Source organism: Campylobacter concisus (genome assembly GCF_015230035.1).
Taxonomy (GTDB): Bacteria; Campylobacterota; Campylobacteria; order Campylobacterales; family Campylobacteraceae; genus Campylobacter_A; species Campylobacter_A concisus_BK.
This window is the reverse complement of record NZ_JAAKZD010000006.1, coordinates 57,672-115,342: the sequence shown is the minus strand read 5'-3', so window position 1 is coordinate 115,342 and position 57,671 is coordinate 57,672. Positions and strand designations below refer to the sequence as shown.

General features: G+C 38.9%; 56 protein-coding genes (2 of these 56 cut by a window edge). 42 read left to right on the top strand and 14 right to left on the bottom strand.

Annotated features, from left to right (window positions below; genetic code table 11):
* The 5 genes from G6W41_RS05505 to G6W41_RS05485 all read right to left on the bottom strand — a co-directional run.
* On the bottom strand, nucleotides 1–35 hold the 5' end (the start) of the coding sequence (locus tag G6W41_RS05505; RefSeq protein WP_194170881.1) for a TfoX/Sxy family protein. It extends 280 nt beyond the left edge of the window; only the first 35 of its 315 coding nucleotides appear in the window; the start codon lies at nucleotides 33–35; its stop codon lies off the left edge, out of view.
* 20 nt (nucleotides 36–55) lie between these two features.
* A complete protein-coding gene (locus tag G6W41_RS05500) occupies nucleotides 56–913 on the bottom strand; it encodes a cysteine ABC transporter substrate-binding protein (protein WP_009293645.1) in 858 nt (285 codons plus the stop codon).
* A gap of 93 nt (nucleotides 914–1,006) precedes the next feature.
* A complete protein-coding gene (locus G6W41_RS05495; protein WP_194170880.1) occupies nucleotides 1,007–1,744 on the bottom strand; it encodes an amino acid ABC transporter ATP-binding protein in 738 nt (245 codons plus the stop codon).
* A 1-nt stretch (nucleotide 1,745) separates the two neighbouring features.
* On the bottom strand, nucleotides 1,746–2,414 hold the full coding sequence (locus G6W41_RS05490) for an amino acid ABC transporter permease (protein ID WP_009293647.1): 669 nt from the start codon (nucleotides 2,412–2,414) through the stop codon (nucleotides 1,746–1,748).
* Entirely contained in the window at nucleotides 2,401–3,054 is a 654-nt protein-coding gene (locus G6W41_RS05485) for an amino acid ABC transporter permease (protein ID WP_103569758.1), read from the bottom strand. Before G6W41_RS05485 ends, G6W41_RS05490 begins: the two co-directional genes overlap by 14 nt.
* Before the next feature lie 109 nt (nucleotides 3,055–3,163).
* Between G6W41_RS05485 and G6W41_RS05480 the strand changes: the two genes are divergently transcribed.
* From G6W41_RS05480 to G6W41_RS05455, 6 genes are all read left to right on the top strand, one after another.
* The gene (locus G6W41_RS05480) at nucleotides 3,164–3,409 is read left to right on the top strand and encodes a CBU_0592 family membrane protein (protein WP_194170879.1); all 246 of its coding nucleotides are present in this window, start codon (nucleotides 3,164–3,166) and stop codon (nucleotides 3,407–3,409) included.
* The gene (locus tag G6W41_RS05475) at nucleotides 3,406–4,374 is read left to right on the top strand and encodes an agmatine deiminase family protein (protein ID WP_194170878.1); all 969 of its coding nucleotides are present in this window, start codon (nucleotides 3,406–3,408) and stop codon (nucleotides 4,372–4,374) included. The genes G6W41_RS05480 and G6W41_RS05475 overlap by 4 nt, the downstream gene beginning before the upstream one ends.
* A gap of 2 nt (nucleotides 4,375–4,376) precedes the next feature.
* Nucleotides 4,377–5,303, top strand: a complete 927-nt coding sequence (locus G6W41_RS05470; protein WP_194170877.1) for a cation diffusion facilitator family transporter — start codon at nucleotides 4,377–4,379, stop codon at nucleotides 5,301–5,303.
* 1 nt (nucleotide 5,304) lies between these two features.
* Nucleotides 5,305–6,177 carry a carbon-nitrogen hydrolase gene (locus G6W41_RS05465; protein WP_194170876.1) on the top strand — a complete coding sequence of 291 codons (873 nt, stop codon included), beginning with the start codon at nucleotides 5,305–5,307 and terminating at the stop codon, nucleotides 6,175–6,177.
* A 204-nt stretch (nucleotides 6,178–6,381) separates the two neighbouring features.
* Nucleotides 6,382–7,323 (top strand): TAXI family TRAP transporter solute-binding subunit, encoded by a 942-nt coding sequence (locus G6W41_RS05460; protein WP_012001579.1) that lies wholly within the window; start codon nucleotides 6,382–6,384, stop codon nucleotides 7,321–7,323.
* 87 nt (nucleotides 7,324–7,410) lie between these two features.
* Nucleotides 7,411–9,477 (top strand): TRAP transporter permease, encoded by a 2,067-nt coding sequence (locus G6W41_RS05455; RefSeq protein WP_194170875.1) that lies wholly within the window; start codon nucleotides 7,411–7,413, stop codon nucleotides 9,475–9,477.
* A gap of 117 nt (nucleotides 9,478–9,594) precedes the next feature.
* Here G6W41_RS05455 and G6W41_RS05450 read toward each other — a convergent pair whose 3' ends face one another.
* Nucleotides 9,595–10,080 (bottom strand): tetratricopeptide repeat protein, encoded by a 486-nt coding sequence (locus G6W41_RS05450; RefSeq protein ID WP_194170874.1) that lies wholly within the window; start codon nucleotides 10,078–10,080, stop codon nucleotides 9,595–9,597.
* Between the two features lie 281 nt (nucleotides 10,081–10,361).
* On the opposite strand from G6W41_RS05450, the gene G6W41_RS05445 reads away from it, so the two are divergent.
* Nucleotides 10,362–14,792, top strand: coding sequence for a DUF4062 domain-containing protein (locus G6W41_RS05445; RefSeq protein ID WP_194170873.1), 4,431 nt, complete (start codon nucleotides 10,362–10,364; stop codon nucleotides 14,790–14,792).
* Between the two features lie 11 nt (nucleotides 14,793–14,803).
* Here the strand turns inward: G6W41_RS05445 and G6W41_RS05440 are convergent, their stop codons facing one another.
* Nucleotides 14,804–15,466, bottom strand: coding sequence for a M48 family metallopeptidase (locus tag G6W41_RS05440; RefSeq protein ID WP_430733016.1), 663 nt, complete (start codon nucleotides 15,464–15,466; stop codon nucleotides 14,804–14,806).
* The gene (locus G6W41_RS05435; RefSeq protein ID WP_194170872.1) at nucleotides 15,442–16,761 is read right to left on the bottom strand and encodes an MATE family efflux transporter; all 1,320 of its coding nucleotides are present in this window, start codon (nucleotides 16,759–16,761) and stop codon (nucleotides 15,442–15,444) included. The genes G6W41_RS05440 and G6W41_RS05435 overlap by 25 nt, the downstream gene beginning before the upstream one ends.
* A 96-nt stretch (nucleotides 16,762–16,857) precedes the next feature.
* Between G6W41_RS05435 and abc-f the strand changes: the two genes are divergently transcribed.
* From abc-f to G6W41_RS05365, 14 genes are all read left to right on the top strand, one after another.
* A complete protein-coding gene (gene abc-f / locus G6W41_RS05430) occupies nucleotides 16,858–18,789 on the top strand; it encodes a ribosomal protection-like ABC-F family protein (protein WP_194170871.1) in 1,932 nt (643 codons plus the stop codon).
* A gap of 1 nt (nucleotide 18,790) precedes the next feature.
* On the top strand, nucleotides 18,791–19,225 hold the full coding sequence (locus G6W41_RS05425; protein WP_149723197.1) for a hypothetical protein: 435 nt from the start codon (nucleotides 18,791–18,793) through the stop codon (nucleotides 19,223–19,225).
* Between the two features lie 75 nt (nucleotides 19,226–19,300).
* Nucleotides 19,301–20,812: a DKNYY domain-containing protein gene (locus G6W41_RS05420; protein ID WP_194170870.1), complete on the top strand. Its 1,512-nt coding sequence runs from the start codon at nucleotides 19,301–19,303 to the stop codon at nucleotides 20,810–20,812.
* Nucleotides 20,812–22,251, top strand: coding sequence for a DKNYY domain-containing protein (locus tag G6W41_RS05415; RefSeq protein ID WP_194170869.1), 1,440 nt, complete (start codon nucleotides 20,812–20,814; stop codon nucleotides 22,249–22,251). Before G6W41_RS05420 ends, G6W41_RS05415 begins: the two co-directional genes overlap by 1 nt.
* A 131-nt stretch (nucleotides 22,252–22,382) precedes the next feature.
* Nucleotides 22,383–24,323: a BCCT family transporter gene (locus tag G6W41_RS05410; protein WP_194170868.1), complete on the top strand. Its 1,941-nt coding sequence runs from the start codon at nucleotides 22,383–22,385 to the stop codon at nucleotides 24,321–24,323.
* A gap of 352 nt (nucleotides 24,324–24,675) precedes the next feature.
* A complete protein-coding gene (locus G6W41_RS05405) occupies nucleotides 24,676–25,116 on the top strand; it encodes a hypothetical protein (protein WP_107797060.1) in 441 nt (146 codons plus the stop codon).
* Nucleotides 25,117–25,270: 154 nt separating this feature from the next.
* Complete coding sequence (locus G6W41_RS05400) at nucleotides 25,271–26,644, top strand: sodium-dependent transporter (protein ID WP_103572329.1); 1,374 nt, start codon at nucleotides 25,271–25,273, stop codon at nucleotides 26,642–26,644.
* A gap of 3 nt (nucleotides 26,645–26,647) precedes the next feature.
* On the top strand, nucleotides 26,648–27,760 hold the full coding sequence (locus G6W41_RS05395; protein ID WP_194170867.1) for a hypothetical protein: 1,113 nt from the start codon (nucleotides 26,648–26,650) through the stop codon (nucleotides 27,758–27,760).
* 8 nt (nucleotides 27,761–27,768) lie between these two features.
* Nucleotides 27,769–28,971, top strand: a complete 1,203-nt coding sequence (locus G6W41_RS05390; RefSeq protein ID WP_194170866.1) for a M48 family metallopeptidase — start codon at nucleotides 27,769–27,771, stop codon at nucleotides 28,969–28,971.
* Nucleotides 28,961–29,773, top strand: a complete 813-nt coding sequence (gene prmC / locus G6W41_RS05385; RefSeq protein WP_194170865.1) for a peptide chain release factor N(5)-glutamine methyltransferase — start codon at nucleotides 28,961–28,963, stop codon at nucleotides 29,771–29,773. The genes G6W41_RS05390 and prmC overlap by 11 nt, the downstream gene beginning before the upstream one ends.
* Before the next feature lie 10 nt (nucleotides 29,774–29,783).
* Nucleotides 29,784–30,263: a DUF4149 domain-containing protein gene (locus G6W41_RS05380; protein ID WP_194170864.1), complete on the top strand. Its 480-nt coding sequence runs from the start codon at nucleotides 29,784–29,786 to the stop codon at nucleotides 30,261–30,263.
* Entirely contained in the window at nucleotides 30,247–31,029 is a 783-nt protein-coding gene (locus tag G6W41_RS05375) for a threonine/serine exporter family protein (protein WP_194170863.1), read from the top strand. The genes G6W41_RS05380 and G6W41_RS05375 overlap by 17 nt, the downstream gene beginning before the upstream one ends.
* Nucleotides 31,022–31,537, top strand: coding sequence for a threonine/serine exporter family protein (locus tag G6W41_RS05370; protein ID WP_103569012.1), 516 nt, complete (start codon nucleotides 31,022–31,024; stop codon nucleotides 31,535–31,537). The genes G6W41_RS05375 and G6W41_RS05370 overlap by 8 nt, the downstream gene beginning before the upstream one ends.
* A gap of 20 nt (nucleotides 31,538–31,557) precedes the next feature.
* On the top strand, nucleotides 31,558–31,947 hold the full coding sequence (locus G6W41_RS05365; protein ID WP_194170862.1) for a YbgC/FadM family acyl-CoA thioesterase: 390 nt from the start codon (nucleotides 31,558–31,560) through the stop codon (nucleotides 31,945–31,947).
* Nucleotides 31,948–31,959: 12 nt separating this feature from the next.
* On the opposite strand, the gene G6W41_RS05360 is transcribed toward G6W41_RS05365, so the two are convergent.
* The gene (locus G6W41_RS05360) at nucleotides 31,960–33,240 is read right to left on the bottom strand and encodes a hypothetical protein (RefSeq protein ID WP_194170861.1); all 1,281 of its coding nucleotides are present in this window, start codon (nucleotides 33,238–33,240) and stop codon (nucleotides 31,960–31,962) included.
* Nucleotides 33,237–33,890 carry a uracil-DNA glycosylase family protein gene (locus G6W41_RS05355; RefSeq protein WP_087581858.1) on the bottom strand — a complete coding sequence of 218 codons (654 nt, stop codon included), beginning with the start codon at nucleotides 33,888–33,890 and terminating at the stop codon, nucleotides 33,237–33,239. The genes G6W41_RS05360 and G6W41_RS05355 overlap by 4 nt, the downstream gene beginning before the upstream one ends.
* 123 nt (nucleotides 33,891–34,013) lie before the next feature.
* Between G6W41_RS05355 and rpmH the strand changes: the two genes are divergently transcribed.
* The 18 genes from rpmH to G6W41_RS05265 all read left to right on the top strand — a co-directional run bounded on the left by rpmH (nucleotide 34,014) and on the right by G6W41_RS05265 (nucleotide 50,305).
* Nucleotides 34,014–34,148 (top strand): 50S ribosomal protein L34, encoded by a 135-nt coding sequence (gene rpmH / locus G6W41_RS05350; protein WP_002940373.1) that lies wholly within the window; start codon nucleotides 34,014–34,016, stop codon nucleotides 34,146–34,148.
* A complete protein-coding gene (gene rnpA / locus G6W41_RS05345; protein WP_035142427.1) occupies nucleotides 34,136–34,471 on the top strand; it encodes a ribonuclease P protein component in 336 nt (111 codons plus the stop codon). Before rpmH ends, rnpA begins: the two co-directional genes overlap by 13 nt.
* Complete coding sequence (gene yidD / locus G6W41_RS05340; protein WP_103574663.1) at nucleotides 34,468–34,809, top strand: membrane protein insertion efficiency factor YidD; 342 nt, start codon at nucleotides 34,468–34,470, stop codon at nucleotides 34,807–34,809. Before rnpA ends, yidD begins: the two co-directional genes overlap by 4 nt.
* Nucleotides 34,810–36,366, top strand: a complete 1,557-nt coding sequence (gene yidC / locus G6W41_RS05335) for a membrane protein insertase YidC (RefSeq protein ID WP_194170860.1) — start codon at nucleotides 34,810–34,812, stop codon at nucleotides 36,364–36,366.
* On the top strand, nucleotides 36,363–37,445 hold the full coding sequence (locus G6W41_RS05330; RefSeq protein WP_194170859.1) for a Jag N-terminal domain-containing protein: 1,083 nt from the start codon (nucleotides 36,363–36,365) through the stop codon (nucleotides 37,443–37,445). The genes yidC and G6W41_RS05330 overlap by 4 nt, the downstream gene beginning before the upstream one ends.
* The gene (gene mnmE, locus G6W41_RS05325; RefSeq protein WP_194170858.1) at nucleotides 37,442–38,767 is read left to right on the top strand and encodes a tRNA uridine-5-carboxymethylaminomethyl(34) synthesis GTPase MnmE; all 1,326 of its coding nucleotides are present in this window, start codon (nucleotides 37,442–37,444) and stop codon (nucleotides 38,765–38,767) included. The genes G6W41_RS05330 and mnmE overlap by 4 nt, the downstream gene beginning before the upstream one ends.
* Before the next feature lie 39 nt (nucleotides 38,768–38,806).
* Complete coding sequence (locus G6W41_RS05320) at nucleotides 38,807–39,391, top strand: NAD(P)H-dependent oxidoreductase (protein WP_222862802.1); 585 nt, start codon at nucleotides 38,807–38,809, stop codon at nucleotides 39,389–39,391.
* A 73-nt stretch (nucleotides 39,392–39,464) separates the two neighbouring features.
* On the top strand, nucleotides 39,465–40,184 hold the full coding sequence (locus G6W41_RS05315) for a hypothetical protein (protein WP_194170857.1): 720 nt from the start codon (nucleotides 39,465–39,467) through the stop codon (nucleotides 40,182–40,184).
* A gap of 56 nt (nucleotides 40,185–40,240) precedes the next feature.
* On the top strand, nucleotides 40,241–42,430 hold the full coding sequence (gene purL / locus G6W41_RS05310; protein WP_194170856.1) for a phosphoribosylformylglycinamidine synthase subunit PurL: 2,190 nt from the start codon (nucleotides 40,241–40,243) through the stop codon (nucleotides 42,428–42,430).
* Nucleotides 42,431–42,433: 3 nt separating this feature from the next.
* The gene (locus G6W41_RS05305) at nucleotides 42,434–43,483 is read left to right on the top strand and encodes an SDH family Clp fold serine proteinase (protein ID WP_002940400.1); all 1,050 of its coding nucleotides are present in this window, start codon (nucleotides 42,434–42,436) and stop codon (nucleotides 43,481–43,483) included.
* A gap of 1 nt (nucleotide 43,484) precedes the next feature.
* On the top strand, nucleotides 43,485–44,216 hold the full coding sequence (locus tag G6W41_RS05300) for a TerB family tellurite resistance protein (RefSeq protein ID WP_194170855.1): 732 nt from the start codon (nucleotides 43,485–43,487) through the stop codon (nucleotides 44,214–44,216).
* On the top strand, nucleotides 44,217–44,780 hold the full coding sequence (locus G6W41_RS05295) for a hypothetical protein (RefSeq protein ID WP_194170854.1): 564 nt from the start codon (nucleotides 44,217–44,219) through the stop codon (nucleotides 44,778–44,780).
* Nucleotides 44,781–44,782: 2 nt separating this feature from the next.
* Nucleotides 44,783–45,730, top strand: coding sequence for a hypothetical protein (locus G6W41_RS05290; RefSeq protein ID WP_194170853.1), 948 nt, complete (start codon nucleotides 44,783–44,785; stop codon nucleotides 45,728–45,730).
* A gap of 20 nt (nucleotides 45,731–45,750) precedes the next feature.
* Nucleotides 45,751–47,283 carry a bifunctional phosphoribosylaminoimidazolecarboxamide formyltransferase/IMP cyclohydrolase gene (gene purH, locus G6W41_RS05285; protein WP_194170852.1) on the top strand — a complete coding sequence of 511 codons (1,533 nt, stop codon included), beginning with the start codon at nucleotides 45,751–45,753 and terminating at the stop codon, nucleotides 47,281–47,283.
* Nucleotides 47,284–47,360: 77 nt separating this feature from the next.
* Nucleotides 47,361–48,401 (top strand): peptide-methionine (R)-S-oxide reductase MsrB, encoded by a 1,041-nt coding sequence (gene msrB / locus G6W41_RS05280; RefSeq protein ID WP_194170851.1) that lies wholly within the window; start codon nucleotides 47,361–47,363, stop codon nucleotides 48,399–48,401.
* 73 nt (nucleotides 48,402–48,474) lie between these two features.
* Entirely contained in the window at nucleotides 48,475–48,813 is a 339-nt protein-coding gene (locus tag G6W41_RS05275) for a hypothetical protein (protein ID WP_194170850.1), read from the top strand.
* A 1-nt stretch (nucleotide 48,814) separates the two neighbouring features.
* Nucleotides 48,815–50,005: a peptidase M50 gene (locus G6W41_RS05270; protein WP_194170849.1), complete on the top strand. Its 1,191-nt coding sequence runs from the start codon at nucleotides 48,815–48,817 to the stop codon at nucleotides 50,003–50,005.
* A gap of 3 nt (nucleotides 50,006–50,008) precedes the next feature.
* Nucleotides 50,009–50,305 carry a metal-sulfur cluster assembly factor gene (locus tag G6W41_RS05265; protein WP_194170848.1) on the top strand — a complete coding sequence of 99 codons (297 nt, stop codon included), beginning with the start codon at nucleotides 50,009–50,011 and terminating at the stop codon, nucleotides 50,303–50,305.
* Between the two features lie 285 nt (nucleotides 50,306–50,590).
* Here the strand turns inward: G6W41_RS05265 and ftsZ are convergent, their stop codons facing one another.
* The 4 genes from ftsZ to G6W41_RS05245 form a co-directional block, all read right to left on the bottom strand.
* Nucleotides 50,591–51,730: a cell division protein FtsZ gene (gene ftsZ / locus G6W41_RS05260; protein WP_012001610.1), complete on the bottom strand. Its 1,140-nt coding sequence runs from the start codon at nucleotides 51,728–51,730 to the stop codon at nucleotides 50,591–50,593.
* A gap of 14 nt (nucleotides 51,731–51,744) precedes the next feature.
* The gene (ftsA, locus tag G6W41_RS05255) at nucleotides 51,745–53,163 is read right to left on the bottom strand and encodes a cell division protein FtsA (protein WP_103598133.1); all 1,419 of its coding nucleotides are present in this window, start codon (nucleotides 53,161–53,163) and stop codon (nucleotides 51,745–51,747) included.
* Nucleotides 53,164–53,168: 5 nt separating this feature from the next.
* Complete coding sequence (locus G6W41_RS05250) at nucleotides 53,169–54,626, bottom strand: peptidylprolyl isomerase (RefSeq protein ID WP_194170847.1); 1,458 nt, start codon at nucleotides 54,624–54,626, stop codon at nucleotides 53,169–53,171.
* A 139-nt stretch (nucleotides 54,627–54,765) separates the two neighbouring features.
* The gene (locus tag G6W41_RS05245; protein WP_002940326.1) at nucleotides 54,766–55,353 is read right to left on the bottom strand and encodes a class II aldolase and adducin N-terminal domain-containing protein; all 588 of its coding nucleotides are present in this window, start codon (nucleotides 55,351–55,353) and stop codon (nucleotides 54,766–54,768) included.
* Nucleotides 55,354–55,479: 126 nt separating this feature from the next.
* Here G6W41_RS05245 and rsmH point away from each other — a divergent pair, with 126 nt between their 5' ends.
* The 3 genes in view from rsmH to G6W41_RS05230 are tightly spaced (at most 2 nt apart) and all read left to right on the top strand, a layout consistent with a single transcriptional unit that may run on beyond the window.
* The gene (gene rsmH / locus G6W41_RS05240) at nucleotides 55,480–56,403 is read left to right on the top strand and encodes a 16S rRNA (cytosine(1402)-N(4))-methyltransferase RsmH (protein ID WP_194170846.1); all 924 of its coding nucleotides are present in this window, start codon (nucleotides 55,480–55,482) and stop codon (nucleotides 56,401–56,403) included.
* A gap of 2 nt (nucleotides 56,404–56,405) precedes the next feature.
* Nucleotides 56,406–56,699 (top strand): hypothetical protein, encoded by a 294-nt coding sequence (locus tag G6W41_RS05235; RefSeq protein WP_002940285.1) that lies wholly within the window; start codon nucleotides 56,406–56,408, stop codon nucleotides 56,697–56,699.
* Nucleotides 56,690–57,671, top strand: partial view of an FUSC family protein gene (locus tag G6W41_RS05230; RefSeq protein WP_194170845.1) — the 5' portion only. It continues 968 nt past the right edge of the window; 982 of the gene's 1,950 nt are visible here — the first part of the coding sequence; it begins with the start codon at nucleotides 56,690–56,692; its stop codon lies off the right edge, out of view. The genes G6W41_RS05235 and G6W41_RS05230 overlap by 10 nt, the downstream gene beginning before the upstream one ends.

Sequence of the window (57,671 nt, the reverse complement as noted above, 5' to 3'; positions counted from 1 at the left end):
AATCTATCGCGAACATATTCATTAAATTCATTCACTATGATCACTCACTTTGAATTTAGAGTTTGCCGCCTTCGACGACTAGAGATTCAGGATTGACGCTATCGCCATATATCGGTTTTAGTGTCGCGTCATAGTCTTTGTGGAAGAAATTTTCTTTTCCAAGCTCGATGATCTCGTTATTTAGCCACTCAAGTAAGGCTTTGTTGCCTTTTTTGACAGCTGGAGCTATCACATCCACATCGCCAAGCGCTTCAACGCCTACGACAAAGCCAGGAGTCTCTTTTGCCCAGGCAAAAAGTAGGGCGTTATCATGCGCTAGAGCTGCACCTCTTTTATCAACCAAAGCTGCGAAAGTTTCGGTGTTTTGATCATACTTTAAAAGCTTTATATCTGGATAATTTTTTGTAAAAAACGCATCTGCGGTTGTGCCTTTATTGACGATCAAGGTCTTGTCTTTTAGCTCATCGACGCTCTTTATCACAGCGCCTTCTGGGCTAACGATGCCAAGTGAAACTTTCATATATGGAAGCGCAAAATCAACAACTTGTGCTCGCTCAGGCGTCTTTGTGAAATTTGCAAGCGTGATATCGACCTTGTCGGCTGTGAGCACTTCGACCCTGCCAGCAGCCTCGACTAGCTCAAATTTGACCTTGCTCTCATCGCCAAGTAAGTCTTTTGCGATGCGTTTTGCAAAGTAGATGTCATAGCCTTGGTTTTTGCCGTCTTTATCGACGTAGCCAAATGGCGGTTTGTCGCTAAAAACGCCTATCCTTATATATCCACGCTCTTTGATCTTTGCGATCGTATCAGCTTGGTTTGAAGCGGCTGCTTTGTCCGCACCTTTGTCATCACCACAACCCGTTAGAAAGACGGTAGCGACTAATGCTAATAAGAAAAATTTAAATTTTCTCACTCTTTCTCCTTTGAAAAATTTAGTAAATAAAGAGCGACTAAATCTCGCTCTAAACGCATTTTGAAAAAAACGGCAAATTATCTCTTATTTTTTCTAAAATGAGAATAAATTTAGAAATTTCTTCGCTCTCTCACTCTTTGGATTAGTAAAAAACTCCTCTGGCTCGCTGATCTCCACGATCGCTCCAGCGTCCATAAATACGATCTTATTTGCAACCGCCCTTGCAAAGCTCATCTCGTGGGTGACTATTAGCATCGTCATGCCATCTTTGGCTAAAATTAGTATCACATCAAGCACTTCTCTAACGATCTCAGGATCGAGCGCAGCCGTAACCTCGTCAAATAGCATGATCTCAGGGTTTAAGCAAAGGCTTCTAACTATTGCTATGCGCTGTTTTTGACCGCCGCTTAGCTCCTTTGGATAGGCAAATTTCTTATCAAGTAGCCCAACCTTGCTTAGCCACATATCAGCCGTTTTTTCAGCCTCGGCTCTATCTCTTTTTTGCACCTTTAAAGGTCCAAGAAGGACGTTGTCTATAACGTTCATGTGATCAAATAGCTCGTAGCTTTGAAAGACCATGCCGACTTTTTGGCGGATCCTTTGCCACTCATTAAATTTAGCATCTATCACTTCGCCGTCTATGACGATCTCGCCGCTTGCTATGCTCTCAAGGCCGTTTATGCATCTAAGTGTTGTGCTCTTGCCACAGCCTGATGGTCCAAGAAGCACGACCACTTCGCCACTTTTTACCTCTAAGCTTATATCCTTTAAGGCGTGAAGCTCTCCATAAAATTTGTTTATTTTTTTAAGTTCTAAGATATTTTCGCTCATTTTAGCTCCATTTTTCTTCTAGTTTTTTCGATAGTTTTGAGACTGGATAGCAGATCGCAAAATATAAAAAGAATATGAGCGTGTATATCCAAAATGGCGCCATAGGATTTGTAAATACATTTCGCTCGATGATCTGCTGACCGACTTTGACCACCTCTACAACACCGATTAGCACGACGATAGAGGTCGTTTTTATCATACGGCTTAGTAAATTTACAGCTCCAGGCACCAGCCTTCTAGTAGCAAGCGGGATGATGACATAAAAGTAAATTTGAAATTTGCTAAGTCCTAGTGAGGCGGCTGACTCAAACTGGTGCTTTGGTATCGAGGTGATAGCGCCGCGCACGATATCCATCATCTCAAAAACACCCCAAAGGCTAAAGACGATGAGCGAGGCGGTAAATGCTGAGATGTGGATATCAAAAGCCTTGCTAACGCCAAAGTAAAATAAAAATAGCCAGACGATCTGAGGCATGATGCGCACGATCTCGAGGCAAATTTTTAAAACAAAATAGATAAATTTGTTTTTCATACTCATCAAAACGCCAAGTATAAGGCCGCCGATGACGGAGATGATGATAGAGATGAGTGAAATTTCAGTGCTTACTACAAGACCTTCAAGTAGCCTTAGTAAATTTTGCGTGTCAAATAATATACTAACTCCTTGCATGTCTTGCCCTTTTTTCGACGTAGCTAAGCGCCAGCGAGACTGGCAAGATGATGACAAGATAGCTAATAACCAGCATAAAAAGCGCCTCATCTGTCTTGTAGTAAAGTCCGATAAGATCCTTTGCGACATAGACTAGATCAGCAAGGGCTACGATACTAACGATGCTGGTTTCTTTTAGTAAAAATATGACGTTTGCGCTGATGCTTGGAAGTGCCACGCTAAAGGCTTGTGGCAAGATGACATATCTTAAGAGCTGGTTTTTGCTAAGTGCGATGCTAAGTCCTGCTTCTATCTGCGACCTTCTCACCGCCTCAAAGCCAAGTCTAAAGCTCTCGCTCATGTAGCTGCCTCCAAGAAAGCTAAGCCCCGCGACCGCACAGGTAAAGCCACTCATCGACACTCCAAGCTTTGGCAAGCCGTAGTATAAAAAGAAGAGCTGGATAAGAAGCGGTGTGTTTCTTGAAAGCTCAACGTAACAATCAACTAGTTTTGAGAGAAATTTTAGCTTGTAAAATTTCACAGCCATGCAAAAAATGCCTATCAAAATAGAAAAAACGATCCCCAAAAAGGCGATCTGGCAGGTGAGAATCCCAGCCTTTACAAAAAGGGGGTAAAATTTCTCAATAAACTCAAAATCCATAAACTTTAATCCAATCTGAAAAATGGAGTTATTTTATCCCATAATCATAAATTTAAAACTAATTAGATATGATCACGCTTTAAATTTAAGCTTACAAAAAGGATAAAATTTGATTGATCTTTTTCAGATCATCGGCTTTTTAGGGATGATTTGCATCGTGATGGGCTACTTTTTACTTCAGATCGGCCGTCTAAATAGCCGTGATCTAGCCTACCAGATAATAAATTTAGCAGGTGCGGTGCTGCTTATAATCTCGCTTTTTGTGCATTTTAACCTCGGCTCATTTTTGATAGAGGTCTTTTGGATAATCGTTACGATTTATGGAATTTATAAAATTTACAAGGAGAGAGCGTGAGAGCGTATGCAGAGTGGGAAGAGCAGGAGCTTTTGTTTTTATCGCTGCCACATAGTAAGAGCGACTGGGAGCCTTATTTAGAGGAGATTTTGGCGGGCTATGAGGAGCTTGTGGCTGCTATTACGCCCTTTGAAAAGGTGGTGCTCATCTGCCCTGATGAGGCAAATTTTACTAGGTTTAAGAGATTTAAAAATGTAGAGTTTGTAAAGCTTGAGACTGACGATACTTGGATCAGAGACTACGGCATGATCGACGTTTGCACCAAAGACGGCATAAAAAGTTACGACTTTAAATTTAACGCTTGGGGCGGTAAATTTAAGAGTTCAAAAGATGATGCGATAAATTTAGAGCTAGCTAAAATTTATAAAACTAAGCTTGAGCCGGTTGATATGATACTAGAGGGCGGAAGCGTCGAGTTTAACGGAGATGGCGTGCTTTTAACCACCTCAAAATGCCTACTAAATGAAAATAGAAACAAAGCGCTTAGCAAAGAGCAGATCGAAGAAAAACTAAAAAATTTATTTGGACTAAAACGTATTATCTGGCTTGAAAATGGCTTTATAAGAGGCGATGACACAGATAGTCACATCGACACTTTAGCGCGCTTTATCACGCCTGATACGATAGCTTACGCAGCTTGCGAAGATGAGAGCGATGAGCACTTTGATGAGCTTAAAAAGATGGAGGATGAGCTTAAAAAAACTGGCTTTAAGCTACTTGCTCTGCCGCTACCAAAACCTAAATTTTATGATGGTAAAAGGCTTGGCTGCACCTATGCAAACTTTATCTTTATAAATGGCGCACTAATCGTGCCAACATATAACGACGAAAACGATGAAAAGGTGCTAAATTTACTAGCCCAGGCGCTGCCAGATAGAAAGATCATCGGTGTAAATTCGCTAGTTTTTGTCCGTCAAAATGGCTCACTTCACTGCTCAAGCCAAAATAGATACAAAAGGTCTTAGCCTTGTCAAGTCCGTTTGATTATGAGTTTAACAGCATAAATAAGCAGGAGTGCACGCAGGGCGAAAATAAGGCCGTTATCGCAGCTGGAGCTTGCGCCTTTTTACTCGCACTTGTGAAATTTACAGCTGGACTTTTTAGCGGCTCAGTCGCTGTGCTTGGCTCGGCGATTGATTCAATGCTTGATTTTATCGTTTCACTTTTAAATTTATTTGCACTTAGAAAGTCAAGAAAGCAAGCTGATGAGAAATTTAACTTTGGCTACACAAAGCTGGAGGCCTTGGCAGCGCTATTTGAGTGTGTCATCATCGTCGTGGCTGCTGGATATATATTTTATGAGAGCGTTAAGAAATTTAGCGAGCCAAATTTAGAGATAGACCTTGGCTTAAGCCTTGGTGTGATGGTATTTTCGGTCGTGGTGACTCTATGTTTGGTGCTATTTTTAAACCAAATTTCTAAAAAAAGTGGCAACCTTATCATCAAAGCAGACGCACTGCACTATAAGATCGACCTTTTTAGCAACCTTGCAGTCATCATCTCGCTTCTTATCATTAAATTTAGCGGATTTGTGATGATAGATGCGATCTTTGGTATCGTGATAAGCGGCTACATCGCTCAAAGTGCTATAAGTCTTGGCAAAGACGCCTTTGGTGTCTTGCTAGATCACGCTGCAAGCCCTGAGGTCACAGCTGAGATCATCAAGATGATAAAGGCAAAGCAGAGGATTTCAGACTTTCACTACCTAAACACAAGACAGAGCGCAAATACCATATTTTTAACGCTGCATTTAGTTTTTGACAAAGATATATCGCTTTACGACGCGCACGAGGTGGCCGACTCGCTTGAAGCCGAGATAAGAGAGAAATTTAAGGAATTTTCGTGGCAGATAACCACGCATTTAGACCCATACAACGACAAAGAAGGGAGATGAGATGAAAGTAGCACTACTTCAACAAGAATTTAAAGGGACAAAAGAGGCAACCATTGCAAAGACGCTTGAGCTAATCGCCGAGGCAAAAAAAGGTGGCGCCAATCTAGTTGTCTGCCAAGAGCTGCACCAGACGCAGTACTTTTGCCAAAGCGAGGATACAAATTTCTTTGATCACGCAAATGATTGGCAAGAGGACGTCGCTTTTTGGGGCAGGGTGGCAAAAGAAAATGGCGTAGTTTTAGTCACTTCGCTCTTTGAAAAGAGGGCTGACGGACTTTATCACAACACCGCCTTTGTCTTCGAGCGTGACGGCAGTGTGGCTGGCAAATACAGAAAAATGCACATCCCTGATGATCCTGGATTTTACGAGAAATTTTACTTTACACCTGGTGACATTGGCTTTGAGCCAGTTGAGACTAGCCTTGGCAAGCTTGGCGTTTTGGTTTGCTGGGATCAGTGGTATCCAGAGGCAGCAAGGCTAATGGCGCTAAAAGGGGCGAAAATTCTCATATATCCAACGGCTATTGGCTGGTTTGAGGGCGATAGCGAGGATGAAAAGTCAAGACAGCTTGAAGCGTGGGTGGCGGTGCAAAGAGGTCACAGCGTGGCAAATGGTCTGCCAGTAGTCGCAGTAAATCGCGTGGGCTTTGAAAAAGATGATAGCGGCGTGATGGATGGGATAAAATTTTGGGGAAATAGCTTTGTTTTCGGGCCACAAGGCGAGCAGCTTTTCCGCGCAAATAGCACAGATGAGCTTTGCAAGATCATTGAAATAGACATGAAAAGAAGCGAAGAAGTGCGTAGAATTTGGCCTTTTTTAAGAGACCGCAGGATCGATGCCTACGCAAATATCACAAAGAGGTTTATCGACTAAATTTAGAGCTAGAATTTCTAGCTCTAAAAATTTAGAATGCTCGTAAAAGAAATATAAATTTATTCTTAAGAAAATATTTTTTTAAGCCTTGATTGTGTAGAATAGTTGCAACTTTACCAAAATGGCATAAAAATATCATATCAAAAAGATACAAAGCTAAATTTATAGAATAAAATAGCCTTAAATTTTTTGAAAGGATTTTAGATGAAAACTACTTCTTTGGCACTTGCTGGATTGCTTTTGGCAACAACACTTTCAGCAAAAGAATTTATCAGTATCGGCACTGGCGGCATGACAGGTACATACTATCCGATAGGTGGAGCGATCTGCCGCTTGGCAAATAAAAATACAGACGTAAAATGCTCTGTTCAATCAACTGGCGGCTCTGTTTATAACGTAAATAACGTCCTTAAAAAAGAGCTCACATTTGGCTTTGTTCAAAGCGATGTCGTCTATGATAAATTTAACGGCACTGGCAAATTTGACGGAGCAAAAGATGAAAATTTACGCTCAGTAGTTGCGATCTATCCAGAGCTTCTTGCGTTTGTTGTAGCAAAAGATAGCGGTCTAACAAGCGATCTCTCTTCATTTGCAGGTAAAAAATACAACGTAGGCAACCCAGGTAGCGGCAACGAAGTGAGCACGCTTGAGGTCTTTAAAGCAAAAGGCTTTGACGTTTCAAAACTAGGATACCGCGGCGTTTTAACAGTTGGCGAATGCCCACATGCACTAAAAGATAAAAAGATAGATGGATATAGCTTTGTCGTTGGTCACCCAACTGCAAACATCACTGATGCTGCGACATCTTTGCCTATTGATATCCTAAACATCGAAGGCAGTGAGATCGATAACCTTCTTAAAGAAAAACCATACTTTGCAAAAGGCGTGATCCCAAAAGGCTCATATGACGGCGTCGATCACGATGTAAATACTATTGGTGTAAAAGCTGTTTTAGTAACTAGCAAAGATACAAAAGATGAGGCTGTAAAAGCTGTGATAAAAGCTATCTTAGATAACTTTGATGAGTATAAAACTCTTCACCCAGCACTAAAATCAGTTAAAAAAGAGGATCTTGTTCAAGGTCTTTCAGCTCCACTTCACCCAGCTGCAGAGGCTGCATTTAAAGAGGCTGGTATCTTAAAATAATCCATCTCCAGGGGCTTTTGCCTCTGGATAAAATTTAAATATGCAAATTTCTTCTAAATTTATATATTTAAATTTTAAAGGAGAAAGATGAACGAAGTTAATGACAACGAAGAACAATTTGTCGAGGTAAAGACAAGAGAGATAAATAGCAATTTTTACAACTATTTCATCGCATTTGTGTGCTTCTCTTGGTCAGTTTTTCAGCTTTATATAGCGTATTTCCCGCTAAATACTAACATTTCGCGCTCAGTGCACCTAGCTTTTGCGGTTGGGCTTGTATTTTTGCTCTATCCAGTCACTTTTCATAAAAAGGCACATTCTAGTTTGCCATTTTACGACCTAGTTTTTTGTGTGGTAGGCGTTGTTGCCGTGCTTTATCCAGCGGTTTATTTTTACGAGCTAGCTGATAGAACAGGGGACTACATCACTCAAGATATCGTCATATCGTTTTTGGCGATCATCGTCTTGCTTGAAGCCGGCAGGCGTGTCATGGGACCAGCGCTTCCTATCATTTGTATATTATTTTTGATATATGATCACTTTGGCCCTTATATGCCAGACATCATCGCTCATCAGGGTGCCAGCTTTGAAAAGATCGCAGGACACATGTTTTTGACAACCGAGGGCGTCTTTGGCGTGCCTATCGGCGTTAGCGTTAGTTTTATCTACCTTTTTGTTCTTTTTGGTTCATTGTTAGAGCGAGCAGGCGCTGGACAATACTTTATAAATTTAGCCTTCTCACTTCTTGGTAAATATAGAGGTGGCCCAGCTAAGGCTTCAGTCATCGCAAGTGGCCTAACTGGCATGGTTTCAGGTAGCTCAACAGCAAACGTCGTAACCGTTGGTACATTTACCATTCCGCTTATGAAAAAAGCTGGTCTTTCACGCACAAAAGCTGGAGCCATCGAGGTCGCAGCTGGTGTAAATGGACAGCTCATGCCACCTATCATGGGTGCGGCTGCTTTTATCATCGCTGAGTTTTTAGGTATGACATATACAAATGTCATGATGGCAGCGGTTATCCCAGCATTTGCGTGCTATTTGTCACTATTTTTTATCGTGCATTTAGAGAGCGTTAAGCTTGGACTAAAAGGCATAAATCAGAGCGAATTTCACTCAAGATTTAAAATTTTTGTAAGTGGCCTTCACTATATAACGCCTATTTTGATCTTGCTTTATACGCTTTTAATCGCAAAAGAGTCAGCCATAGCTGCAGCGTTTAATGCGATTGGATTTTTATTTTTGATAATGATCTTTCAAGAGCCAACTAAAAAGCTAGCTTCAGGCGAAAAAGTAGGGCTAAGCGACGTGCTTCTTGGCTTTGAAGATATATTTTGGGCGATGGTCGCAGCTGCAAAGAGCATGACCACAATAGCCATCGCAACAGCGCTTGCCGGCATCATCGTGGGCTCTATCTCGCTTACTGGCCTTGGTCAAGTACTTTCTGATCTAGTTGAGCTTTTAGCAGGTGATAACATCATGATGATCCTAGTTTTAACAGCTCTTATGTCGCTTATCCTTGGTATGGGTCTTCCAACGACAGCAAACTATATCGTCGTCTCAAGCCTTGTTGCGCCAGTTATCTTGTTTTTGGCGCATAAAAATGGCTTTTTGATCCCTGCTATCGCCGTGCATCTTTTTGTATTTTACTTTGGAATTTTAGCCGATGATACGCCACCAGTTGGCATCGCAGCCTACGCAGCAGCTGGCATCGCTAAAGCAAATCCGATAACCGTTGGCGTGCAAGGGTTCTTTTACGATCTAAGAACAGCGATCTTGCCATTTGCCTTTTTCTTTAACAACAAACTTATGTTAATTGAGAGCATAAACACGAGCGATCCACTTGATTCAAAAGGGATAGTCTGGATGAGCAACCCGCTTGAAATTTTACTTGTATTTGGTATGGCGATCGTGGGGATGTTTGCCTTTTCAAGCTTGCTTCAAGGCTACTACGTCACTAAGCTTAGGATTTGGGAGAGGGCGCTACTTATCCCAGTCGTGCCTCTAGCTCTTGTGCCAAGCATCTGTGTGAAATTTGGACTAATGCCAAACGAATACACAGCCTACATCGTAGCAGCAGCTCTTTATGGCTTTGTCTTTATGACCCAGTGGAGCATAAAAGATAAACCGCTTGATCAAATAAGAGCGATTTAACATTAGGCAAGAGCTCTCTTGCCTAAACTTTTAAATTTAAACTTTGGATTTAAATATTTAAATTTTTATAAATTTCTAGTAGAAAAGTGAGAATTTAGGCTTTTAAAAGCCTAAAGATCAAAGTTGTTTTGAGCGTTTTAGATCGCCTGCAAACTCGCAAGACATCTTATCATTTAGTTTGCAGCCTTTTTCTAAGAAGGTGTAAGCCTCTTTAAATTTCTTAGCTTCTATTAGCATCGAGCCTATCATGCCACAAGAGTAGCCGTCGTTTTGCTCGCAAGCTTTGTTAAAAAGCTCTCTTGCCTTTTGTGGATCGCTGTTTAGATAAATTCCACCAGCTGCTGAGCAACCCTCTTTTTCGCCACCTTGGCAAGCTTTGTTGTAAAACTCTAACGCTTTGTTGCTATCTGGCACGTCAGTTTTGCCAAGCTGATAGATCGCACCTGCTTTTGCACATGATCTTGCGTCATTTGCCGCGCAACCTGCTTCAAATTTAGACAAAGCCTCAGTGAAATTTGAGTCAGCATAAGCTTTCAAGCCATCTTCAAAGTCACCTGCTAGAGCGCAAGCTGCAAGAAGCGAGATAAAAATCATTTTTTTCATAAAATTTTCCTTTTGTAAAGTAATGTGCAATTTTAACATATTAAATTTACACTTACTTTATAGCTGGTGTATACCATTTTAATATCTAAAAAATAAATTTAAAAAATATGATTTTTTAGATATCACAAAAAATTAAATTAAGAAAAATAATAATTTTTATTGCTTTTTGTGTTTTTAAGCTTTTGGGTCTCGTAATATGCTTTTTTTATAACGTATTAAATTGTCATCAAAATCGATAATTGATTGTATAATGCTATAAATTGTAAAAATAGAGGTATAAAATGAAAAAAATTTTTAGATTGTTTTTATCGTCAACTTTTAGTGACTTCAAATTAGAAAGAGAGTTATTGCAAACTAGGGTTTTTCCAGAAATACAACAATATTGCGAAAATAATGGTGCTGTTTTTCAACCAATTGATTTGCGCTGGGGTATAGATCAAGAAGCACAACTTGATCAACGTACAATGGAAATTTGCTTAAATGAGGTGAAAACTTGCAAGAGCTATCCATATCCTAATTTTATAATTTTATCAGGCAATCGTTATGGTTGGATTCCATTGCCTTTAAAGATAGAAAAAAAAGAATTTGAAGCCATTGTAAGCAATATTCAAGAAGATGATAAAAATTTATTACATCAATGGTATTTTTTGGATGAAAATCAGCTAGATACATCAGGAAAAATATTACCTATTTACAGATTAAAAGAAATTATAAGTTCTGAAGAATGGAAAAAAATTAATAATGAAACAAAACAAAAAGTATTTGATAGTTGGTATGAGACAGAAAACAAAATAAGACAAATTTTACAGACAGGTGTTGTAAAAAGTCATTTGCAAAAAAAAGATGCTGAAAAGTATTTTATGTCTGCTACTCACCAAGAAGTCGCAGAATATGCAAAAAATGGTATTGATAAAGAACATATATTTGTTTTTTGTAGAGATGAACAACAAAAAACAAATAATAGCGATACTGAAAATGTAAAGAACTTTAGATATTTTATAGAAGAAGTACTAAATCCTGATAATATTTATCATGAAAATATAGAAAATAAAGAATATTTAAATAACTTTTGTGAAAAAGTGTTGATTTTTCTAAAAGCAAAGATAACGCAGCAATTGCAAGAGCTTGAGCAAATAAATGTAAGCGAAAAAGATGAACATAATAAATTTAAAAAAGAAAAATTAGACACTTTTGTTGAAACTTTTAGTGTATCTGAAGCAATTTCAAATATAGTAGATTTTGCAAATAATATAGATTTGCATGGTTCTTTTCTTTTATATGGTAAATCTGGAAGTGGTAAAACTACCATAATGGCAAAATCAATAGATGAACTAGAAAAAAACAATAAACGAGTTATATATCGGTTTGTTGGTGCTACATCTGAAAGCACAACAATTTCAGGGCTTTTTAGTAGTATTTTTGAAGAACTCGACATTAAAGATTGCATTATAGGAAATACTAGTGGGTCGTTCAATAAGATATCTGAAATACTAGGCTTACTAGATGAAAAAATAATTATTTTTATTGACGGTATTGAGCAATTAGAATTAGATAATATGAGAGATATGTCATTTATCCCTGAAAATTGTAAGTGTAAAATTATAATATCTGCATTGGACGATAAAAGATATTCTCAAGAAAGCTTAGCGTGCTTCGAATTAAGAAAAAGTAGTATTTTGTCCCTTGAGGTCAAAGAAATTAGCGATTTTAACAAATTTGTATTAAAAATTTTAAAGTCTTTTAATAGGGCTATTCAAGAAAATCAAATGAGAAAGCTTTTGTTCTTCTCAGAGGGAAATCGAACGCCATTTTATGCAGTGATAGCATGCGAGGAATTAAAAAGGCTTTCTAGTAAAGACATAGTAATGCTTGCAAATAGCCAAGATTATATAACTCAAGAGTTTATAGAAAATTTGTCAACTTTATATCATCATGATAAATTTTTCATTCAAAAGGTTTTGTTGTATTTGGCTATTACAGATGGCTTAAGTGAAAACGAACTTTTGACACTCATAAATATTAACAAGGAGTTCATTGATAAAGTTGCACCAGAAATATTTCATAAAAACCTATCTCATGAGCTTCCTTTAATACATTATAGTCGCTTTATGTCAGCTATGAAACCATTCTTAAGAATTGCAAAAAAAGACGATACTGAAGTTTATGTTTTTACTCATAGAGAATTTAAAAACGCAATTCTTATACATTATGGTGATGTTATTAAAAGCGAACTAATTTCACTTCTTGATGGACTTTCTAAGATAATAGTATCAAAAGAATTTGAGTTTAATAGATATAGCATTATTTTTGCTGATCTGCTTGTTAAATTTTTAAACACAGAAAATTATGACGAAATTTTAGATATATTTAGAAATAATCTTATTTCAAATAATGCAATACAGGCTACGGAGTGGATAAATAAGCTAGATCAATATTTATACAAATATATAGATATAACTTCAAAAAGTTACAATGGTATATATTTGTTAAACGCTGTTCAAATAGGAAGACTATTTTTGGAGTTTTTAAGTCAAAGCCAAGACAATGAAAAATATATGACCGATATAGCCATAAAGTTGTCGCAAGAGACCATGTCTTTAACTTATGATCGTAAAGATTTTGATAGTGCTTTAAAAAGAATGGAGGATTTTTTTGAAATAGAACAAAAAATAAAAACAAAAAACAATAACTTAATAATGATGCATTTTATTATGCTAATTGCTAGAGCTTATATTTTTTATTATTCAGATACAAATAAGCTTAATGAGGCTGAAGAATTAATTGGTGTTGCGGAAAAGTATATAATAGATAATCCATCTATAAAAAACTTTGGAGACGTCTTTTATAATAAGTATTTTGAATTGCAGAATACAAAAGCACTAATATATCAAGAAAAAAAAGAGTATAAAAAAGCAAATGGTATATGGTTTAATATCTTTTTTTATACGGATTTTGATCTGCTTAAAAATGGTGGTTTATTTGATATGGATGATCTATATAAAGAAAAATTAGAAATAAAAAAATATATATTACCAAGTGATTATTTAATATATAGTATAAGTTATGCACGGTCTATTTTTGCAGAACTTGTAGATACCGCTCTATTGGATATTCAAGAGCAACATTCGTGCAAAACTCTTTTAGAGAAGTTGTTGTATAATGCGGCAACTTTGTCTAGGTATTACTATGACAATGAAAATTCCAATCTATTTATAAACTATTATATTGGAGCTATAGGGTGGATAGTTGCGTTAGATATATTAAAAAATTCTTATTTCTACGATACTGGTGAAGCCAAATGTTATTATGAAGAATATTTAAAAGAACACTTTGGGTATATTTCAGAAAAAGAAAAAGTTGACAAAAGCAAAATTTATTATAAGGTACTCAATGAATTTTATGTTATGTTAAAACAGATAATTGAATCAAAAAAAGAGGACCTTTTAATTAAAGAACGAACGATATTTTCTAATCTTAGTTATTCATCGTTGAAAATTTTCTCACTTGCTTTAAAGTATCCATATAGAAATAATGATTTTATAAATAGCGAACAATTTGTGGTGATTACAAATTTTGCTGTGCGAAAAATCATTAAAAATGAAGTTACAGAAAATGAGAATATTACTAGTTTTATTGATCTGTTTGAGTATCTTGATAATCTAAATAGGTCAGATATGACAGAATTGCTTAAAAAAATATTATTGAAAATGGAAGAAATGTGGAATAGTGAAAGCTTGATTGATAAAAAAGATGATGCTAGAGCTTTAGTGGTATGTTTATATAGGTATATTATCAAACATAACTTATATAATGATTTGAAATTAGAGCTATTTAATAAAATTATGTTTGAGGACTTTGGAGACACGTTGCATGCAAAACGTTATTTTAAACTTAATAACAGTAATGAGTGTAAGATATATCGTAATGCTGTTATGTTTTTAAATAAAGAAGTTTCGCATACGTGTGACAAAAATGAGAAATGGAATACTTTTTTATTGGTAGTAAATCTGTATGATATGTATGTGCAAAAAGATTATTTTACTGCAAATGATGTTTTAAATAGAGTAAAAGCATTTACTAAAAGTTTGTATGAAAATGCAGAGCATGATCAGTACAGTGAAGACCTTGCTTTGTTTTCCAATAAACTTGGTCAGGTCATGATAAATTGTATCAAAAAAATTGACAAAAATTTTGATGATAGTTTGTTTGGTATCTTAGATTATTTTTATTGTAGACACAATTGGATGTATGCTACAAATATTGTTGATGACCCAGATGAAAGGATACTTCTGTTAATTGCTATGAAAGAAAAGTTTGATGAACGCTATAATAAAAGTTTAATAGAAGGCGACTTTTTTGATCAGAGTGAGAAAAGGTTGTTATATCGTCCATATATTGATAAAAATTTACCAATAGCAACTGAATATGAAAAATTTTTATTTGCCTATTGTTTTTGTCATTATAATAACGAAGCAATTATATTGGCAGCAAAAAAACTTCTTGAAGTATGCCGATATACACAAACAAAGCTTGGTAATGATAAAGAAGCGTATTTTAGGCTATCATGTCAAATGGATAGTTTTTGTAAAATATTAAAAATAGTCAATTCAGATAAAAAATTACGAGATGATATAGAAAAAGAAATAAATAAAATATCACTTAAGATTAAAGAATTAAAAGATATGGGTGTTGTTGGTGATGATTGTATCTAAAGTATAAGTAATTACGATTTTAAAATTTGCTCTTGCTCTTTGTAATCAGGCATGATGGCTTCTATAAATTTATAAAAACTGCTTTGATGATGCGGATAGAGCAGGTGAGTAAGCTCGTGAAGCACGACGTATCGCACGGCAGAGAGTGGCTTTTCTATAAGCCTTAGGCTTAAGTTTATATAGCCTTTTTTGTGGTTGCAGCTGCCCCAGCGAGTTTTGCTATCTCTTATGACGATGCGACTAACTGGCTTATTGATATGAGGCTGATAGTAGCTTACAAGCTCTAAAAATAGCTCTTTTGCTCTTGCTTTTTTAAAGCGCTCAAGTGCCTTTAAATTTGGCGTTATGATAAATTTATCTTCAAAAAATGGCACCTTTGCGCTCTCATCAAATTTGATCTTATAAATTTGCCCAAGAAATTTCATCTCATCATCTTTTGGCAAATTTAAAAGAGCTTTTTTATATGAGTTTTCAAGCCAAATTCTGTGCGTCTCAAGAAAGCTAAGAGCCATCTTTTGCGTGCTGTAAAATGGCATAGAAAGCGTGATCTTAGCGTCCTTACCAACTCTTAATCGCATAGCCTTTACATTTGTTTTAAAATTTATTAAAACGCTTAAGCCATAAAAGTCTAAATTTAGGCTCTTTTGCCTTAAACTAGGCGTTTTTCTTGCCACTTTTTGCTTCTCCAGCGCCATGTATTTGCAAGGCCTCTTAGCCACTCATCAGCGCAAAATCCTATCCAAACGCCAACGATGCCCCAGCCAAGGTGTATGCCTAAGAAATATCCAAGCGGCAGCGAAAGCCCCCACATAAAGATAAGCCCAGTCGCTAGCGGGAATTTCGCGTCGCCACTTGCACGAAGGGCATTTACGATGACGATGTTAAAGGTTCTGCCAGCTTCTAGCACGATCGAGAGTGTAAAGAGTGGTAGCATTATCTTGCGTAAGCTCTCATCTAAATTTAGTGCGTCCATGATCTTATACTTTAAGGCGTAGGCGATCAAAACGACGACGAGCGTGATAGAAATTCCAAGCCACAAGGCTTTAAAGGTTCTTGCGTAAGCCTCGTTAAACTCGCTAGCTCCCACTAAATGCCCCACGATGACCTCGTTTGCCACGCTGATACTAGCTCCACAAAGCAAGATTAGAAGAGTGATCTGAAAGTAGATAGTCTGCACGCTAAGAGTTGCCTCGCCCATGCTCGCGATAAAGCCAAAAGCGACCATGTATTGCGCCATCCAGAGTAAATTTTCGCCAGCGCTTGGTAGGCCAACTGAGAGTATTTTCTTTAAAATTCTAAACGGCACGACAAGCAGTCCGCTAAGATAAATTCTAACTTTTGCCACGCGTATGAGCATGTAAAGTAGGACAAAAAGGCCTATTAGTCTGCCCACAAATGTCGAGATAGCAACACCTTGCAGGCCTAAATTTGGCAGATCAAACCAGCCAAAAAGAGCGATGGCGTTGCCAAAGATGGTGATGATGTTCATCAAAACCGAAGTTAGCATCACAGCAGTTGCTAGATTATAGACGCGAAGCACCGCAGCTAGCACCATGCCGATGCCATCAAATAGCAATGCAAAGCCAAGGATGTGAAGGTATGAGAAGCTATCGTTTATGAGATCACTTGGTACGTTTAGTAAATTTAAGATGTTGTAGCCAAAGACGTAGATGATGATGGCTGAAAAGATGCCAAAGATCGTATTTGACGTGATACTTGCGTGTATGACGCTTGAGGCTAGCTCGTTTTGTTTTGCTCCAAGAGCTTGTGCGACGACGACTGAGCAGCCCATGCTTAAGAAGTTAAAAATGGTCATAAAAAGGTCCATCACTTGATTGCCCGCACCCATGGCGCCAACTAGATGCACGCTCACTTTTGTCACCATGTAGGTGTTTATGATGAGCGTTATAAAGTGCAAAAACATATCTAGAAATATAGGGACGACCAGTTTTTTCATAGAAAGATTCATAAATTTCTCCTTTTTTAAATTTTGGGGCGATTATAGCCAAATTAGGTTTTAGCTCCCTTTTGATATAATCCAAAAAATTTAAAATTTGAGAGAAAAATGGCATTAATCGACCTAATAGACGTAAGTAAAAAATTTGGCGCAAATGAAATTTTAAACAGCGTAAGCCTTAGTGTAAATGAAAATGAAAAGATAGCGATCATCGGTAAAAACGGCAGCGGCAAGAGCACGCTTATGAAGATCATCTCTGGCGAGGTGGCAGCAGATAGCGGTAGACGCATAGTGCAGAGCTTGATAAGCGTAGAGATGCTAGCGCAAAATCCAAATTTTAACGCCACATTTAGCGTAAGAGATGCGCTAAATAACGAGCTAAAAGAGATATTTGACGCGATAAGCGACTATGAAAAAAGTGGCGCCCTGCTAGCAAATGATCCTGAAAACAAAGAAATTTTAAAAGAGCAAGAGAGGCTTTTAAAATTTATAGAGGCAAAAGACGGCTGGAATATCGAGCACAAGATCGAGCGAATTTTGCAAGAATTTAAGCTAAAAGAGTATGAAAACAGACCCATTTGCTCGCTAAGTGGTGGCGAGATCAGGCGTGTGGCACTGGGTGCGCTCATCCTTAAAAAGCCAGATGTGCTGCTGCTTGATGAGCCTACAAACCACCTTGATGTCTATATGGTCAAATTTCTTGAAGATATGCTAAAGGGCTCAAATCAAAGCATAGTTTTTATAAGCCACGATAGGTATTTTATCGATGCTCTGGCAACTAGGTGCGTTGAGGTCGAGGATGCAAGCTTAAAAAATTTCGAGGGCGGATATGCAAACTATCTAACCAAAAAAGAGGAGATTTTAGCAAGCCTTGCAAAGTCGCATGAGACGCTACTAAAACAGCTAAAGGCTGAAGAGGAGTGGCTAAGGCGCGGCGTAAAAGCTAGGCTAAAGCGAAATGAGGGCAGAAAAGAGCGGGTGCTGGCTATGCGCGAGGAGGCCAAGAAAAACCCAGGCGTGATAAGGCGCGTGAGGCTAGAGCTGGAGCGTGCGAGTAAAAATTTTAACCAAGTTCAGAGCCAAAACCGCAAAAAAATGCTCTTTGAGTTTAAAAACTTAAGTAAAAGTATAGACGGCAAGGTGCTTTTTGAAAAATTTGACGCAAGGGTTTTGCAGGGCGAGAGGATCGCCATTGTGGGGCGTAACGGCAGTGGCAAAAGCACGCTGCTTAAAATTTTGCTAGGGCTTGAAAAACAAAGCAGCGGCGAGATAAAAAGAGGCGAGGTGAGCATAGGCTACTTTGATCAAGCTAGAAATGTCCTTGATGATGACAAGAGTTTAATAGAGACATTTTGCCCAAATGGTGGCGATCACGTGCTGGTTCGTGGGCGAAATATGCACGTTTATGGCTATCTTAAAAATTTCCTCTTTCCAAAGGAATTTTTAGATAAAAAGATAGGCGTTTTAAGTGGCGGCGAGAAAAACCGCGTCGCGCTTGCGATGCTTTTTACCAAAACTTACGATGTGCTGGTGCTTGACGAGCCGACAAACGACCTTGATATCGCAACTATCAACATCTTAGAAGACTACTTGCAAAGCTTTGAAGGGGCTATCTTGCTAGTTAGCCACGATAGATATTTTGTCGATAAGATGGCAAATAAGCTCTGGGCGTTTGAGGGGACAAAGATAAATGTCTTGCACGAAGAGTATAGCGTCTATTTGGAGCTTGAAGATGAGATGAAAGAGCTTGATAAATTTGAAAAAGAGCTAGCAAATAGCCAAAATGAAGCCAAACAAAAGAGCAAATCTGGCGCAAAACTAAGCTATAAGCAAACGCAAATTTTAAACACATATCCAGATAAAATTTCAGCCCTTGAAGCAAGAGTAGCTGAGCTAAACGAGGGGCTTAGTGATCCAAAAATTTATCAAGAAGTGGGGCTAACCAAGCTTTATGAAGAGCTTGAAAAGGCAAAAGCTGAGCTTGAAAGCCTAGAAAATGACTATTTTGAAGTTTTAGAGATCGCCGAGGAGCTAGAGTAGCTTGAAAAAGATCGGTAGGATAAGCGCGCTAAATACGAGAGTTGTTAGGCAAAATTCTGTTGTAAGCCTTAGCATTATCGTTGATAAGATGAGATTTAGTGAGACATTTTCACCTAAAATATATAAATATGAAGTAGGCGATCTGGTCCAGATAAAATATAAAAAGGTTGGGTTTTTAAATAAGATAGAGACCATTAGGCTAATCGCAAAAAACAGCGAAGAGTCGGGACTTTTTGCAAGGATTAAAAATTTATTCTTTTTGCTTGTTGCCTTGTATCTTTGTTTTATTTCTTTGTGGGTTATTTATTATGGGATTACGTTGGAATTTAGCATTTATAGGCTTTTTGTTACATTAGCAGCCGCTTGTTTTCTATTTTGGATGGGCAAATCTGCATATATTAGGCTTATGATATTTAGATATTTTATATTTGGATAGGACTTTGAAATTTAAATTTATGAAAGGTTTTTGCGGCTTGATGAGGTCGCTAAATTTGTTTGAAATGGGGCTAAAATGCTAAAAAAACATCCGCTAATCTCAGTAATAATCGCCATTGTTGTGATATTTTTTGCTACCTACTTTTTTGTCTTTGGGTTAGTTTCTGTTTTAGATGACGACATTGGCGATAGTAAAGAGTTAAATAATAGCTATTTTTACGTCAAAGATGACAAGGTCTATGCCATGGTGCCAAGCGGCGGTAAATTTGAGTTAATAGGCGTGAAAGCCAGTAAATTTAGATACATTGACACCGGCAAATACGACAACAGAAATGTTGGCGCTAGTGATGAGGCGGTGTATTGTGGCAATCTCGTGATGAGCGGGCTTGATCCAAATGGCGTTAGGGCACTTGGCAATGGCTATTTTGGCGATGGCAAGATCACATATTTTTGTGATAGCGAAAGCGAGACAAACCTCGAAATATCCGCACTTAAAGAGTTTTGGGACATATTCTCACATAAAATGTTTAATACCCCTAAGGCGCAAACTCACATCTATAAATTTAGACAGGTTGATAACGCTAATTTAGCTGCGATCTTGGGCTTTGGCTATGCAAGTGACGGAGCAAAGGTCTATCATGATGGCAAAGAGCTAGAGGGCGCAAATGCCAGCAAAATGCGATACATCGAGCAGGCATCTGGCAGAAAGAGCATGCATTTTACGACTGACGGAGAAAATGTCTATTATGACAGCACAAAACTAGGGATCAAATTTAGCCCGCAAATGCGTGATATCGGCGAGATATGGCGCATTCACTATCTGTATGAGCCAAATTCTGGCATGGTCTATGCAAATGATCACGAATTTGACCCAAAATTTGCCCCATACGAGCCACTTTTTAACCTAAAAGATGAGCACTCCTATCATGCGCTCTTTCGTGGCAAAGGCGGTATCTATCACTGGGAGCGAAAGTGGCAGTGGTATAACAGCATAGATGAGGGCGAGTTTGTAAGAGACGGCGATGATCCATTTAAAAGCGAGATAACGCCGTTATATGGCGACGTGGTGATAAGTGATGGCAAGACATATTTTTTAAAAACCTATGAAATTTGGCACAACACAAAAATTAGCCACGGCCTAAGCTCACGCCACACATGTATCGTAAGGCTTGATACAAAAGAGCAGTGGCGAAAGATCGGCCTTGTTAGAAACGATGGCTACGGAGCGGTTTATGCAAACGGAGATAAGACCTATTATTTTGATAACGTCGGCTACGGCTGGCGTTTTAACAGCAGTGTTTATGATATAAACGACCTTGGCGTGGTTGAAATTCTCACTCGTCCTTATGGTCCAAATGTTAAGAATTTAAAACTTGATGAGATAGTAAAAATGGTAGATCAAGGCGCTATGACGCCAGCTGAGGGCGAGGTGGTGATCGATGCGATAAGCGACTTTGATGATTACTCGCAAAAATATGCCTACTGGATATTTCTTGCCATTGCATTTGTGGCCTCGGTGGTTGGCGCTATTTTTAAAAATAAAACGCAAAAAAGCGAGCTTAAAAAAAGGGTGGATGATTATAGATAATGAGAAAAATTGCGACTAAGATACTTTATCTTTTTGTCATTTTGACGCTATTTTTTGTTTTGGCGATGCTTTATCTCTGGCATGAAGGCGAGTATCAAAGAAGCTTTGCAAACATTGATAGTAGCGAGTTTTACCGCTCGCCTGAGGGTAAAATTTACGTTCAAATTTCAGGCAGTGGCAAGTATGAGCTAAAAGGCGTTGATGAAGCTAGTTTTAGGGTCTTAAAGCTAAAACATGCATATGATTACTCAAACGTGGCGGCTGATAAAAATCATGTCTATTGCGCTAGAGAAATTTTGCCTGGTCTTGATCCAAAAAGTGCCAAAGTGCTTGGCAATGGCTATATAAGTGATGGCAAGATAAGCTATTATTGTGGCACTAGAAGCGAGAAAGAGGCGGGATTTAGCGAATTTGGCGCCATTATGAAAAACCTTGTTCACGTTTTTATAAAAAGCTACGATGATAGCCCTTATTTTTACAGGACAAAAAGGGTTGAAAGCACAAATTTAGAGCCTATCTTTGACGCTGGCTTTGCAAGAGACGGCAGCACGCTTTACTACAAGGGTGAAAAGCTTGACGCAGATCCTAGCGAGCTAAGATATATTACGACAGAAAGCGGCGCTGCTAGCGGATATTATACAGACGGCAAAAGCCTATTTTTAGGCTTTTATAGGCTTGATGCGAGCTACACAGATGGGACGCGCCGGATATGCTATGACCCAAAGCATGATATAGAATATCTTTTTGAGCCAAAAAGTGGGGCGGTGTTTGCAAATGAGCGTAAATTTAGCGCCCAAAATATGCCTTATAGCGCCATTTATAGCGTGGATAACGTGCATTCGTTTTGGCCTCTTTTTGCCAGCAAAGATGGAATTTACTTTTGGGATAGCACGAAAAACGAGCAAGCTAAAATTTCAGACTACCAGCTAAAAGGCGAGCTAAAAAGGCTCTATGCTGACGTTTTTGTAGATGAGAGCTCGGCGTATTTTTTACAGCAAGGCGAAGAGTGGCGGCGCTCAAAGCACGGCAGGCACTTAGAGGCACAAACAGTCTCTTTATATAAATTTGCCCCAAGCTCATCTTGGCGCGAAGTAGGGCTGGTAAAAGATGGCGAATATGGCGCAGTGTATGCAAGCGGCGATAAGGTCTATTTTTTTAGCAAAATAAAGCCATTTTATGGCATAAAGCATAGCGTTTATGAGGTGGCTGATCTTAGTGTAATTGAAATTTTAACAAGGCCGTCTAAAGAGCTTAGCGCAAAAGATATCAGCGAGATGATAAAGCGCGGCGAGCTAGTGGAGGCAAGCGGCGAAGAGGTCGCGAGATCTAGGATAGAGTTCGACTCGCCAAAGATCATTTTGTATATCACATTTGGCATCGCTTTTGTCGTCATAGTGCTAACAACTCTTGCAAAACCAAAGAGAGAAAAAACGACTTGAGATAAATTTCAAAGTGGCTATTTTTGGTGGCTAAAGCTTAAAATTTCATAAAAACTTTAAAGAGAAAATTTGACCTATTTACTCTTTTTTGTTATTTTAAGGCAAAACTGAAATTTATAAAAAGGAGAAAAATGTTTAAATTTCAAAGGTCAAAATTTAATAATTCAGTATTTATCCCATCGCTTGTTATCATATTTTTAATAGCAGCATTTGCAGCGATATTTCCAAATTTCTCAAATGAGTTTTTTAAGGGTATGCAAAACTACATCGCGGCCAAATTTGGCTGGTTTTATATCCTAGTCGTTGCCGTCATACTGCTAAGCGTCATCATTCTTGGCTTTAGTAAGCTTGGCGAGATCAAGCTTGGAGCTGATCACGTAAAGCCAGAGCACAAAAATATCTCGTGGTTTTCTATGCTTTTTGCCGCTGGCATGGGCATAGGTCTAGTATTTTTTGGTGTGGCCGAGCCGCTCATGCACTATCTAAACCCACCAGTTGGCGACGCGCAAACTATCGCAGCGCAAAAGCTTGCGTTGAATATCACATTTTTTCACTGGGGCATGAGCGCATGGTCAGTTTATGCTATCGTAGCGCTAATTCTAGCCTTTTTCTCGTATAGACACGGCTTGCCACTCACGCTTAGATCGGCATTTTATCCGATCATCGGAGATAAAATTTACGGCAAGATAGGTAGCGCCATTGATACATTTGCCGTCGTAGCGACCCTTTTTGGTGTGGCGACCTCGCTGGGATATGGCGTGCTTCAGGTAAATGCCGGTCTTACGCACGTTTTTGGCCTGCCGACCATGCATATCACGCTTCTAATAGTGCTTTGTTTTGCAGCTACTATCTCAGCGGCAAGTGGTGTCGATAAGGGCATCAAAATCTTGTCAAACGCAAATATCGCGCTAGCTATATGTTTTATGTTTTTGATACTATTTTTGGGCGATACGACGCAGCTTCTAAAGTCGTTTGTGCAAAACAGCGGCGACTACATCTCTACGCTCATCTCAAATACATTTAACCTCTACGCCTACGAGAGGCAAAACGAGAGCTGGCTTGGCGGCTGGACGCTGCTATACTGGGCTTGGTGGCTATCTTGGTCGCCGTTTGTGGGGCTTTTTATAGCTAAAATTTCAAAAGGCAGAACGATCAGAGAATTTGTGATCGGCGTGCTTCTCGTGCCAACTGGCTTTACCTTTGCTTGGATGAGCTTTTTTGGTAACTCAGCGATCGCTCTTGTGCAAGGCGGCTTTAGCGAGCTAGCGACCACGGTAAATTCAGACTCAGCCTCAGCACTTTTTATGTTTTTAGAAAAATTTAGCTTCTCAGGCGTGCTAAGCGTGATCGCAGTCTTTATGATCGTCATATTTTTCGTGACTTCTGCCGACTCTGCGGCGATCGTGATGAATATGCTTTGTTCAAACGGTAGGGATGATACGCCGGTTTGGCAAAAGGTCTTTTGGGGCGTTACAGTGGGCATTGTGGCGGCATTTTTGATGCTAGCAGGCGGTCTTGGCTCACTTCAAGCACTTACGATCACCACAGCACTGCCATTTGCCATAGTGCTACTTGGTGCCATTTACGGGCTATTTAAGGCGTTACGTGTGGATCTAACCAAAAAAGAGACAAATAACTTTAACAACATGCCCATTAGTGATCTTTCAAAGCCGTGGCAAGAGCGCCTAAGTGCGATCATTACGCTGCCAGGCAAGAAAGATGGCAAGAAATTTTTAAACGAAGTCGTGCTAAAAGTTTTTAACGAGCTAAAAGAGGAATTTGCCAAAAACGGCCTTGAAGCAAAGGTCACAAATGGCGAAAATTTTGTAAATTTAAACGTCGGACTTGGCGACGAGATGGACTTTAGATATGGCGTCTATCTCACCAAAAGCCAGAGCCCAGACTACACCAGAGAGCTTGACGGCGACGATCTTTACTACAGGGCTGAAGTCTATCTAAAAGAGGGCGGTCAAGACTACGACGTGCTTGGCTGGAGCGAAGCCACGCTGATAAACGACGTCATCGAGCAATACCGCAAACACATGCAGTTTTTACACGTCGTTAGAGAGTAAATTTGAGTGAAATTTGCCTAGATTTTTAAAATTCTGGGCAAATTTACAAATTTAATCAAGCTGTCTTTGCAAATTTTAAACTTTCACTCACTTGCCTTAGCAACTTACAAAACCTAGAGTTGTAATTTTTTATTTTTTTAAATTTTTATTAAAAAGGGAGACAAGGGGACTTGAATTACGAAGCCGTCCCCTTATCCCCCTTTAGATCCCCCAAACCCCTCGCACGTTAGAAGTTGCTGTGCTACGCACAGGTTTTGATACGTAAAATTACAATATCACATCAAAAGCTTAAATAAAATTTTATATAATCCCTCTTTTATAAAGGTGTAGCGATCTTACAAAAGGGAGACAAATGAGCCAGAAAAGTCCAGTTTCAAATTTTACACCAGCTGATGATGAGGTGCTTGCATTTTTGTCAAATTTGGGTCAAAAATGGCACAAAAGCGATGATGTAGCAAATTTTATAGAGCGAAATTTTACATTTGTCGGCTCAAAACCGCTTTTACAAAATTTAAAAGATTATAAAACGGCTGATTATAAAAATTTTGCTGATATTAAAAATTTTCTAAGCCTAGACGCAAGCGTTCAAAGTAAAATTTTAAGCAGCGAGATAGGCTATATCGGCGACAATCTAACTAGCCTAGAGCTTAAATTTGCGCCTGAATGCTTTTATGATTTTTTAAAATTTATGGTTGAAAATGTCCCGCAACATCACTATTTTTGCAGCCAAAAAGAGGGTTGGATCTTGCTAGTTGCGATGGAGGGATATGTAGAATTGGGCGTTTTGCATTAATAGATTTAAAATTATCCTGCAAAGATAAAAATTCCGTCCATAAAAGTCCTAAAATTTAGCAAAAAAGTCAAATTTACACGCAAGCATCGCCTTTTGCTAGCAAAATTTAATCATTTTTTTTATATAATCCAAATTTTTCACAAAGGTAGATAATATGGATAGAAAATCGTGGAGTTCAAGACTTACATACATTTTAGCTGTTGCAGGGGCTACGGTCGGCTTTGGCGCGACGTGGCGGTTTCCTTACTTGGTCGGTCAAAACGGCGGTGGGGCCTATGTTTTGGTATTTTGCATAGCGATGATAGTCATTGGTATTCCTATGATTTTGGTTGAAAACGCCATCGGTAGGCGCTTAAAGTGCAACGCCGTTGATGCATTTGGTGGCACAGTAAATGGCAAAAAGATCAGCAAAAAGTGGCAGATAGTGGGCTGGATGGGGCTTGTTGGCGCATTTGGCATCATGGCTTATTATATGGTTATCGGAGGCTGGGTCTTAAACTATATTGCTCAAATTTCATTTGGCCTGCTTGATCTCTCACACATCGTGAGTTTTGAGCAAACTAGCGCATTTTACGAGCAAAATATCGTTAGCAACCCGCTAGCCATCAGCTTTGCGACCCTTGTTTTTGTCCTGGTTAATTACGCTATCTTGGTGCAAGGCGCAGTTGGAGGCATCGAGCGCTCAGCAAAATATCTAATGCCACTTCTTTTTATCTTGATGCTAGTAATGATCGCTAAAAACATCACGCTTGGGGGTGCGATGGAGGGTGTGAAATTTTACTTAACGCCTGATTTTTCAAAGATAAATTTAAAGCTTTTTGTTGAGGTTTTGGGGCAGGTTTTCTTTGCGCTTTCGCTTGGATTTGGCGTGATGATAACGCTCTCAAGCTTTGTTAAAAAAGACGAGGGTTTAGTTAAAATTTCTATCATCACAGGCATCTTAAACACCGTCATAGCCGTGCTTGCTGGCTTTATGATATTTCCGTCGCTCTTTAGCTACGGAGTCTCGCCAGATAGCGGTCCTAGCCTAGTTTTCAAGTCGCTTCCGATCGTCTTTTCGCACATGCCTTTTGGCGGATTTTTTGCGGTTGCGTTTTTCGCGCTTCTTATGATCGCTGCGCTTACGACGTCGCTGCCGATATATGAAGTGATCATTACAACGCTGCAAGAGAAATTTAAGATAAAACGCAAAAAAGCGATATTTTTAGTGCTTAGCGTCATCTTTGTGCTTGGGAATTTGCCCTCACTTATGGCTACAAATTTACTAAGCCACGTGAGCATTTTTGGCAAAAATATCTTTGACGCATACGACGCGATAAGTGCAACGATATTTTTCGTGCTGACCTCGCTTGGATGTGCTATATTTGTGGGCTGGGTGCTAAAAGATGAAGCAAAAAAAGAGATCTTGCAAGGTAGCGAAAAGTACGCAAAGCTTATAAATATTTGGTTTTTCTATATCAAATTTATCGTGCCTTTTGTCATTTTGGTGCTATTTATCAGTAGCTTTTACGACAACTTTTTGAAGTAAAATATGCGTGAGCTTGTAAATTTTGATAGCGGTGAGCGCCTAAGACTTGGCGTAGAGGGTAATGCTTTAGTGAGCGTGAGCCAAAAAGGCGCTAAAACAAAGCAAACTAAAAAAGAATTTGCAAGCGAGATAGAGGCTAAAAAAGCCTGCGTCAAAAAAGAGTGGGAGAGCCTAAAAAAGAGCTTTGTCCTGCAAGATAGCGAGGCAAAAGCCAGTGAAGCGAGCCTGCACGTTTATATCGGCGGTGGATACACTGGAGCGCTCTCGTTTGCAGGCTTAAAAGATGAAATTTACGTTTATAAAAGTGGCGGTCAAAAAGATGGCGGCAAGCCTAGCGATCTTTTGGTGAGGCTTGATCGAAGCGGCGCTATAAAAGAGCAGATCGCCTTGCCAAAGCCGCTTGCGTGGCATACCGAGCATGTAGGCGAAAATTTACTTTTAGACCTTGATCATGAAATTTACATTTTTGAGCCAAATGAGGCTAAATTTCGTGAAATTTTAGCCGAGCAAAATGTCAAGAAAAGTAGCGAGATAGCGAGTTTTATCTGCGCTTCAAATGATGTAGCCGTCTTTGGTATGTTTGGGCAGATTTTTACTTTTTGCGAGGGTAAAATTTTAAAGCTTGGCGAATATAAATGCAGCACAAAAAGCCACGTGCCGATACTTTGCGCGGCTCTTAGTGCGGATGCTAGCATGCTTGCACTTTACACCAAAGAAAATGAGCTGCAAATTTTAAACGCAAAAAATGGCGAAATTTTAAGCGAGCTAAGAGCAGAATTTGGTGTGCTAGATAAAATTTGCTTTTTAGACGATGAGACACTTTTGCTTAGGCAATATCTTGAAAACAAGCTATTTTGCCTTGATATCAAGAGCGCAAAGGTGGCAAAGCAGCCATGGATAAAGGACGAGTATCTAAGAGTGAGTGAGTTTTGCGTGGAGGCTGGCAAGCTTGTGGTGATAGATCAAAGCAGGGCCTACGCTATCAATCTAAAAAGTGGCAATGCGATGGCAGAATTTACGCTAGATCACGTTGTGAAAAACTGCGAGACTAAATTTATAGATGGCAAGCTCGCAGTTAGAACGGACTACGGCTGCTTTAGTCTTTATGAAATTTAAGGGAGAATATGTTTTATACACTTTTATTTATCTATATTTTTTATGTGATTTTTAAGCTTTTTTTGGCGAATTTGCAGATCGGCTTTGTAAGAGCTGAGGCCAAAAAAGAGCCAGTCGTGCTTGAAGCGAGCGAATATAAAAACGCCGCAGTTGCCGCCGTGACAAATCTAAAATTTGAAATTTTTAGCCTCATCTATCACGCCGTTATCTTCTTTGCGTGGATAAGCTTTGGGCTAAAGATGCTCTCAAGCGCTTGCCTAAAAGATGGCACTACGCTTGAAAATATCCTCTTTGTGATGAGCTTTTTGCTGATCTCATCGCTGCTTGATCTGCCGCTAAATATCTACGAGAGCTTTGTAAAAGACAAAAAGCTTGGCTTTTCAAATATGAGCGCAAAGATATTTTTGGTTGATACTATAAAGTCGCTAGCGCTAATGCTCATTTTTGGCTCGGCCTTCGTCTGGCTCGTGCTTCTTTGCATAAATTTTCTTGGAGAGTTTTGGTGGTTTTGGGCGTTTTTGCTAAGTTTTGGCATCGCTTTAATTATAAATTTGATATATCCAACGCTCATCGCGCCTATCTTTAATAAGATGTCGCCGCTTGAAGATGGCGAGCTAAAGGGCAAGATAGAGGGTTTGCTTGAAAAATGCGGCTTTAAAAGTAGCGGCGTTTTTACGATAGACGCTAGCAAGCGCGACAACCGCTTAAACGCCTATTTTGGCGGACTTGGAGCGACAAAGCGAGTGGTGCTTTTTGACACGCTCATAAAAAAGCTAAGCACCGAGGAGATCGTGGCGGTTTTGGGGCACGAGCTTGGACACTTTAAGCATAAAGATATCCTAAAAATGATAGCGCTAAGCGCGGTCATGCTATTTTGTCTATTTTTTATCTTTGGAAACATTAGCGTAAGCGCATACGAGGCGATAGGACTTGGGCAAAATGGCGCTAGCATCATCATCTTTTTGGTGCTTTTCTCACCTATTTTTAGCTTTCTTTTCTCGCCGATCATCTCGCACTTTAGCCGCAAAAATGAATTTGGTGCAGATAGATTTTCAAAAGAAATTTCAAACAAAACTGACATGATAAACGCCCTAACCAAGCTTGGCAGCGAAAACAAAGCATTTCCGAAGTCGCACTGGCTTTACTCATTTGTCTATCACTCGCACCCAAGCCTTTTTGAGCGGATAAATGAGCTAGAAAATGAGAGTTGAAGAGGCTCTAAAAGAGGCAAATTTAAGGCTAAAGCCACTTTGTGAGAACCCAAGCAGAGTGGCTAAAATTTTGCTCATGAGCTACCTTGATGTGAGCATCGAGTGGATATTTTTAAACCAAAAGAGCGAATTTGATGAGAGCGGCTACTTTGACCTTGTAAAGCGCTTTGAAAACTGCGAACCGCTTGAGTACATTACCGGCAAGGCTGGCTTTTATGGGCTGGAGTTTGAGGTAGAAAGTGGCGTTTTGATACCGCGCCCTGAGACTGAAATTTTAGTCGATAAAGTGCTAGAGATAGCAAGTAGCTACAAAGCGCCAAAGATCGCTGAGATCGGCACTGGCAGCGGGATAATAAGCGTCATGCTAGCTCTTAAAACAAACGCTAAAATAGTAGCCACCGATATAAACGAAAAGGCTCTAAATTTAGCTAAAAAAAATGCGCTTAAATTTAATGTAAGCGAGAAGATCGACTTTGTAAAGTGCTCATATATCGATGAAATTTCAGGTGATATCGACATCTTGGTTTCAAACCCACCATATATCGCTCGAGACTATAAACTCGATAAATTTGTGATAAACGAACCGCACGAGGCGCTATTTGGCGGCGAGATCGGGGATGAAATTTTAAAAAACATCATCCTTATCGCTAGAAATCGCAGCATAAAAAATATCGCCTGCGAGATGGGCTATGATCAAAGAGCGAGCATGGAGATGGCGCTAAAATTTAACGGCTTTAAAAGCACGTTTTATAAGGACTTAGCAGGCTTTGATCGGGGCTTTTACGCGAGATTAAAACTATAAAGGAGAGAGATTGAGAAGTATCTATTTTTTACTATTAGCAGCGGTGATCGGCACTGAGCTAACGCTTGGAATTTTGGTCGCGCCAGTCATATTTTTCCCACAAAGCATCATAGGCGAGGGGGTGCTAACGCATTTTATGAGCGGGCAGATGATGACAAAGATATTTTTAAAATTTAACTATGTTTTGCTATTTGTAAGCGTATTTGTAGCAGTTGGCGAGCTCTTTGATCTAAGAAAAAAGCTTGCATTTTCACTAAAATTTAGCACATTTATGCTCTCATTTTTAAACTTAGCCCTAGCGTTAAGCTTTGTCTTTATCTTTACGCCTTTTATCGTGCAGGCTCAAAGTCTAGGTGCTGAGGCGACGCAGACAGCAGAATTTGCCAAGATGCACAGCACAAGCGAATATGTGATGAAAGTGATGCTTGTTTTGCAGCTCATTTTGTTTTTTGTGAAATTTAAGATCAGTCAAAATGAACGCCAAGCCTGATATCCAAATCTTAACAAATTTCCTAGCCGAATACACGACAGCTATGGTGAGTGCTGGCACATACACAGCGCGTGTAGAAAAGTGCGTCGACCGCATAGCTAAGCACTACGGCTACGACGTTAGCGTGACCATTTTTGTGAAGTATTTTACCATTAGCGTGATGGACTCGCAGGATAACTCCTTGCGCCGAACTTATGTGAGAAAGATCCCTCTAGGGCATGTTAGTTTTAACAGAATTTCCGAGCTATCCTCACTTAGCTGGCAAATTTTAGATGATGGCTTAAGTTTAGATGAAGCTAAAGAGAGCTTTGATAGCGTGATGAGTGTCAGTGCAAATAAATTTGCTAGCTCGCTTATCTTGATAAGCCTTGCAAATGCGGCATTTTGCAGACTTTTTGGAGGAGATGCTGGCTCAGTTGTTTGCATATTTTTTGCAACGCTTGTTGGCTACACTCTTAAATTTGCCCTTGCGAAAATGGGCGTAAATTTAAAGGTTCAATACGTCCTGACATCCTTTGTCGTCTCATTTATCGCCTATCTTGGCGTATCTTACGGACTTACGCACACAAGCGATGTGGCGATAGGCTCGTCTGTGCTCTTTATGATGCCTGGCGTTTTTCTCATAAATTCAGTCTTTGACATCCTAAATGATAACACCCTTGTTGGCATCAGTAGAGCCATAAGCACGGGCATCCTCATACTTTGCATGGCTGTTGGTGTCTATATCACGCTAACGCTTAGCAGTGCGGAGATATTAAATGTTTGAGCTTTTTTGTGAAACGCTTGTAGATGCCGGCTTTGCTGCGGTGGCTGGGCTGGGCTTTGCCTATGCTAGCTCGCCTCCAAAAAGAACTCTCATCTTTTGCGCTTTGCTCGCTGCATTTGCGCATGCTAGCCGCTTTTGGATCATGCAGATGGGATTTTTTAACATCAGTGTCGCAACGCTCATAGTCTCTTTTATGAGTGGAATTTTAGGCATGCTCTTTGCCAAACGACTAAAGGTTCCAGCTGAGATCATCGCATTTCCAGCGCTTTTGCCGATGGTGCCAGGAGTTTTTGCGTATAAGGGCATTTTGGCACTTTTTTCATTTTTAAATGAGACAAGCATCGCTAAGAAAAATGAGTATTTGATCATATTTTTTGATAACGCTATCACGACTACGACGGTCTCACTAGCTCTAGGTGTGGGCGTTTCGGTGGTGCTTATCTTGTTTTATGATCAGTCGCTTACGATAACTAGAGGCGCTAAAGGCAAGCCTAGTAAGAGCAAATGAAAATTTAAAGGAGCTTTGCAGTGAAGATAAGAATTTATTACGAAGATACCGATGCAGGCGGCATCGTCTATCATACAAACTATATTAAATATTGCGAGCGAGCCAGAAGTGAAGCGTTTTTTGAGGCTGGGCTAAATTTCACAAAAGAGGGCGGATACTTTGTCGTTTCAGCTCTTGAGGCTAAATTTCTCGCTTCAGCCGTGCTTGGCGATGAGGTTTTTGTGAGAACAAAGCTCATAGAGCTTAAAAAGGCAAGCCTTGTTTTAGAGCAAGAAATTTATAAATTTGAAGAAAAAGATGCCGAAAAAGTGCTCTTTAAAGCGACTATCACGCTAGCTTTTATGAAAGAGGGCAGACTAGCAAAGATAGATGAGAACATGAAAACTTTTATAAATGGGGTTAAATTTTAGCAAGCAAAACTGCTAAATTCCGTTTGTGCTGTTTTGCTCCTGCGAATTTGCCTCATTAAAGTGATCGCTTTTTGTATCATAAATTTTCACATCATATAAAACTTGCGAGCCCTCAACTCTCTCAGCAAAAATTTTGCTGGCACTTTTGTTTATGAAATTTGTATAGATATACTCCACTCCCAAGGCACTTGAGTAGCCGATCTGTGAGTATCTAAAATCAACTCCAAAAAGATCTCCAAGCCCTAAAAATCTCTCATCAAGTAAATTTAGCGAATTTGCCACAAAGAGATTTTGTCTATCTCTTTGCGTGATAGCGCTAAAGATATTTGGCAAGAAATTTATCTGCGTGCTTAAAAGCGCGTATGGCTTTATCTCGAAGCCTCTCATCTGCGTTGCTACAAGCGAAGCTTTAACTATAGGGATGTTTAAAAAGACGCTTGCATTATCAAATTTAGACTTTTTGCTTAAAGTGTTGTTTAAATTTATATCTTTGCCAGTGATCGAGCTCTCGTAGTAGTCGCTACTTTGCATGCGCACATACTCGTTTAGCTTTTGTGCTAGCGCGCTGCCATCGTCAAAGGCGACTATCTTTTCGTTGGCAAAAGCGAGCAGGGCTGAAATTTGCGCTTTGTAATCAACTCCGCCAAAGATCAAATTTGGCTTTGGAGCTGTCACAAAAGAGCTATGAACGCTTGGGATGTAGATGAGTTCGTTTGGCAAGATGAGAGAATTTACTATGTTTGCGCCATTTTGAGTAAGGGCAGCTATGAAGTAGATAAAGCCCTCGTTTCTAGCGTTTTGAAGCGCGTTTTGAAGGCTAGGCAAACTCTCGTCGCTGCTATTTATAAATTTCACTTCGACATTTGCATCTTGTTTTAAGATGTAGCTTAGAATTGCGTTTGATACGACATTTGCGTATGATTTTATAACCTTTTGAGGGATGATGACTGCTATCTTGTCGCTTTGCGCAAGCTTTAAAACCATCTCTCCACCAAGCGAAGCATAAAGGTCTAAAAGTGCCTTATCATCTATCTTTGCTGGCTCAAATCTCGCCATAAAGCTAGCTAACATATCGCTCTTAATAAGCTCATTTAGGCAAGAGCTATCACAAAATTCTGGCTCTAAATTTATGTAAGTGATCTTTGCTGGTGGTATGCTTGAGAGGCTTTGATTTTTAGTGATGTTGCTTTCAAATTTTGCCTCAGTGATCTCGTCTTGCATCTCGCTTAAGGCTTCATTTTGCGCTGCAAAAAGGCTTACGAATATAACTAAAAAAAGAAAAATTCTTTTCATATCACTCCCTTGATTTTTTTCAAATCATCTATAAAATTTTCTTCAAAACTTGGATTTTTGCTGATCCACTCTGGTGAAAAAGTTGGCATTATAAACCTATCATCATCTTTTAAAATGCTCCCTCTTATGCTTGAAAATCCACCCTTTGAGAGCAAATTTGGATAAAGATGCATGAAAGCTTCCTCTCCTAAAGTGATGATAATTTTTGGTTTAATAAGTCTTATCTCTTCTAAAAGATATGGCCTACAAAGCTCAAACGAGCTCTTTAACGCTGGATTTTTCGCGTCACTATTTGAAATTTCACAGCGTAAAAGCAAGCTTATATAAACACTATCTTTTTCTAAATTTAAGCCATTATTTATAGCATTTTCTAAAATTTTGCCACTTGCGCCTTCAAAATAATCATCTTTTTTGCAAAGCGATACGAACATTATCTTGCTATTTTTATCGCCAAAGCCAGTAAAAACGCACTTTGAGCTATTTCTTAAAAAGCAAAGAGAGCACTTTTTTATCTCACTATTTAGCTCGTCTATGCTGTTATAATCTTGATATTTACTTAAATTAAGAAAATTTTCATCTATAAAATTGTAACCGATCGCTTTTAAAAAAAGTAATTTTTCTAAGAGATCTTTATTCTTATGAAATTTCATTTTTGGATTATAACTTGATTTACTTAAAGTTTAAATTATAGTTTTTTCGGGCTGATTTATTCAAAGGAATTTAAGTATTGCTTTGATAAAATCCCACTTTTTATATTAACTTTAAGGATAGAAATGAAAAGGACTTATCAACCTCATAAAACCCCTAAAAAACGCACTCATGGCTTTCGTTTAAGAATGAAAACTAAAAATGGCCGCAAGGTTATCAACGCTAGACGTGCTAAAGGTAGAAAAAGATTGGCTGCTTAGCTGGTTTTGAGTCACTAAGTGACTCGAGAGAATTTTCTCAGGTTTATAAAGAGGCCAGTAAATGGCACTGCGACGCTTGCGTAGTTTTTTATAAACCTACAATTGAAAAAAAATTAGCAGTTGTTGCTAGCAAAAAAGTGGGAAAAGCAGTAGTTAGAAATAGAGCAAAGAGACTTTTAAGAGCTGCTTTTTTTTCTATTTCTAATGAGCTAAAAGATGGCACTTACATTATGGTCGCAAAAAATGGAATTACAGAAATTTCATTTGACAAAATTTGTAAAAATTTGAGCTGGTCTACAAAAAAAATGGGATGTCTAAAATGAAAAAATATGCGATTAAATTTATCGCTTTTTATCAAAAATATATTTCCATACTTCTGCCAAAAAGCTGTCGCTACTATCCGACTTGCTCACAATATGCCATTTGGGAATTTCAAACAAACAGCTTTTTCTCTGCTTTTTTTGCAACATTCATGCGAATTTTAAGATGCAATCAACTTTTCAAAGGCGGTATCAACTACCCAATCATCCGCAAAAAATTTAACTCATGTTTTATATTTCAAAAAAGTGATACCAAAAATGTAAATTTCTGGTTTATCCCTTGCCAAAATAGTAAATTTTATGTCGTAAAAGTATTAGATAAATTAAAGGAAAAAAATTAAATGGAACAGATGTCTATGCAAAAAAGGTTGCTTCTCGCAGCACTTTTGTCAATCGTATTTTTCATAGTATATGACTTTTTTATGCCAAAAAGAGCTCCACTAGAGCAAAACCAAACAACGATCTCTCAAACAATGGATCAAAGCAAAGCCCCAGCCTCTACTAACGATACTCCAAAATCAAATGAAAATTTAGCTTCAAACGAAATAATCGCTACCATCAAAGGTCAAAGCTACGAAGCAAAGATAGATAAGCTAGGTAGGATTGCGAAATTTTATCTCACCGAAGATAAGTATAAAACAGAAGATGGCAACAAAATCGAGCTTGTTTCACAAAATCCACTGCCGCTTGAGCTTAGATTTAACGATAGTGCTTTAAATACTGACGCTTTTAAGGTTACATATAGTAGTGACGCTAGCGAGGTAGATGCTAGCAGCGAGCCTAAAACTATAAAACTCACTCAAAATTTAGATGGTATTACTGTTACAAAAAATATCAAATTTTACCCAAATGGTCGTTACGAGGTTGAAGTAAATTTAAGTAAAAGTGTTGATTATTTCATCACTCCTGGCTTTAGACCAAATATCGCAATAGATAGCTACACGGTTCATGGTGTCATGCTTAGAAATACAGACGATAGCCTAAATATCATAGAAGATGGCGATGCAAAAGAGGTTAAAAACTATGCAAACACAACTATAGCGGCTGCATCTGATAGATACTACACAACGCTATTTTACTCATTTAACAAGCCATTTGAAGCTGTTGTAGATAAAGATGCAAATAACAATCCTATCGTCTTTGTAAAGGCAAATGATAGTCTAAAACTAGGCGCTTACATCGGACCAAAAGAGCATAAAATTTTAAGCTCGATGGATGAGAGGCTAAATGACGTTATCGAGTATGGTTGGTTTACATTTATTGCAAAGCCGATGTTTGCATTCTTAAATTTCTTACATAACTACATCGGCAACTGGGGTTGGGCGATAGTTGTGCTAACGCTTGTTATAAGGATAGTTTTATTCCCACTTACATATAAGGGTATGCTATCGATGAATAAGCTAAAAGAGCTTGCTCCAAAGGTAAAAGAGATCCAAACAAAATATAAAGACGATAAGCAAAAGATGCAAGTCCATATGATGGAGCTATATAAAAAACATGGCGCAAATCCGATGGGTGGCTGCTTGCCGATCTTGCTTCAAATTCCGGTATTTTTTGCGATCTACCGCGTTTTACTAAATGCGATCGAGCTAAAAGGCGCTCCTTGGATGCTTTGGATACACGATCTTTCAGTAATGGATCCATACTTTGTGCTACCTATCTTGATGGGTCTAACAATGTTTTTACAACAAAAACTTACACCTACGACATTTACTGATCCTATGCAAGAAAAGGTTATGAAATTCTTGCCTTTGATCTTCACATTTTTCTTTGTGACATTCCCAGCAGGTCTTACGCTTTACTGGTTTGTAAATAACGTTTGTTCAGTCGTTCAACAAGTCTTTGTAAATAAACTTTTTGAAAAACATAAAAAAGCTGCGGAGGTAAAGGCTCAATGAAAATAGAAGCAAATACTCTCCAAGAGGCATTTCAAAAGGCAGCCGAGCAGCTTAACTGTTCAGTTACAGAGCTTGACATAAAGGTCTTGCAACATCCAAGTGGTGGAATTTTTGGATTTTTTAAAAAGACAGCGATCATTGAGGCAAATTTAGAAAATCAGCCAAAACCACAGCATAAACCAAAAAATGATAGAAATTTTGCTAAAAAAAGTGATGAGAATGAGAGTGTAAAAGAAGAGAAAAAACAGGGTAAAAAACACGATCATAATGATAAAAAGCGAAATCCTAAAAAGCATAAAGATGAGAAAAATGAGACTAAGCCTGAGCAAAAAGAGCATAAAAATGAAAAGCCAAATTTGAGTGAAAAAAACTCAGCTCTTGCAAAAGATGCCTTTGCCGAAAATGGTGAAAAAGAGGCTGAAGAGCCAGGATATGTCATAAAAAGACTTGATGAGCCAAAAGAGCAAAAAGAGACTAAAGGGACAAAAGAGCCACAAGTTAGCAAAAGTGCTCCTAAAAATATCTTAGATACTTCAATCATCGAAAATTTCAACCAAACTGATGAAGAGAACGCACCTCAAGCTTTACCAAAAGAGAAAAAAGAGAAAGTTGTAATCGACTTTGATAAAATTTTACCTGAGATAAAAGAGGGCATGACGCGTCTTTTTAAAGCAAGCTGCTTTGAGATAGACAAGGTAGAAGTTAGTAAATTTAACGATGAGACCGTGCTTATCGAGCTAGACGGTGCTGACGCGGCGCTACTTATCGGCAAAGAGGGTTATAGATATAAAGCGATCTCTTATATGCTCTATAACTGGCTAAATTCAAAATACAACCTTGCTATCCGCCTTGAGATCGCGCAATTTTTGCAAAATCAAGAAGCGATGATGGATCAATATCTAAATGGCGTGATCGAGCGTGTTCAAAATAGCGGTAGAGTCCAAACAAAGCCACTTGACGGAGTTTTGGTTAAGATAGCACTTGAGAAACTTCGCGAGAAATTCCCAGATAAATATGTCGGCATAAAAAGCGGCAATGACGGCAAATTTGTCGTCGTAAATGACTTTTTCAAAAAATGAGTGAAACTATCGCAGCCCTTGCCACAGCGTATGGCATCGGCTCAGTTTCTATCGTAAGGCTTAGCGGCAAGGACGCTCTAAGCATCTCTTTAAAACTTCTTAAACTTTCAAATTTAGAGCCAAGATACGCAAAACTAGCAAAAATTTACTCCCTTGATGATGAAATTTTAGACGAGGCTATTGTTATATATTTTAAGGCTCCTGCAAGCTTTACTGGCGAGGATATCGTCGAGTTTCAAACTCATGGTGGCGTTATGGTGAGTGAGAGAATTTTAAATGAGCTAATAAGAGCTGGCGCAAGGCTTGCTATGCCTGGCGAGTTTAGCAAGCGAGCATTTTTAAATGGCAAGATGGATCTAGCCAAGGCTGAGGCGATGCAAGGGCTTATCACTTCAAAAAGTGAGATCGCTGCTAAAATTTTAACCCGCCAGATGCAAGGCGATCTTAGTAAATTTGTAAGCGAGATCAGAGGCGAAGTGGTCAAAACTCTTGCCTTTGTTGAGACGATGATTGACTATGCTGATGATGATCTGCCTGCAAATTTGCTAGAGCAGACTAAGCAGATGCTTTTAAAAAATAGTGAGAAGCTAGAGCGCATAGCCACTCTTAGTGAGCAAAGAAGAGGGCTAATAGATGGCTTTAAGATCGCCATCGTTGGCAAGCCAAATGTTGGCAAAAGCTCCATTTTAAACTCATTTTTGGCATACGAAAGAGCGATCGTTAGCGACGAAGCGGGCACAACTAGAGATAGGATAGAAGAAAATTTCAAGATAGGCTCGCATCTAGTTCGCATAATAGACACCGCAGGCATCAGAAAAGATGCTGGGAAGATCGAGCAAATCGGCATAAATTACTCAATCTCTGCCATAAACGAGGCCGACATCATCCTAGCTGTCTTTGACGGCTCATCTGCAAGCGACGAGCAAGACAAAGAGATAATAAAGCTCGTTTCTAACTCAAACAAAAAAGCCTTTTTCATCCTAAACAAAAGCGATCTTGCGTTTAAATTTGACATAAATTTGGACGGCGCTATCAAAATTTCTGCAAAAACTGATACGAGCGTAGTTTTAAAAGAGCTTGAGGGCTACCTCAAGACGCAAGATACCGACGAGATCATGCTAAGCTCAAACCGCCAAATTTTAAGCTGCAAAGAGGCGAGCGAGGCTTTAAAAAGGGCGTTTTTAAGGCTAAATGAAGAGGAGCTAGAAATTTTCGCTTACGAGCTAAATACCGCGATAAAGGCACTTGCAAGCATTACAAAGCCATTTGAGAGAAGCGAAATTTTAGATGAGATGTTTAGCCATTTTTGTTTAGGAAAATGATACTTTTTTTGGCTAAAATCTGCGCTTTTTAAAGGAGAAATAATGAAAATTTTACTTATAAATGGTGGCAAAAAATTTGGCCATTCAGATGGCAGGCTCAATCAAACACTTCACGATCTTGCATGCGAAAAACTAGCTAAAATGGGTCACGAGGTAAAGCAAACCGTGATAGATCAAGGCTATGATATCGAGGCTGAAGTTGAGAAATTTCTCTGGATGGATGCGGTAGTTTGGCAGATGCCAGCTTGGTGGATGGGCGAGCCTTGGATAGTGAAAAAATATATCGACGAGGTCTTTACAGCGGGACACGGCAAGCTTTATACGAGTGATGGCAGACACAGGGTCGATCCAACTAAAAACTACGGCAAAGGCGGCTTGTTAAATGGCAAGAAATTTATGCTAAGCCTTACTTGGAATGCTCCAGCTGAGGCATTTAGCGATCCAAACGAGTTTTTTGAGGCGCGCGGCGTTGATGGAGTTTATTTTCATTTTAGAAAGGCAAATGAGTTTTTGGGCATGAAGTCGCTTCCGCACTTTATCTGCTGCGATGTTATCAAGATGCCAGACGTGCCAAGATATCTAAAAGAGTATGAGGCGCATCTTGAAAAAGTTTTCAAAGCGTAAAAACAAATTTCTACCGCTCTCTAGCCATTTGCGCTAGGGGGCATCTAAATTTATATCTTTTGTGTGGGGAAAAATGAGGGTAAAATTTCTACTTTTAGCTGTTGTTGTCTTTTTTGCTGGGTGTGCTAGCAAGCAAATTCTAAAGCCAAGCGATGAGGCAAATTTACTCTATCTTGAAAATAACGAAACCTTTCACGAGATGAAAATTTATAAGCAGCAAAACAGCCTAAATGACTTTAATAAATTTGCAAACATTGTTGGCAAGGCTGAGATAAAAGCAGCCGGAGTAAATGCAGAATTTAGCGCTCTTGGCGATCTCATGCAAGGCAGCGAAGCAGATCAAATGGTGCTTGTTAAAAATTTGGGCACAAACCATGAGCTTATCTTGTCAAATGCTAGTGACATAGAGGAGCTCGTAAATGCAAAAAATATCAAATTTTATGAAATTTCAAATGGCGCTATCAAAAGCGTAGTTTATAGCACAAAGAGCATGCCAGTTTGCGAAGCTTTTGCAGGTGGCAAAGAGGTGATAAAAGTAAAAAGTGTGACAAATCACCCTTTGAAAAATGGCTTTTTTGCGGTGATCTTAAACTCAGATATATCTAAAGATCAAGGCTTTTTTCTAAGAGAGACGAGCTATTATTTCAACCTTTCAAGCGAAGATGAAGAGAAGATTAAGGCTGAGACGCTAACGCAAAATTTTTATAAAACATTTATCGAAAGCGACCTTGTAAATCAAGGCAAAATTCTCTCAAATGTGCTTTGTTTTAGTAAATTCCAAAAGGCTTTTTAGTAACTTTTTATAAGCAAGGTTGTAAAATAGCTTAAAATTCTTAAAAGGTTACATCAATGGATAAAGCTACCATACAAGCACATAAAATCAGCGACGAAGAGTATGAGGAGATCTTAAAAATTTTAGGCCGTGAGCCAAATTTACTAGAGCTTGGCATATTTTCGGCGATGTGGAGCGAGCACTGCAGCTACAAATCAAGCAAAAAATACCTAAACGGCTTTCCGACAAAGGCACCTTGGGTCATCCAAGGACCTGGCGAAAATGCTGGCGTCATCGACGTTGGCGACGGGGTTGCAGCTGTGTTTAAGATGGAGAGTCACAACCACCCAAGCTTTATCGAGCCGTTTCAGGGCGCTGCAACTGGCGTTGGTGGAATTTTAAGAGATGTCTTTACGATGGGTGCAAGAGTTGTTGCGAACATGAACTCGCTTCGTTTTGGCGAGATAAGAGGCGAGGGCGAGCTAGCCAAAAAGCATAGATATTTGTTAAAAGGAAGTGTTGCTGGCATAGGGCATTACGGCAACTGCATGGGTATCCCAACGATCGGCGGTGAAACTACCTTTGATCCTAGCTTTAATGGCAATATCCTAATCAACGCCTTCGCGCTTGGCCTTTGCAAAAGTGATGAAATTTTCTACGGCAAGGCTGAAGGCGTGGGCAATCCAGTCATTTACGTGGGCTCAAAGACCGGTAGAGACGGACTTGGTGGCGCTGTGATGGCGAGCGATAGCTTTAACGACGAAAATAAATCACTTCGCCCAACGGTGCAAGTAGGCGACCCATTTGCTGAGAAACTGCTTATGGAGGCGTGCTTAGAGCTCTTTAAAAAAGACTACATCATCGGCATCCAAGACATGGGCGCAGCAGGGCTAACAAGCTCTAGCTTTGAGATGGCTGGCAGAAGCGGCAGCGGCATGAAGATGTATTTAGAGCGCGTACCGATGCGTGAAGTTGGCATGACGCCTTATGAGCTAATGCTAAGTGAGTCTCAAGAGCGTATGCTAATATGCGCCAAAAAAGGCTATGAGCAAAAGGTACTTGAAATTTTTAGAAAGTGGGACCTTGACGCTGAGATCATCGGCGAGGTCACAAGTAGCGGCGTGATGCAGCTTTACTGGCACGGTGAGCTCGCAGGCGAAATCCCTATCGGCCCACTTAGCGAGGCAGCTCCGGTGCTTGATCGTCCAGTCGCACGTCCAAAATACCTTGATGAGATAGCAAATTTAAAAATTCCAAATAATGTTGATAACAAAAGCGCATTTTTCAAGCTTTTAAAAGAGCCAGAAGTGCTAAATAAAAGCTTCATCTACGACCAATACGACGCAAATATCCAGACAAATACAATAAAACAGCCTGGACACTTAGGCGCTGCAAGTATCAGAGTAAAAGGCACTAAAAAGGCCGTCTCTATGGCTGCTCAGTGCGATCCTAGAGCAAATTTCGTTGATCCAAAAGTTGGCGCTGCAAGAGCAGTTGCTGCAGCTGGTAGAAAGGTAGCGATGAGTGGCGCTGTGCCACTTGCGATCACCGACTGCCTAAACTACGGCAACCCGCAAAATCCAGAGGTAATGTGGCAGTTCAAAGAGGGATGTGAAGGCATAAAAGAGGCTTGCCGTGAGCTAAATACGCCAGTTGTGAGTGGCAACGTGAGCCTTTATAACGACACTGACGGTGTTAGCGTCTATCCAACGCCAGCCATCGTCACGGTTGGTGTAAATGAAGATGCAAATTTAAACCTAAAAAGCATATTTTTAAGCGAGGGCAGGGTGATTTACTTGCTTGGTGAGACAAGCGGTGAATTTGCAGCTTCGCTTTACGCAAAGGCGCTATTTAACGTGGTTGGTGGTAAGCTAAAAGAGGTTGATTATAAAGCTGAAAGAGCCCTTTGGGACCTAGTGATAGAGGCAAATAAAGAGCAAATTTTAGAGTTTGCAAATAGCGTAGGAGTAGGCGGTCTTGCTATCACGCTGGCAAAAATGGCTAGCATCTCAAACATCGGCGTAAAATGTGAAGTTAAATTTAAAGAGCCAAATTTCATCTTTGACGAGAGCTTTTCAAGAGCGGTTGTGGGCGTGAAAGATGAGGCTAAATTTGAAGCGCTTGCGACTAAATTTGGTGTGAAATTTGAAAAGATCGGCGTTAGCGGAGGCAAGAGATTTAAGCTAAATGAGATAGATGAGAGCTTGGAGGACGTAAGAGAAATTTATCTAAATGAGTTTGCAAAAATCGTAAAAAAGGAGGACTAAGAGATGTTTTCTAAAAAGGAAAAAGTAAGCGGAGAAAAGGAAGTAGAGCAAAACGAGAAAAAGGGCGTGGCGAAGCCACCAGTGCTCTTTAGCGATACTCAAAATTTGATAAGTACGATAGAAAAAAGGCTAAACGCCCCTTTGATAACCTACTATAACTCAAACGCTGGTAATGTCTGCGGCAACGATGCAAGCGCAATGTATGAAATTTTAAAGGGTAAAAAGATAGACACTGCCTATCTTTTCATAAAAAGTGATGGCGGAAGCGGTATAGCTGCACTTAGGATTATTAGCACCCTTAGAAACTACTGCAAAAATTTAATAGCACTGATCCCATCAAACTGCGCTTCAGCTGCTACGATGATGGCGCTTGGCGCAAACGAGATCGTGATGGGTCCGCTTGCATATCTAACGCCAGTTGATACATCGCTCAAACACGAGCTAAGCCCTACAAACAAGGGCAACGAGCTAGTTAGTGTCTCTATGGACGAGCTTAGCCGTGTGGTGAAGCTTTGGAAAGAGCAGGACAAAGATAGACCAAACGACACAAACCCCTATAATTCGCTATATGAGTATATCCATCCGCTAGTTTTTGGTGCGGTTGATCGCGCCAGCTCGCTCTCACTTAAAATTTGCTCTGAGCTACTTAGATATCACATAGATGATGATAAAAAGATCGTTGAAATTTCAGAGCGTCTAAACGCAGACTATCCGGCGCACGAGTATCCGATACTCTTTCGTGAGGCGCAGGAGATCGGTCTGCACGTCAAAAAGATGGACGATGATCTAAACGAGATGCTTCAGGAGCTAACGCTACTTTACTCAGAGATGGGGCAGCGAGCCTTTACCGACTACGATGAGAACAGCTATCACGATAACAACATCGCAAACATCATCGAGACAAATGGCAAGCAAATTTACTATCAGATCGATAAAGACTGGTTTTATCGCCCTGAGGAGCGCCGCTGGAACGTGATGAACGACGAGAGCTCATGGCGCAAAAATGAGCTAGTAAATGGCAAGATAAAAAATACAATCTATCACTTGTGGTAATATGTCTGGAGTCCTGTTTTTACTGATATTAGGCGGTGCGATATTTTTATTTATGAATGTCCAAAGTAGCAACCGCAAGAAACAAGCAAATGTAGATGAGGCTAAATTTCTAGTCTCACTGCTTGCAAAAGTCGCTAAAAGTGACGGCAGAGTTAGCGAGCTAGAGGCTAGACTGATCACTCAAGTGCTTGATGATCTAAGTCAGAAAGTTAGTGGTGTTAGCGGCGTGCGCGAGTATCTAAAAGAGGTTTATAATAGCCAAAAAGAAAATGTAGATAACGCCTATGAAACCGCCAGAAACTACAAGCGCGCGTTTAATCTAAACTACGATACCTGCGTGGCTAGGCTCACTTTTTTTCTAAATTTAGCCTATATAGACGGAGAATTTAACAAAAGCGAGCAAGACATCATAAGAAATATCGCTTATGGATTTGGCATCGACAAAGAGACACTTGATGAGATAATCTTTAAATTTGATAGCTTCTATGGCTCGAGATTTGGGGCAGACCATGATGAGATAAGCCAAGAAAATGATGCATTTGAAGTCTTAGGACTTAGCAAAAATGCAAGCCTTGATGAGGTAAAGGCTTGCTACAAAGAGCTTGTGAGGCAGTATCATCCTGACATTTTGATGGGCAGGGGCGAGAGCAAAGAGGTGATAGAGCGCTCGACCAAAAAGCTTCAGGAGATAAATGAGGCTTATGGGCGTTTAAAAGAGAAATTTGGAGTTTAGATGAAGAAATTTGTGATTTTGCTTTTGGCTGTGGCTGGCTTTTGCAGAGAGCTAAACGTGAGCGATCTTGATGGAAATGAGATCAAATTTGAGCTAAAAGATAGCACGCTTTTTGAAAATAGCAAAAAGATCGGCGAATACAATAAGACAAGCGCTGCTAGCATCATCCTAGCTGGCAGTGATGGCGTGGAGGCTGATTTTAAGGCAGTTAGAGCTAAAAATTTAAATGAGTTTAAAGAGTATATATTTTCAGATGAGGGCGGCATAAAGGTAGTTAAATTTAGCGCTAAAAAGCCGATCTGCGAGGTATTTAGTAAGAAAGAGGCTGTAAATTTAAACGTGCTAAGTTCAAGCTATTTTGGTGGCAAGCAAATTTCAAACTATGCCTTTAGTGTGGATATCGCAGGCGGAGAGTTTCAAAATTTAGTCAAAAAGAGCCATTTTGCAGTAAATGCTAGTGGCAAAAGTTTAGAAAAACTAAAAAATTTAACAGAAGAAAATATCAAAAAAGACACAGCCATGGGGCTACTTGTGCTTGAAAAAGCGATGTGTTTGGCGGAGTAAATTTGATAAAACAGGAGAATGAAGTATTGAGCGCTCATAAAATTTCAGCCTATCAAATTTCTTTGATTGAAAAAATCAATGAAGATAAATTTGAATTTAAAGATATTGAACATAAATTTATATTTGAAAGCGTAAAAAAAGAGTGTAGTATTTGCAAAATAGAAGAGAAAAACTTTAAGATATTTAAAATATTTAGTTTGTTTTTTTTAGTTCTCGAAAGTTCATATTTTGAGTACGATGGTGAAAAGACATTTTGTAGTCAAGACGATGAAAAAAATTATTTTATAAAAAATCTATCTAAATATTTCTCTAATAAAAAAGAATTAGATGAAAATAATTTTGAGCTAGATAAAAATTTTATATACTATGTTATTAAGGGTAAAAACAATGGTTTAAATGATGAACAGATATCAATATTGCTTAGAGGGAGTAAGACTTTGAAAATTTTATCAGAAAATAGATATACCTCTAATGATATTGATGTTGTTTTTGCTGAAAGTGGATTTTTAATGTTATCAAATTCTAAGTTTGGTATCGATGATAAAAAAGCTGAGCGATTTATACTTTTGTTTTTAATAGGATTGGCTTACAATATAAACACACAAAAATTTATAGAAAAGACTATAAATACAGTATCAGATCCAGATAAAGCTAAAAAAGTTAAAGAATTGGAAAAAATTAGAGATGATTTTTGTATTTATAGTATAAAAAGTTTTTTCTTAAATCCAGTCAAGCAAGAAAAACATCAATGTTATGAAATTTGGGAGTTTATTGAAAGAAATTATCATGTAAGAAAATTTTACAATGAAGCTAAAAAACAAGTTAGTGAATTAACTCTTTTAATAAGAGGAGATTTAGACAAAAAATTTGAACATAAGATGATAACACTTGGCATTTTTGTGACAGTTATTGTTGCCATATGTTCATTTTTTGCAGGAAAATATCTTTAAAATTTAATAAAGGAGAAAAAATGAGAGCGTTGCTTAGCGTTAGCGATAAAGAGGGCATTGTAGAGTTTGCAAGGGGGCTAGAAGAGCTTGGCTGGCAGATACTTTCAACTGGTGGTACCTACAAACTTTTAAAGGCTGAGGGTGTCAAAGCCACTGAGGTTAGCGAATTTACGGCGTCGCCTGAGATGTTTGAGGGCAGGGTAAAGACGCTTCATCCAAAGATACATGGCGGCATCCTGCACAAACGTGACGACGCTACGCACGTGGCTCAGGCAAAGGAGTATGGCATCGAGGGTATCGACCTAGTTTGCGTAAATTTATATCCATTTAAAGAGACTACCATAAGGACTGATGACTTTGCCGAGATCATCGAAAATATCGACATCGGCGGCCCAGCTATGGTAAGAAGCGCTGCTAAAAACTTTAAAGACGTGCTTATAGTCACAAGCGTGCTTGACTACGATGAAATTTTAAAGCGCCTAAAAGAAAAAAGCGATGATTACGAGTTTAGAAGATCGCTGATGATAAAGGCGTTCGAGCACACAGCGGCATATGATAGCATGATCGCAAACTATATGAATGATAGATTTAATGGCGGTTTTGGCGATGCTAGATTTATCGTGGGAAGCAAGGTTTTTGACACTAGATACGGCGAAAATCCACACCAAAAAGGCGCACTTTATGAGTTTGATTATTTCTTCACAAACAATTTTAGAGCCCTAAAAGGCGAGGCAAGCTTCAATAACATGACCGATATAAATGGCGCTTTAATGCTTGCAACTAGCTTTGATGACGCTCCGGCAGTGGCTATCATCAAGCACGCTAACCCTTGCGGCTTTGCGGTAAAAGATACGTTGCTTGAGAGCTACGTAGCAGCGCTTAAGTGCGACCCGATCTCAGCATACGGCGGCGTGGTGGCGATAAATGGCACGCTTGATGAGGAGCTAGCTAAAAAGATAAATGAAATTTACGTTGAAGTAATCATCGCTGCAAATGTCGATGATGCCGCGCTTAAGGTGTTTGAGAGCAAAAAACGCATCAAAATTTTCACTCAGGATAATAAATTTTTAGTCCGCGCAAATGATAAATTTGACTTTAAGCACATCGATGGTGGCTTTGTATTTCAAGAAAGAGACTTCGTAAAAGACGAAGAATTTGAAAATATGAAGCAAATGAGCAAGAAATTTGCAACTGGCAGCGAGCTAAAAGACGCTCAGATCGCGTGGAAAGTGGCTGCGCTAACGAAGAGCAACTGCGTAGTTTATGTAAAAGATGGCGCTATGGTGGCTATTGGCATGGGTATGACTAGCCGTGTGGATGCTGCACGTGCGGCCGTGGCAAAGGCAAAAGAGCTAAAGATCGATCTAAGTGGCTGCGTGCTTGCAAGTGAGGCGTTCTTCCCATTTAGAGACAGCATCGATATCGCTAGCAAAGTGGGCGTAAAATGCGTCATCGAGCCAGGCGGTAGCATCAGAGATGATGAGGTGATAGAGGCTGCCGATGAGCACGGCATGTCGCTATATTTCACTGGCGTTAGACACTTCTTACACTAAAATTTAGGGGCACTTTGCCCCTTGCTTCACACTTTATAACTTTAAATTTTATATAATCCTTCAAAAAAGGAGCTCACATGAAAAAGATATTAAATTTTCTCTTGGTTTTGGCGGTATTTTTGGGTGTAAATTTAATGGCAAAAGATGAGTTTTTAAAGGAGCGGACGATGGCAGGGCAAAATTTGAAAGAAATTTATTTAGCAGGTGGCTGCTTTTGGGGCATGCAGGGATATTTTAAAAAGATATTTGGCGTGGTGGATACGAAGGTGGGCTACGCAAATGGCAAGAGTGAGAGCACTAGCTACCGTGAGCTACATGAGAGCGACCACGCCGAGACACTTTATGTAAAATTTGACGAAAACAGGGTCGCTTTGGCTGAAATTTTGGCCCATTTTTTTAGAGTGATCGACCCGACCTCGCTAAATAAACAGGGCAATGATGTCGGCAGACAGTATAGAAGTGGGATTTACTATGTTAGCAAGGACGATCTACCAGTTATTGAGAGCTTTATAAAGATCGAGCAAAAGAAATTTAAAGATAAGATCGTGGTTGAGGTGGCGCCACTTAAGAATTTTGTCATTGCCGAGGAGTATCATCAAGACTATCTTGATAAAAACCCTTTTGGATACTGCCATATCGATCTAAATTTGGCGAGCAAGCCGCTTTATGATGAGGCTAAATTTAAGCCGCTTAGTAAAGAGGAGCTAAAGAGAAATTTAAGCAGCGAGCAGTATGCCGTGACGCAGGAGGCGGCGACTGAGAGGCCATTTAGTAGTGAGTATGATAAATTTGACAAAAAGGGCATCTATGTCGATATTACCAGTGGCAAGCCGCTCTTTTCAAGCGCTGATAAATTTGACGCAGGGTGTGGCTGGCCAAGCTTTACAAAGCCTATCACGACAACGGCGCTTGCGTATAACGAGGATAACTCATTTATGATGAAAAGGGTAGAGGTGAGGTCTCAAAACAGCGATGCGCACCTTGGGCATGTCTTTGAAGATGGACCAAGTGACAAGGGCGGACTAAGGTATTGTATAAACGGCGCAAGCCTTAAATTTATACCGCTTGAGGATATGGCTAGGCTTGGATACGAGGAGTTTATCCCCTACGTAAAGTAGCTTTTGTTGAAGCAAATCAATGGTTTGAAAAGTTTAATCAGAGTATAATTCTCCAAAATCAAAAGGAGAAAAAATGAGTGAATTTTTCAAAAATGCAGAGCAGTTTAGCGTCGATGGTGCGACGGTGCCTTTTTATAAATTTAGTGAAAATGGTGTAGATTTTGTAGGTTTTGACTCACGTCCTTGCGTGCCGCCAGAGCCTATGGTAAATGCGCTTTTAGCTATTAAATTTGCTGATAAAAACACAAAGATCGTGATGGTAAATCACAAATTTCCAGCTGGGCTCATCCCTAAGATAGAAAAGAGCTTTGACATTAAGCGCGAGGATCTTGAGGGCGGAGCTGTGAAGATGACTTTTAGCCTAAAAGAGGGTGCGAGTATCGAAAACATAGACACTAGCCTTTGCCACTAAGATGCTTTTAAATACCTATGCGCCGCCATTTAAACTAGTTGGCGGCTACTTTATCGCTGGCATTTTTTTCTTAGCGCTTAGCATTGGGGCCTTTTTTTACGCTGATTTTGAGGCGATTAGCTCGCTAAATACAGCTGGCTTTTTGCATATATTTTTCGTGGGCTTTGTGATAAGCATCATCATCGGAGCGCTCTATCAGCTAACCTCAGTCATCTTAGAAAAGCCGTTTTTTACGGTCAAGGGGGCTATTTTAAATTTAGCCATCTTTTGCCTATCACTGCTTGCTATGAGCTATGCGATGATATTTGGCGAGGCCAAAATTTTACAAATCAGCGCAGTTTTTCTCTTTGGCACACTTCTCTTTTTTGGCTCGACCTATGCGCTAAGCTTTATGGATAATCAAAAAAGAAGTTTCGCTGCCTTTGCACTCTTTGTCTCGGCGATATTTTTATTAGTTGGCATAACGCTTGGATTTTGCCTAGTGATGATACTTGGTGGCACGCTTGTGCTTGATTTTACTATGACGCTAAAATTTCACGTATATTTCGTGCTGGGTTTTGTATTTTTCGTGATACTTGGGGCTGCAAGCGTGCTTTTACCGATGTTTGCTCTGGCGCATGATCTTAAATTTACACTTAGTAAAGCCTCTCTTGCCTTTTATATTTTGGCTGGGGTTTTGCTGGCGGTTGATGAAAATTTAGCGATTTTTGCAGCGGTTGTGGCAGCTTTGCTTTTTATAGCTCAGGCGTTTTATATCTTAAAAAAGCGCGTGAGAAAGGCGTATGACTACTGGAATGTAAATATTGCACTTTCGCTGCTTGCCTTGTTTGTGGCTACTATATTTATGTTTTTTGAAAAGCTAAATTTGGCCGCATTTTTTATGATATATGGCTTTTTGTTTGCCTTTATCGTGGCTCATCTATATAAGATCGCGCCATTTCTTATCTGGTATCACTATGTGGCGCCATTTGTTGGCAAGGCAAAAGTGCCGCTGCTTGATGCGATGATATTAAAAAAGGCGGCCTATTTTGCCATAGTATTTAATGCCATTTCGCTTGTTTGCTACTTTTTGGCAGTTAGCTTTGAGATGAGAAATTTGGTCTATGTAAGCATGATTTTTATGGCTTTAAGCATCATTTTGCTTGCTATAAATATGATAAATGTTTTTAAATTTACTGGTTTTAAAGGATAAAAAATGAAAGAAAAAATTTATGATGCTTTGTCAAATATCGTCGATCCAGAGGTTGGCTTTGATATCGTTTCGCTAGGGCTAATATATGATGTGAGCTGCGATAAAAACGGTAAAGCAAAGGTGACGATGACGCTTTCAACCAAGTCTTGCCCGCTTCATGAGATGATACTTGGCTGGGTTGAAACGGCTGTGCTTGGTGTGGATGGCGTAAAAGAGTGCGAGATCGACCTAGTTTGGGAGCCTGAGTGGAATATCCAAATGGCAAGCGACTTTGTAAAAGCACAACTTGGAGTGAATTAATAAATTTGGCTAGAAATTTAGCTTTGCTGCTAAATTTCTAGCTTTTCTTCTTAAACTTCTACTTTAAATTTTAAAAAAATCATAAAGCGTAGTTAAATTTGCTTGGGCTGCTTAAACTATTTAATAAATTTACAAATAAATTTATGCAAGTAAAAGTTAAAAATACAATGCGAGTTATAGAATATGATTTTAGGAATTTGCTAGGTAATGGTTAAAATTTGAATATATAAAAAGGTAAATTGCAAGATGAACTTGCAATTTAATAGGAGAATTTTTAGTTTGGACTTAGTCCATTTGATGGCGAAGATATGATGGGATATCTAGCTGAGAGATATATTCATCGCTGTTATATCCACCACTTACTCTTCTTTTTAAAACGATATTTTTATTTAGAAGATCGTTTTCAGGCTCTTGGGCTATTTTTTTTTCTTCGCTTTCTTTTTCTGCACCTTTAAAACCTGTTGCGATGATAGTAACTTCGACTTTATTGTCTTCTATGTTTTCATCGGTTGTTGTGCCAAAGATCACATCAGCATCATCGTCAGATGCCTCCTCAATCATTGACATCGCGCTATGAAGATCGTCAAGTGAGCAGTTTGGGTGCATTTTGAAATGAACTAAAACGCCAAGCGCTCCGTTTATGTTCATGTTATCAAGTAGTGGTGATTGGATAGCATTTTTGATAGCTTCTTGAGCTGCACCCTCGCCATAAGCCTCGCCAACGCCCATTAAAGCATGACCTCTGTGACTCATAACTGTTTTTACGTCAGCAAAGTCAAGGTTGATATCGCTAACACCAGAGTCAAGCACGATAGAGCACATACCATTTACCGCCCTTGCAAGCACTTCATCAACCATTTTAAAGCTCTCTTTGATGCCTGATTTTTTATCTATCAAAGTTAAAAGTCTGTCGTTTGGTATGATAACGATAGAGTCGCTCTCTTTTCTAAGCTCGCTTAGACCTATATCAGCTAGCTTGCTGCGCTTTTTGCCCTCAAATGAAAAAGGCATAGTCACAACAGCAACTGTTAGCGCACCTATCTCTTTTGCAGCTTGTGCAACAACTGGAGCAGCGCCTGTACCTGTTCCACCGCCAAGGCCTGAAGCGATAAACACAACGTCAGAAGTCTCAAGAGCGCTTTTTATCTCTTCGTAGCTCTCTTGCGCAGCTTCTTTGCCAACTTCTGGTCTCATGCCAGCGCCAAGACCTTTTGTCTTTTTCTCACCAAGCTGTATCTTTGTGTGTGCAGGAGAATTGTCAAGTGCCTTAGCGTCCGTATTTGCTATCATTAGATCGATGTCTAAATTTGGATTCTCTCTTATGATGTGGTTTATCATATTACCACCGCCACCACCTACACCTACTACCTTTATCTTTGCGCTATATAGGCTCTTGTTCTCTTCGATTGTGAAACTGTTGCTCATTGTAAAAATTCTCCTCAAAATAGTTGTGTCATGCTGTGCCAAAATTTCTTTAAAGCACTTGGTTTTTTTTCTTGCTTGCTTATATCAGCGATATTTGCAAGCTCGTTTTTGTTGTTTGTTTGCTCTAAATTTATATCCATATTTACAAGCTCAATGCCTTCTTCAAAATCATCTTTATCCTGTTTTTTTGTTTCAAATTTCTCTTTTTTCTCTTCTTCAAAAATATTGAAATTTGCTTTTGGCTTTGATCTTAACTCACCTTTATATCTCATCTTTTTTTCTGAGTCTATCTCATAAGGTGTAAATTCACCAGCACCATACATGCAAAGTCCTATGGCACAAGAATTTGCTGGATCTCTTAAAATCTCATATAAACCATCCATCTCTTTTGGTCTGGCTATTCTTACAGGCATATTGTCAAATATCGCAGAAGCTAGGTCTTTTAATCCATCAAGTTTTGTCATGCCACCAGTTAGTACTATGCCAGCGCCAACAAGATCTTTATATCCACTATCTTCAAGCATATTTGCAAGCACCATCACAGTCTCTTCTGCTCTAGCTGAGATGACATTTGATATAACATCAAGTGAAACTTCGTGAGTTTTTTGCTCATCACCAAGTCTAGGAAGCTCGATAAGATCGACTGATTTATTTACTAGCTTGCCATATTCTAGTTTTATCTCTTCAGCTTTTGGTAAAGGAGTATGAAGCGCCATTGAAAGATCTATAGTTATATTTGCAGAGCCAACGTGTAGATATGAGTTATATCTTAGTGAATTTCCAGCGTGCACTACCATATTACATGTCTCGCCGCCCATATCTATAAGTGCAACACCAAGTTCTTTTTCGTCTTTTGTTAGTGTTGCTATGGCTGAAGCGTAACCAGAAAGAACTACATTATCAACCTGCACACCTGCTAAATTTACAGCCTTTCTTAGGTTGCTTAGTTGTGATTTTTGAATACTTATGATATGCGTTTGCACTTCAAGTCTAGTGCCATTCATACCGATAGGATCTTCTATAAATTCTTGTCCATCCACCTTAAAGTTGTAAGGTAAGACATGAAGTTTTTCATATTCTGGGGAAGTCTCGGCATTGTGATCTGCCATCTGCATAGCACGCTCTATCTCTTTTATGCCTATTTCATGATTTGGTATATTTACTACGCCACTACTATTTACGCTTTTAGTATATTTTCCAGATATCGAAACTACTACTCTTTCGTAGTGTGTGCCCGCAACTTTTTGCGCTTCTATGAGTGCATTTTTTATAGATTTTGCAGCTAGTTCAATGTTATTTATAGCACCCTTTTTTATACCTTGTGCTTTTTCTGTGCCTATTCCTATTATCTTTATGCCATCATCATTTTGCTCTGCTATAACAGCGCAAATTTGAAATGATCCGACATCTATGCCTAAAATTCTAGTACTCAAAATTTTTACCTTTTGACATATTCTTTAACTTCATAATATTTTAGAAGTTTGTTTGTTAAATCTTTTATCAACTCGTTGTTTTTAAGCATCGCAACATTTTGCTGTGTTATTTGCTTATAGTTGTTATTTATATTGTTAGTAAGCAATCTTTGTTCCAAAATATCGTACACTACGGCTTTGTCATCTAATATAACATAACCTTTTGTGTTGTTAGTGTCGAAAAGTTGAGATACAAAAGCTCTTGTATCGCTCTCGTTTAAACCCGCAATAGAGCCATTTACCTCTCTGCTAACAAAGCCGACATCTATGCCTTTGAAGTTTTGTAGAGTCTCTTTTGCTTTTGCTGTTAAAATTTCTTTTTCTTTTTTACTTTTATAAATTTCAAGCACATTGGCTCTTGCTTGTTCAAAGCTCATAGGTTGTGGAGGAGTTATGCTTTTTACTCTAGCTATTAAATAGCCATCTTTGTAGATAAATGGTTTTATCACTTCGCCAACTTTTGCACCCTTTATCTCATCAAGTGAAAAAGTAGCGTTGTCTTCATTTACACTTATAAAACCATTAGTTGCAAGCTCAGCTTTTTTAACAGCGACATACTTTTCTAAAGCGTTAGTTTTGCTTTGCTCTATGTTGTAGTCTTTATTAACCTCAGCTTTTACCTCGCTAAAAGGTTTTATCTTGTCATCAGAACCCTTATATTTATCTTGGTTTTCGTTATAGTAAGATTTTAAAACGCTTTCACTTGCGTCGCTTTTTTCTGATTCGACAAAGTATGTATCTATACCATAAAGTGTCTTTGTCATATAGTTATTTTTATTTATCTCCCAAAGATCTTTTAGCTCTTTCTCATCTACTTTGATATCGTTTTGATCAGCATTTACTACTTGCACAACTAATTTATCTTGCATGAAAAAGCTAGCTTCCATCATGGCGATATCTTCTTTGCTAGCAGGTAAATTTAAAATAGTTCTAAGTTTATCTAGTAAGATAGTTAGTTTTAGATTGTCTTCAAAATCAGTTGGGTTTATCCTGGCTCTTCTTAGCACGTCGTAGTATAAATTTTTGTCAAAAACGCCGTCTTTTTGAAATGTTGGATCGACGATTATATATTTTAAAACATCGTCTTTATTAACGCTAAGACCGATATCGTCTGCAAAATTTAGTAATAAATTTTCTTGAATAGCAGCTTGAAGTGCAGCATTTTCTAAACCTAACTCTTCAGCTTTCTCTTGAGTTAGTTTGCCTTCAAATACATTGTTGTAGTACTGATATAACCTATCATATTTTTGTTGCAACTCTTGAACGCTTATATTTCTATGTCCTACTTTGGCTACTGAAGTAGCTCTGTTGCTGTTTAGATCGTATGCGCCCCAGCCGACAAAACCAGCACCGACAAAAGCTATCGTGCTTACCCAAATTGTCACGACTAGATATTTTTTATGTTTTTGCATCCAAGATAACATTAAGTTCTTCCTTTAAAATACTAACAAAGCTTGTGCGATATTTTATAGAAATTTGGCTTAAATAAGCTTAAAATGGGGCTTTATAAAAACGTTTCTTGCTAAATTTTTACTAACATTTTTTATCTTTGTTAGCAAAAATTTAAATGCTAAAATCGCTGTAATCACCAGTAAAATGAAGTAGTTTGCAGCTATTTTCTAACAAAGCTATATCTTTTGCAAGTAGCTGAGGGCTCCTGCTATACGCGTAAACGCCGTATCCTTTGATCACGACGACGTTAGTATTTTTCTCTATCATCGCTCTATAAATTTCTGTCTCAGCACGCTCATACCAGTCGTCAAACTGCTTTGGATCATAGACTAAAATTTCATTAAATCTCATGCATCCAAAATAGTCTTTTGGTGCGATCTTTTCATGTTTCATTGCATAAGCTGTCACGTATGGAGGCATGGCGTAGCAGACAAATTTTGCTTCATTTATGTTTTTGTAGATATTTAAGTGTATATCAGCATCTAAGCTTGCATCATTCCATCGGTAGTCTTTTTTTGATGAAAGAAGCGTTAGATCACTATCTTGCAAGTCGTCAAAAATGGCACTTTGCTTGTTGATGATAAATTGATTTTTTTCTACCCTTGCTGAGATAGAACCATGAAAAACACCAAAAAAATTCTTTCTAAACATCGAAAGAGATATCTTTTTTATCTCATTTGTTGAGTGCAATAAGTCCATTTTTTCTCCTATGTTTGGGTGATTATATTTAAGCTATCTTAAAATTTGTGTAAAATTTTATGTAATGATAGCTTTTTAAGTAAAATTTCGATAAATTTTCACACTAATTTCATAAAAGAGGCAGTGTTGCAAAGTCCGCATATTAGCGTTTTACTTGACGAAGTTTTATCATTTTTTAAAGACCTGCGTGGAAATTTTATAGATTGCACGCTTGGATATGCTGGGCACTCTAGTGCCATTTTGTCTCAAAATGAAAATTTAAATTTGATCGCTTGCGATAAAGACAGCGAGGCTATAAATTTCTCGCTCAAAAAACTTGAGCTATTTGGCAGCAGAGTGAAAATTTATAAGAGCAATTTTTCTGAGCTTATTAGCAAGCTTAGTAGCGATGAAATTTCAAATGTTAGAGGGATTTTGGCTGACATTGGCGTTAGTTCGCTGCAGATAGATAAAGATGATAGAGGCTTTAGCCTTGGCTCAAGCGCGCTTGATATGCGCATGGATAAAGAGCGAGGATTTAGCGCCTATGACGTGGTAAATGGCTACTCGTTTGATGAGTTAGTTAGGATTTTTAGGGATTACGGTGAGCTAAAAAATGCCGCTGGGATCGCAAATAAGATAATAAATGCTAGAAATTTAGGCGAGATAACAAGCGCAAAAGAGCTTGCAAATATAATAGGCACAGCCCAGATAAAAGGGCGCGGTGTTAGCCCTGCGATCCTTGCTTTTCAGGCGATCAGGATAGAGGTAAATGGCGAGCTAGATGAGCTAACAAATTTGCTTGATAGTATAGAAAAAGGCGGTTTTAAAGATTGTTTAGTGGCGATCATAACATTTCACTCGCTTGAAGATAGGATCGTAAAAGAGCGCTTCAAAAAGTGGGCAAACAGCTGTATCTGCCCGCCTGGCATCTACCGATGTGAGTGCGGAAATAACCACGAGCTGGGCGAAATTTTAACCAAAAAGCCACTAACAGCAAGCCAAAGTGAGCTAGCGCAAAATTCACGAAGCAAGAGCGCAAAACTGCGTATTTTTAAGATAAAAGGATAAAGATGCAAGAAAAAGAAGAGCTGCTAACACTTCACGACGAGGAGCAAAAACGTGAGGTAAATTTAAGCTTTAAGACGCTAGTGATGGTCTATCTGGCGGTTTTTATAGCGCTAGCTCTATTTTTGCCAAAAATTTATATAGCAAATCAAATTTATTATATAAGTAGAGATATCGCCGACATCAGCGGCAAACGAGATATGCTCCTTGAAGAAAACAGAGCTCTTAGCATAAAGCTTGAAAATTTGCGTTATAAAAATCAAATTTTAAACAATATGCAAGAGCGTCAATGGAAATAATTAAGAAATTTAAAAGCTTTATCCGCTACTACGACCCTGCAAATTTCCAGCTCATCTACTCGCTAAAAGCTGCCACAACCATCGCTTTTAACTGCTTTTTGTGCTTTTACTTCTTTCATCTAAGCGGCGCCATCATGGCTGTAAATATCACGATGGGTATCTTCTTTCTTGGCGAGCTTGAGTGTAAAGATAGCAGCAAGCTTGCGTTTTTGCTACTTTATATCGCTCTTTCATCTTTATTTATGCCTTTTGTTGCACCCCTTATGAGCCTTGGCGTTTGGCTCTCACTTATCGTATTTGTCTGGATATTTGTGGTAGGCATTAGCCAAATTTATAGCTCAAATTTAAATAAAATTTTACTCGCTGTAAATGCAACAGGGCTAGTTGCTTTTGTGACAAAGGCCGCAGTTGGGTTAAATGTGGCTGATAGTATCGGCGCTTTAGTGCTTGCTGGCGTGCTAAGTATCATCATAAAATTTGAAAATTTTGGCAAATACGGCAAATTTACTAAAAAAAGCATCGGCTTTTTACTAGACAGCGCCATCTTATCGAGCAAGGCGCTTGGCACGAGCCATTTTTACGCAAGTATCGCAGATTTGATGAGCTCGATTGATAAATCAAAAGAAATTTTCGCAAACAAAAGCCTAAAGATAAAAGATGTTAAGCTGGTTAGAAATCAAGCCAAAGCGCTATTTTATTTTTATAAAGTTGAAGAGATCGCTCTTTTGCTTCGAACATTGGGCGCTTCGTTTGAAAGGATCGAGGACAAAGCGCTTTTAAATGAGGTAAAAAATGAGATCGCTTACAACCTTTTCGAGCTTAAAAAAATTTTCAAAAATCAAACTCCAAAGCTAAAATTTGATGCGCTAAATTTAGCTAAAAACTCAAATTTTAAAATTTTTGCAAGCTCGCTTGGCGTGCTTTATGATAAATTTTTGCTTATAAAAGAGGGCGGCGAGGACAAACTCTCGT

Coding starts and splice junctions, on each gene's coding strand:
- prmC (WP_194170865.1), top strand. CDS start 28,961: ATGAGAGTTGAAGAGGCTCTAAAAGAGGCAAATTTAAGGCTAAAGCCA.
- G6W41_RS05465 (WP_194170876.1), top strand. CDS start 5,305: ATGAAAGTAGCACTACTTCAACAAGAATTTAAAGGGACAAAAGAGGCA.
- G6W41_RS05420 (WP_194170870.1), top strand. CDS start 19,301: ATGCTAAAAAAACATCCGCTAATCTCAGTAATAATCGCCATTGTTGTG.
- ftsZ (WP_012001610.1), bottom strand. CDS start 51,730: ATGAGCAACAGTTTCACAATCGAAGAGAACAAGAGCCTATATAGCGCA.
- abc-f (WP_194170871.1), top strand. CDS start 16,858: ATGGCATTAATCGACCTAATAGACGTAAGTAAAAAATTTGGCGCAAAT.
- G6W41_RS05355 (WP_087581858.1), bottom strand. CDS start 33,890: ATGAAATTTCATAAGAATAAAGATCTCTTAGAAAAATTACTTTTTTTA.
- G6W41_RS05495 (WP_194170880.1), bottom strand. CDS start 1,744: ATGAGCGAAAATATCTTAGAACTTAAAAAAATAAACAAATTTTATGGA.
- G6W41_RS05315 (WP_194170857.1), top strand. CDS start 39,465: ATGAGGGTAAAATTTCTACTTTTAGCTGTTGTTGTCTTTTTTGCTGGG.
- G6W41_RS05415 (WP_194170869.1), top strand. CDS start 20,812: ATGAGAAAAATTGCGACTAAGATACTTTATCTTTTTGTCATTTTGACG.
- G6W41_RS05250 (WP_194170847.1), bottom strand. CDS start 54,626: ATGTTATCTTGGATGCAAAAACATAAAAAATATCTAGTCGTGACAATT.
- G6W41_RS05410 (WP_194170868.1), top strand. CDS start 22,383: ATGTTTAAATTTCAAAGGTCAAAATTTAATAATTCAGTATTTATCCCA.
- G6W41_RS05400 (WP_103572329.1), top strand. CDS start 25,271: ATGGATAGAAAATCGTGGAGTTCAAGACTTACATACATTTTAGCTGTT.
- G6W41_RS05490 (WP_009293647.1), bottom strand. CDS start 2,414: ATGCAAGGAGTTAGTATATTATTTGACACGCAAAATTTACTAAGGCTA.
- G6W41_RS05295 (WP_194170854.1), top strand. CDS start 44,217: ATGAAGAAATTTGTGATTTTGCTTTTGGCTGTGGCTGGCTTTTGCAGA.
- yidC (WP_194170860.1), top strand. CDS start 34,810: ATGGAACAGATGTCTATGCAAAAAAGGTTGCTTCTCGCAGCACTTTTG.
- G6W41_RS05330 (WP_194170859.1), top strand. CDS start 36,363: ATGAAAATAGAAGCAAATACTCTCCAAGAGGCATTTCAAAAGGCAGCC.
- G6W41_RS05265 (WP_194170848.1), top strand. CDS start 50,009: ATGAAAGAAAAAATTTATGATGCTTTGTCAAATATCGTCGATCCAGAG.
- yidD (WP_103574663.1), top strand. CDS start 34,468: ATGAAAAAATATGCGATTAAATTTATCGCTTTTTATCAAAAATATATT.
- G6W41_RS05360 (WP_194170861.1), bottom strand. CDS start 33,240: ATGAAAAGAATTTTTCTTTTTTTAGTTATATTCGTAAGCCTTTTTGCA.
- G6W41_RS05390 (WP_194170866.1), top strand. CDS start 27,769: ATGTTTTATACACTTTTATTTATCTATATTTTTTATGTGATTTTTAAG.
- G6W41_RS05235 (WP_002940285.1), top strand. CDS start 56,406: ATGCAAGAAAAAGAAGAGCTGCTAACACTTCACGACGAGGAGCAAAAA.
- G6W41_RS05370 (WP_103569012.1), top strand. CDS start 31,022: ATGTTTGAGCTTTTTTGTGAAACGCTTGTAGATGCCGGCTTTGCTGCG.
- G6W41_RS05305 (WP_002940400.1), top strand. CDS start 42,434: ATGTTTTCTAAAAAGGAAAAAGTAAGCGGAGAAAAGGAAGTAGAGCAA.
- G6W41_RS05275 (WP_194170850.1), top strand. CDS start 48,475: ATGAGTGAATTTTTCAAAAATGCAGAGCAGTTTAGCGTCGATGGTGCG.
- rpmH (WP_002940373.1), top strand. CDS start 34,014: ATGAAAAGGACTTATCAACCTCATAAAACCCCTAAAAAACGCACTCAT.
- G6W41_RS05450 (WP_194170874.1), bottom strand. CDS start 10,080: ATGAAAAAAATGATTTTTATCTCGCTTCTTGCAGCTTGCGCTCTAGCA.
- G6W41_RS05455 (WP_194170875.1), top strand. CDS start 7,411: ATGAACGAAGTTAATGACAACGAAGAACAATTTGTCGAGGTAAAGACA.
- G6W41_RS05270 (WP_194170849.1), top strand. CDS start 48,815: ATGCTTTTAAATACCTATGCGCCGCCATTTAAACTAGTTGGCGGCTAC.
- G6W41_RS05300 (WP_194170855.1), top strand. CDS start 43,485: ATGTCTGGAGTCCTGTTTTTACTGATATTAGGCGGTGCGATATTTTTA.
- G6W41_RS05395 (WP_194170867.1), top strand. CDS start 26,648: ATGCGTGAGCTTGTAAATTTTGATAGCGGTGAGCGCCTAAGACTTGGC.
- G6W41_RS05435 (WP_194170872.1), bottom strand. CDS start 16,761: ATGAATCTTTCTATGAAAAAACTGGTCGTCCCTATATTTCTAGATATG.
- G6W41_RS05445 (WP_194170873.1), top strand. CDS start 10,362: ATGAAAAAAATTTTTAGATTGTTTTTATCGTCAACTTTTAGTGACTTC.
- purH (WP_194170852.1), top strand. CDS start 45,751: ATGAGAGCGTTGCTTAGCGTTAGCGATAAAGAGGGCATTGTAGAGTTT.
- G6W41_RS05245 (WP_002940326.1), bottom strand. CDS start 55,353: ATGGACTTATTGCACTCAACAAATGAGATAAAAAAGATATCTCTTTCG.
- purL (WP_194170856.1), top strand. CDS start 40,241: ATGGATAAAGCTACCATACAAGCACATAAAATCAGCGACGAAGAGTAT.
- G6W41_RS05485 (WP_103569758.1), bottom strand. CDS start 3,054: ATGGATTTTGAGTTTATTGAGAAATTTTACCCCCTTTTTGTAAAGGCT.
- G6W41_RS05405 (WP_107797060.1), top strand. CDS start 24,676: ATGAGCCAGAAAAGTCCAGTTTCAAATTTTACACCAGCTGATGATGAG.
- mnmE (WP_194170858.1), top strand. CDS start 37,442: ATGAGTGAAACTATCGCAGCCCTTGCCACAGCGTATGGCATCGGCTCA.
- msrB (WP_194170851.1), top strand. CDS start 47,361: ATGAAAAAGATATTAAATTTTCTCTTGGTTTTGGCGGTATTTTTGGGT.
- G6W41_RS05460 (WP_012001579.1), top strand. CDS start 6,382: ATGAAAACTACTTCTTTGGCACTTGCTGGATTGCTTTTGGCAACAACA.
- G6W41_RS05375 (WP_194170863.1), top strand. CDS start 30,247: ATGAACGCCAAGCCTGATATCCAAATCTTAACAAATTTCCTAGCCGAA.